Raw genomic sequence first — 55,455 nt, forward strand, 5'->3', positions numbered from 1 at the left:
ACCGAATAATCGGAATATTTCAAAACACTTTCGCCGCTCGGTAACGTTGCCATACTGGATAAACTACTCTTCTAAAGATCGTTTTTCAAAGAAGTTCGGAAATTTACGCTTTGTCCGATAAAAAAGAACGTTCGTCCTTCCTTTTCAATCCTCGTCCAAGACGAGATCTTCCCTCGCGGCTAAGGATTTATCCAATCTATAAACCAGGCGGTACAAGACGAGAAAAAGAACATGGTACCCTAAAACGCCCGCCCAAAACGCGCTTCTCATATCCGGATCCATTCCCCCTTTTCCCAAGACGGATTCCGGATGGTTTCCCGGATTTTCCACCCAACGGATCGCTCCCCAAGTCATAATGGCGTTCGCGGTACAGATCAGACTTAAGAATGCGGAAAAAATCCGCTTTTTCCCGGGATCCAAGACCAAACCGCGCAATAGAAAATAAGCGACCAGACTCAAGACCAGAACGAAAAAGGACTGCAATCGGGCGTCGGTAAAATCCCAAGGAGTGCCCCAAGCGCTGTACGCCCAGATCGGACCGGAAAAAAGAACCCCTGCGGCGAACAAAAGGGAAATCTTATTCGCGGAAAGAGACAGAGTGTCCCAAATCGGAGCCTTCTTCCAAAGATAGATAACGGCGCAAACCGAAGAAATCACCGGACCGTACAGAGCGACCCAGGCGACAGGCACGTGAAAATAAAAAATCCGATGGGAAACACCCTGGTCCAGAATCACCGCGGGATAGAAGAGTCCGAGCAAAACCGAAAAAGGAAAAAAAACCGCAAAAACGGAACCTAAAACCCAATCTCCAATAGGATGAGAAAGGCGAACATGCATACGCTTTGGAGCTTGTCCGAGCCATTCCTTGGAATCAAGTAGAATTACTCGTCATCGGACGTCATTTCTACGAGTAAAGCGCCTAAGGACGCGTAAAAAACCGAGAACGCAAGTAGGAGGGCTAGCGATCCTTTCAGAGCAAAAAGGGATTGGGACACGAGCTTCCTTTCGGCCTCCATTCCGTACAGGAAAATCGGAACGGAGAAAGGAACGAGCAGAAGAGGCAATAAAATTTCCTTCAAGCGGGAAGAAAGACTGACGTGGGAAAGAGCCACTCCCAAAAAAGAAAGAGAAAGAATTCCGGGAAGAAAAAAGACCAATTGCTTTCCGAACTCCTCGACTTCCCAAGGAAACGCCGCAAAGAAAAGTGCGAACAGACCTAAAAGATAAATCCCTGTCCCGGAAAGAGCTACGAACACCAAAAAGGATTTGGATAGGAACAAGATCCAAGCCGGCAAGAAGAGACGACTCGCGGTACCGCCTCCGGCTTCCCTTTCTTCCCAAGTGAATTGTCCGATGAGAACGAAGGAAGCCACGAATAAAACGGCCCATTTCAATCCGATCAAAGTGACACGATCCATTTTTCCGTTCCGTTCCAGCGCAAAGTGAAACAGAAAGACCATGGCGGAAACCAAAACCACCAAGGAAAGGATTCCATTACTCGCTCTTCCCATTAAGCGAAGTTCTTTTTTCAGCAAAGAAAGAAAGGGCTTCAACGGGAATTTTCCCCCAAATCCAGAACCCTCGTTTTGACTTTCAAAGCGAAATTAGGGTCGTGAGTCACAAGCATCATCGCGGATTCGCTGCAGACACTCTCTAAAAGTGAGACGGCTGCCCAGGCGCCTTCCCCATCCAAAGCCGTCAAAGGTTCGTCCAGCAAGTACAAGTCGGAAATCGGAGCCAGGGCACGGACCAAGGCGGCTTTCTGCTTCATTCCTCTGGAAAAGGAGGAAACCGGATCCATTCTCCGAGTCCACAGACGAAAATGTTTCAGCCAGGTTTCGATCCAGATCGGATCCCGAAACGTACCGGAAATTCCGCGGAAATATTCAAGATTCTCTTCCAGACTTAAGGTCGTATACAAACCCAATTCATGACCTAAATAGGAGATTTTGGGCTTCGGCCCTTTCCGAAATCGAAATTCGGTGGAAAATTTCCCGTAGTGCAATACGGACTTCAAGAGAGTCGTTTTTCCCGCTCCGTTCCTCCCACGCACAAGCAATGCCTCGCCCGGAAAAACGGAAAAGGAAACGTTCTTGAGTACGGACTTTCGTCCGATATTATAAAAAAGGCCCGAACATTCCAGAACGGGAACGGGTGTTTGTGAACCAGCCAATGGGGACAATTTGGGTCCGAAAAGCGATTTTACAAGGCATAAATTTCGCCTTATTCGTCTGCGCGGCCGTTACCCTTTCCGGTACTGTCGGACTTTCGGCCCAATTTAAAATCGGCGGCAAGGAATACGCGGGAATTCTCTGGGGGGAAAACGATCTCCTGGATCCGGAATTCTATGAGGACGGAAGCCTTCTCCGTACGGACCAGGATTTTATACTTGCAGCCGGAAGAAATTGGAAGGGAGATCCTCCCGGTTCCAAAGGATCCTTCGAATTCGACGGACAAAAGATCGAAAACTCGGGGTTATTCAACAACGAAGCGGTCCGTATTCTCCAAACCGCGGATTCCGAAAAAAGAAAAATTGCAGTTCGTATGTTGGAGTCCGGAGTCCGATTCGATCCTTCGTTTTTCGCGTTCCGTTATAATTTGGGTAGGGCCTATCATCTGGAAAAGAACTACCAAAAGGCCGTTCTGCAATTCGAATACGCGTCCGCGGAAGTCCCGCAATACTATAGGACATATCTTCATACCGGAGTACTTTACGAATTATTAAACGAACCCATCCAGGCGGTGGCTTCCTACAAAAAAGCCGTGGAACGGAACCAATTTCATACGGAAGCGCTCATCCTTCTCGCGGAACATTACATAAAAACGGACCTCAAGAATCGTGCGAAAATCTACATCCAAAGAGCGCTCAAAATAGACGAGAACAGTCCGGACGCAAAGCTAGGCCTGGCCCGACTGGAGATCTTGGGCGGAAGAGATTACTACGCGTACAGAATTTTCAGGAACACCGACCTCCACGACGAACAGGGAAACAAGCGATCGTATAACAAGAAATTCCATTTTTATTTCGCGGAGACCGCGGGTCGTATAGGCGATTATGTCACGGCTGCAAAAGAATACGAGGAATTACTGAAATACCCCAACGACCCGTTCTTTACAGAATTTTCGCTCAAAATCATAGAGAGAAGGAGAGACCTCGCCAAACGCTTCGCGGAAATCAAGGCGCTGGACGAGGAATCGGAAAAGGAACAGTAAACTCCGACCCGAAAAACGCTTGGCATTCGCAAGGAAATAGAGCATTCTTGAAGCCGGAGGAACCGATGAAAAACCAAACCAGGCTTTTCGCATTGGCGGCCCTCTTATTTCTAACTCCGCTCTTGGCCCAAGAAAAACAAAAGGTCAGTCAGTCGGACGTATTCCAGGACGAAAGCAGCGAATACACCAAATCCTTACGAAAAATCATCGGTAGTCTCGAAGCGACTATCGGGGAAAGATTGAAGGATTTGGAGCGCAAGCACGAGATTCTCGTCGTTCTGAAACCGGAATATGAGAAACGCCAAACCATCGTCACGGAGGACATTCCCTTTCAAGTGGAGGACGGTTACGAGAGCAACTTGCTCAAGTACATCATGTTCCAATTCGAAGGGGGAAAGGTGAAAGACATCACCTTGGCCTCCGAAAGTAAACGGATCTATTACGAGGTCATGTTCGAGAACAAAAAGATTATTTTTAAACCGAGCGACCTAAAGCAGAGCGAAGTAACTCACGAAGTTTTCGAAAAATCGGAAAGAACTTTGCTGAACGAAATGTCTCTTGAAAATCAGATCCGCGCGTTACGACTACTTGAAACTAGTTTGCGATCTTCGATCTATCGTATCGATATTCTGCTCGCATTGTACAAAGACAAAAAGGACAGAAAAAATCTACAGCATATAGATTTCTGAAACTATTTTCGACCTTCTCCGGGGAGAGACGCTACGAACAGTCGCGTTTCCTCTTCCCGGGGACGAAGGCGCAGTTCGGAGGGAGTTCCTTCCTCTACGATCCTTCCTCTTTCCATCACTCCGATTCTGGAACAATATTTAAAGGCGGACTTTATGTTGTGCGTAACCCAAAGAATCGTAACTCCTTCTTTCCCGCGTAATTCGGACAATGCAGACAGAATCTCCGAATTCAGAATGGGGTCCAGAGCGGAAGTCGCCTCGTCCAAAAGTAGAATCTTAGGTCTGCAAAGCAAGGCACGGAGCAAGGCGAATCTTTGGAGTTCTCCGCCGGAAAAAAAAGAAGGGAGTCGGTTTCTATCCTTTCCCTCCAGACCCAATACCGGCAACCAATGTCGAACCGATGTTTCATAGGTATTTTCTTCCTGAAAAATCCGCAACGGTTCCGAAAGGCTTTTTTCCAAAGTCCAAGTCGGATTAAAACTCAGGACAGGGTCCTGAAAAACCGGCTGGATATCTCGCGGCGGAAAAGTCGATTTCGGCCTGCCGAAAAACCGGATGCTACCGTCTAACTTCCAAGAGGAAGGAAAAGGAAGTCCGAGAATTCCTTTTAGGAACGTGGATTTTCCCGAACCGGATCTACCGAGCAAAGCGTAAAACTCTCCCTTCGGAATTCTCAGGGACACATCCTGCACAAGAGTTTTTTCCGTAGTTTTAATCGAGAGTCCGAATGCCTCGAGTGCGGTTTCGGAAAACGAATCGGCCGCTTCCATCGAATACCGGTTTAATGCTTGCCCGAAATTCTTACAACCAATCCCCTGAAGCAATGTCTCTCAAAATCACGGAAGTGGGTCCCAGGGACGGACTACAGAACGAGTCCAAAGAGATCTCTACCGAGGACAAACTCGCGTTCATCCGCAAATTACAATCGGCAGGAATCTCGAATATAGAAGCCACCTCTTTCGTAAAAAAAGAGGCGATTCCCCAACTATCTGACGCCAAAGAACTCTCCGCATCCTTGCATTGGAAAGAAGGAACGAATTTCAGCGCCTTGACTCCGAATTTGAAAGGATATCTGGCGGCAAAGGAAGCAGGCTTCCGGGAAGTCGCCGTATTCACCGCAGCGTCGGAAAGTTTCACCAAACGGAACATCAATAGGACCGTCGCCGAATCCATTGAGGGATTTCGGGAAATCTTCCGAGAAGCGCACAAGGACGGAATTCGAGTCCGGGGCTATGTTTCGACCGTAATCGATTGTCCGTACGAAGGGAAGATCCCTCCGGAAAAGGTCCTCGAAATCGCTAAGATTCTTTTGGACCAAGGAGCCTACGAGATTTCACTGGGAGAAACCATCGGGACCGCCGTTCCGACGGAAGTGGAAAGACTACTTGCAAAACTTCTAAAGGAAATTCCGTCCCAAAAATTAGCGGGGCATTTTCACGATACGTACGGAATGGCGATCGCGAACGTCGAAAAATCCTTCGAATTAGGGATTCGTTCCTTCGATTCCTCTGCCGGAGGGTTAGGAGGTTGCCCGTATGCAAAAGGCGCCTCCGGAAATCTTGCCACGGAGGACCTTCTCTATTTCTTTCAAAAATCCGGAATTCAAACCGGAATCGATCTATCGAAACTGATCGAAGCCTCCTCGTTCATGGAAGCAGCCTTAGGCAGAAAGTTGGCTTCGCGTACTTATATCGCTTTGAAGGCAAAGGCCTCCTCCTGATCTATGCGGGAAGAGGATCGCATACGGAAAAAATTCCAAAAGCTGTACGAAAGGTACAACCGACCCGAATTTCTGGATTCGGATCCTTTATTTCTCTGTTACCTCTATACTTCCGACGAGGATAGGGAATTCGTAGGATTGTTATCCTCTCTCTTTGCCTACGGAAACGTCGCCTCCATCCGAGGTTTTCTTTCCCGCCTCCTCTCTCCTATGGGAAAAAATCCGAAAGCCTTTCTTCTTTCCGAAGGAACAAGGGTGTGGAAAGGGAAACTAGGTCCCTATCGATTCCAAACGGAAGAGGACACACTCCTATTTTTGGAAGCATTGCGAAAAGCTTACGGAGAAACCCGCAGCCAAGGCTCCGATTATTTGGAACCTTGGTTCAGACCCTTGGAAGGAGACAAGGACGGATTGGAAAAGAGAATAGCGGGATTCCAAACGAGATTGCGGAATACTCTGTCCTCGTTATCCAAGAATCGTTTCAGCTACGGATTGAATTTTCTCGTAGGAAGCGGTGGAGAAAATTCCGCCTACAAAAGATATTGCATGTTCTTACGCTGGATGGTACGCAAGGAATCCCCCGACTTGGGGCTTTATAAAGAGATTGAACCTTCCGAATTGCTATTTCCCTTGGATACGCATATCAATCGTTTAGGCGAAATCCTTAACGCAAGTTCGAGAAAGACTCCGGATCTTAAGAAAGCGAAGGAAATCACGGATTTCTTTCGCCGGATATTTCCAGAAGATCCTTTGCGTATGGATTTTTCCCTCTCCCGGTTAGGTATCCTCAAAAAATGCAGGATGCGTTACGAAAAGGAGCTGTGCGAAACATGCGAACTGAATCCTATCTGCAAAGTCTATGGGGAGAAAAAGGCCTAAAGGAGTCGACCTCAGATCGGTTCCTTTTTTAATTTACAGCCCCCCGCTACGATGACTAAACCGCTTAAATTAGTGGTTGTCGTAGCGGCATAAAGCATAAGATTGTTGGTGCAATCATCCACGGATTTGCTCTCGAACTTCGTCTTCAAATCCCCAGGATTCACCCCCAGTGTTTGCTGTACCGCGGTTAAGACGCTAAACGAAGAAGACTGCAAGTTAGAAGCATTCGGATTCGCAGCTAGGCCGACTAAAACTGCCATATCGACTTTCATTGCTGCATCGCTTGATGTGACCGAGGGCCCCAAAACGTTCGTTCCTTGAATACATCCGTAAAGATGGAAAAAAAATAAGACCGTAAGAATGATAAAATTGTTAATTACTTTCATGGGACCTCACACAGTGTTTTTAATAGATTCTCAAAATGGGAACACCATTTTTTATTAAAAAATTATATATTTAAAAAATGTCAATTTATTTAATATATATGTGAGGAATCGTTCCGGTCAAACTGATCAGAATATTAGAATAGTATAAAATTATAAGTGAACGTTTATATGAGAAGGGGAAAAGGGAGGAATTGGTACCGCCACGGGGAATTGAACCCCGGTTACAAGAATGAAAATCTTGTGTCCTAACCACTAGACGATGGCGGCGTTTTCTTTTCTCGCTGGTCCTGAGTCGTCTGGGATTCGAACCCAGGACCACCTCATTAAAAGTGAGGTGCTCTACCAGCTGAGCTAACGACTCGGTCCGTTACGGAACACGATATTTTTCGGACCTCGGCCGTCAATTGATTTCCGAATAAAAAACGTCCTAAAATCCGGAAGCGATCGTGTCCTTCCGATCCGGCCCCGTAGAAATCAAATCGATTCGGACTCCGATCAGTTTTTCCAGCGCACGGATATAATCTTTGCAAGCGGAAGGCAATCGATCGAATTCCCCGATTCCGCCGATCTCCGTTTTCCATCCGGGAAAATTCTCATAGATGACTTTTACGTTTTCCAAACCTTGGGAAGGAAAACAATCCAGCTTTTTACCGTTCCGTTCATAAGCGACCGCTACCGGAATCGTATCATACGCGGAGAGTACGTCGATCTTCGTAAGTGCGATGGAAGTAAGACCGTTGATTCTCACCGCATGACGGAGCACTTCCGTATCGAACCAACCGCAGCGACGCGGGCGACCCGTTGTCGCGCCGAATTCTGCTCCGAGAGTCCGGAGCTTTTCCCCTTCCTCACCGAGCAATTCGGTGGGAAAAGGTCCTTCCCCCACTCTCGTGGTATACGCCTTCGTGATTCCTATCACCTTGGTCAAATGCTGGAAAGCGATTCCGGACCCGATAAAAGCGCCGCCTGTAGTGGGATTCGAACTTGTGACGTATGGATACGTTCCGAAGTCAACGTCCAGCCCCGTGCCCTGGGCTCCTTCCAAAAGGATTTTCTTTCCGGCCCTTAGGGAATTTTCCAGATAATACGGAGTGTTTACGATGTTTTTCCGGATCTTGGATAGGAAATGCTTAAGGCCTTCCAGAATTTCCTTGGTGGAAATCGGTTCGATCCCGTAAAGCTTATCGATCTCGTGATTTTTTTCCTCCACGAGATGCTTTAACTTGGATTCGAAATCGTCTTCGAGTAGATCTCCTACCCTAAGACCGATACGCATCATCTTATCGGCGTAACAGATTCCGATTCCTTTTTTAGTGGTTCCGATTTTCCGTTCCGGTGCGCAGGAATTTTCCCTAGCGGAATCGATCAGACCGTGAAACGGAAAGAGCAAGTGACACGCGTCGCTGATCAGAAGTTTTTCATACACCGGAAAACCTTCCGCCTGAAGCTTATCGCATTCTTCGATAAAAAATACCGGATCCAATACGACTCCGTTTCCGATGACGCATACGGTTTGGTCGTAAATCACCCCGGACGGAACCAGATGAAAAACGTATTTCTTGCCCTGTACGACTACCGTATGTCCGGCGTTCGCTCCTCCCTGGTATCTTACGATAATATCCGTATCCTTCGAAAGATAATCTATAACTTTTGCTTTGCCTTCGTCACCCCATTGGGTTCCGACTACTAGTGTTGCGGGCATTGGATCATATCCTTATTTTGCGTTGGCTTTAAAGAGAACATTTTCGATTTTAGCGCTGTCATTAGACGCTTTCCAGTCCGTTTACGTCGATCGCATATCCGCACGCGTCCTTCTGGATTCCGGAAAACAATTCGTAGAGACGGTCGTACGAGCCGCCGGTAACCACGGGTCCGGATATACCCGACAGATATCCCTGAAATACGAAACCCGTATAATATTCTAGGTCGGGGATGAGGGTAAAATCCAAACAATACTGCACGTTTTTATAACTCTTTGCGGAAGAAAGAATTTCCTTGGTTTCCGACAAAACTTTGCGGAATTCCTGCGGCAGGTTCGAACCGGAAATAGAACGGACCGGATCCTCGATCGTCCTGGAAAATCCCAGACACAAGGATTCCAAAATCGGCACGATTTCCTTGCCCCGGCCCGAACCCAAAAAGGAACGGATTTCTGGAAGATTCTTTTTGTACAATAGAAAGGAAAGCTGTCTTTGCGCCGAGACGGAAAGACCTACGGAATCCACCAAGGAACGGAAAAGATTCACGTTTCCTAAAACGAGAGTCAACGGCGAGGAAAGGGACAATTCCTCGAAAAGAAAACCGACCTCGTCCAAAATCCGAAGGATGGCGGAAGGACCGGAGCCTCCTAAATTTTCAGCTCCGATCTGGAGAACTTCCTTTCTGGTACCGCTCCCCCTCCCGTAATCCCGGAATATTTTTCCCTGATAAAAGATCCGTTGGTTTTCTTTGTGGTGCGAAAAACCCGCCATTCCTTTGACGGCCTGCACCGTAAGGTCCATGCTCGGAGAGATTTCCCTGCCTCCGGAATCGCGAAATCTGTACAATGCGCTGGAATCTTCCTCGGAAACGGTAAGTAAAAACGAAGAAGAATAATCGAAAGAAGGAAGAAATACTTCAGAATATCCGAAAGCTCTCAGTCTTTCGCAAATCCTGTTCAGTAAATCCCTACGTTCCAAACTTTCGTCCGGGCCGAGAAAATGAAACCCGTCCGGGATCCATTTCTTTTCGCTAAACTCGGGAGGATTATGTGTCATCGGATTTTGCGGAGCCCCAAAATACAGTTCGAAATGGCTAAGGTAGAATTCAAATCGTTTTTCCCAAAAAAATAGAATGACAATCCGTGTTCCGGAAGTAGAAAGTATTCTCCGGAAAATTCGGTATACCGCCCTGCGATCCGTACAGAAGGGATTCACTCCGGAAAAATCCGATCCGAACCTCGATCAACCGCAAATTCAAAATAAAGGATTCGTATTATGGCCGAAAAAGAACAATCCGTAGGAAGATGGCAAAAGGAATTCTTCGAAAATATTCATCTATTCAAGCGTTCCGGGATGACCGAGGAGGAAGCCAAAAAAATCCTCCAGAAATTTTTATACCTTTCCTCCGTAACGCCTATGCCTCCTGCTATGGACGTCTTCAAAGATCCGAACTCCCTGGAACAGGTGGGAGTGTACACGGCACCCGAGGAAAAAGCTCGGAATTTCATGATCGAATTCCTTTCGCCCATCATGAAATTCTTTACCGTGGAAGGGATCGAAAATCTCGCCGTCCTAAAACCCTTGATCGGAAAATACCCTCTTACTTTGATTTCCAATCATCTTAGTCACTTGGATGCTCCTGCGATCTTTCAGCTTCTTTACCACGCTTCTCCGGAAGGCCGCTCCGTAGCGGAACAACTCGTATTCATTGCAGGGCGCCTAGCCTACGAACCGGATTTTACCAGACTCGGATTGTACATGTTCGGGACGCTTCTCGTTTGTTCCAAACGGGACATGGCCGACAACCCCAGCTTATCCGATCTGATGACCAAGATTAACATGCGCGCCTTTCGCCATTCCCAAAAACTGCAAAGCGAGGGAAAGATCGTAGCCATTTTTCCGGAGGGAACCAGATCTAGGGACGGCCGACTGATGCCTTTTGTGGACACGGTATACCACTATGTTGCGAACAAAGTGGTTCTCCCCATTTCCTTGGAAAAAACGGACAAAATCCTACCTACCACCAGTTTACTCTTCAACCAGGTAGCGGGAAAGCTAGTCATCGGAAAACCCGTTTTGGTCGGGGAACTTTCCCGAAAACAAATGGAATCCTTTCCGAAACACATAGAACATCTTCCCTTTCCCGAACACGGAGACAAAAAACAGTTTCTGATCGATAATCTGGCTCTTCTTGTCGGACAGAACCTGAATAAGCACCAACACGGAATTTATCGTAATTTGTACAGTGCGGATGCAAGGGACCAAAACAAACTGATACGAATTCCCAAGGAACCGAAAGAAAAAATCGTAATCATCGGGAATAGCAGCATGGGGATAGCGATTGCTACGATCCTCGCAAACAAGGATGTGTTGGTGCAGGTGTATCACCCGGACGCTTCTTATACCCTTCAGTCCAACGAGGAAAGAAGGGATCTCAAAAACTACTCCTTGTACAAACTTCCCCCAAACCTTACTTTTACTTCCGACCCGGAGGCGTTGAAAGACGCGACCCTATTCATCCAGGGAACGAATCCGTGGGAAATCCATACCGTTTATCCGGAATTGCAGACCCATTTGATGAAAAATAAGGCTCCTTTCTTTAACGTGGTCAAAGGTTTTACCAGCTCGGGATTGATTCTCGACGACCTACAGCAGGCTCTGGGAATCGAAGACGATCGTATCGGGGTCATCTCGGGAGCTTCCTATCCGGACCAAATCATGGAGAGGAAAATTTCCGGATTCGAAATCGCGGCCGCAAACGAAAGTCTGATTCCGAGAGTCCAAAAACTTTTGACCACCGGTTATATCTTTCCAAGGCCGGCGATCGTTCCTACGGATTACAAAGGAGTCCAACTAGGCGGCGCCCTAAAAACGATTTACGCTCTCGTAATGGGGATCGTGGAAGGTTACTTCAACCAAACCCTGGGCGGAAACGTGGACAATTCCCTCTTTCACCTTTCCAATCGGTTCTTTAACGAGATGGTGAAGGTAGGCGTTCAGATGGGTGGAAGACCGGAAACCTTTCAAGGACTTTCTGGATTGACCGACTTTATGCTTTCCTGTTTCGGAACGGATGCAAAGGACAGAAAAACGGGTTACGATATCGCGAACGGGCGTCCTTCGGAGAAGATGTCCAACGGTTTCTACGGATTGAAAGTGATGCCGAACCTGATGAAAATCGATCCGGAAGAAGTTCCGATCATGTACGCCGCTTATGAGGCGGTGATCAACAAAAAAGACGTACGCAAAGTCGCGGAAATGATGGAAAACCGACTGTCCAGAGTATAAAGAAAAGAAGAGGTCATTCCTCCGAGGCTTGCCTTCCTTTGACAAACAAATGAATCAGGTTTTCGGTCAAAGTCTCGATTTCTTCCGCTTTTTCCGTCAGGATCCGCTTGGTTTTTGCGAGGGCGATCTCTATATCCTCTTTCGGCACACCGAACGTTGTTAGCCCTAAATACAGCGCAGTGTTCATCAATCGATTTGCGTCTATGGTTCCGATGTAGAGGGTTTCTTCCAATAAAGCCTGGAACACTCCCCGAAAAGCGTGAGTGCGGATCAGATATTCCTCGTGATCGAATGCAGGATTGTATTTACCGAAGAGCATTGCATTCCGCGCCGCTCCCCTCTGGCCGATCATCTCAAGAACCCCTTGGGTCCGGTAAGCCGCAAGATACGTTTCCGCAATGGACTTTTTCTTTTGGATCAAATGCAATTGCAAACCTACTTCTAGGGCAAAGAGTACGGCGGAATCCGGTTCCTCTGCAAGACGCTCCGCAGCCTCGGCCGCTTCCGTAAAAACCTCGCTCGCGATCGCAAATAGTATCTCTTCCTTATTTTTAAAAAAGTGATAAAGACTACCTGTCGTAATTCCGGCTTCGTCTATGATTCTTCTGATAGTCGCCTTTTCATAACCTTCATTAACGAACAGTCTGCGAGAGACTTCTAATATTTTAGCTCTGACTTTATTGGATTGTTCTTCTCTTTTCATGCGATCGGAAGTGACTCTTCCTACGATTTAGTTTCCACCGCTTTAGAGTTCAAATCTTTTTAATAGAATTTCATTGAACGCTCTGTTCGAAATCTATCCGTTGAGGAACAGAAATTGCTGTCATAGTTTAACACGAATTTTTCGCAGAATGTTCACATTCAAAAGAGCATGCTCTTTTAAAGAAAATGAATGATTATTCTGTCTCGGAATTGTTTTATCCCTAACTATGATTAGTCGAAGCCGAAGACGCCCGCTTTATATCGTATACTACAAAGGCGAGCGACGTTTCCGATGGAAATATGAACATGATCTAGGTTTGATTAAGCGCCGAGGGAAGTCACCCAAGTGAGAATTCGATCCGCAGGTTTTTTCCAATCCGCTTCGAGCATCATATCATGGCCCATACCGGGAAAAATCTCAGCTTCAGTCCCGTACGCTTTAGCTGTCGCCCGGACTTGTTCTACGGAAAAGATGGAATCTTTTTCCGCTCCGAGTACCAGAACCGAAGTTTTCACCTTTTTCGGTTTCGGTAACTCGAAAACCATCATATCCAAATAGCCGAGAAACGATTCCTCCTGCATATTCTGGAAGTATTTCTGTAACGCGTTATTCTGGATCGGTTCCGAAAAGAACGCTTCTTTGCATAAGGAAGGAGTGGAAATCACATTATAAAGACTCCAAGAAAGCGTCGTCTTTAAGAATACGAACGGATGCCTCCGAGCGACCCGTAAAGTAGTGGCTAAGACACCGGAGGGAGGAACGGACGCCATCAATACGGCGCCTTTTACGTTCTTCTTCTCTAAATATTTCTGTACGACCAACCCCCCCATAGAATGGCCGATTAAAATCGGAGGAACGGAAAACGCTTGGATCACTTCCGTCAAATCGGACACGTAATCCGAAATGCGATGGAACCGAATGCCCTTTTTGCCTTCGCTTTGCCCGTGTCCACGAAGATCCAAGGCATGCACTTCGAAACCCTTAGAAGCGAAATACGGCAGAAAAAATTCATCCCAACACCAGGCTCCGTGCCAAGCGCCATGGACGAACAAAAGAGGGGTCTTATGCTTGGATTTTTTAGTGGGACGTCGAACAATCGTGTGAATCTTCATAAGACCTCTTTGGGGTTTGATTTGAGGTAGAAGAATCGCATATCGCCTCGTACAAGTCAATCCAAGCGCAAAACGGGGATTTGTCGAAGTATCCTTTCTTTCATCCGTTCAATTTGGCAAAATGATCCCGATTGGATTCGTACAACTTGCAGAATACTTCGAAATTTCTCTGGTATACGGCCTTGGTGCTCGGATTCGGTTCAAAGCTCGTCCGAACCGGAATCAAATCCCGGATCTGCGAAAAATCGGAAATTTTCCCCAAACCCAATGCCGCTACTGCCGCGGCGCCGGTGGCCCCGGCATTCTGCGGGTGCTCCGTGGTTTCGATCTTTCTACCCGTAACGTCCGAGAGGATCTGACAAACGATGGGAGAACGGGCCACACCGCCCACAAAGCGCAGGGTTTTCGAGGCGGGGATTTTCTTTTCGGACAATTCCAGGATCCATCTTTTGTGAAACGCGATCCCTTCTATTACCGATCGAATCATCATCCTTTTGCCGGTATTCAGTCCGATATTGAAAAAGATTCCCTTTGCCAAAGGATCCTCGAAAGGACAGCGATTCCCGTGAAGCCAAGGAGTGAAAATGACCCCTTCGCTTCCCGCAGGAGTATCCCGAATGGATTCGAAGAGCAACTCGAACAGACTTTCGTAGATCGCTTCCGTACCTTCCGTGACCTTCTTCTTTTCCAGATAAACCCCGATCTCATCCAGGGCCAGGTGATCCTTGACCCATTGCAGACATTTTCCCGACGTTTCCTGCTCTCCGAAATAATTATAATAACCCGGACGCGCTCCTACGATGGAAGCGATTCGTGCGGAAATATCCACTTTTCTCTTTTTAGTCACCGTGGAAACCCAGCCGGAAGTCCCGGAGTAAATGTGAGTGTCCCCTTCCTCCACCGCGCCTGCACCGATTCCGATCAGAGAGGCGTCTCCTCCTCCTCCGAAAACTGGAATTCCTTCCGTTAGCCCTAGGTCCCCCGCGGCTAAGGCCGTCAGCCCTCCTACTTTCATTGTGGAAGGCACGACCTCCGGCAAATGGTCCGGATTTACTCCGAACATTTTGCAAAGGCCTTTGTGCCAATGTCCTTTGCCGGGTCTGGAATCGAATAAAAACGTAGCAAAAGCGGAGTCGGGCGTCATGATCGCTCTCCCCGAACTTCTCGCGATGAGATATTCCTTCACGTCCAGCCACTTATATACGTTTCGAAATACTTGCGGCTCCTTCGCTTCCACCCATTTGTATTTCCAGAGAGGATCTTTGACGCTCGCGGCGACGGCACCCGCCACCTGCAAGGATCGAAGCAGCTTGAATGCGTTTAACCCTTCGATTTTAAAACCGTTTTCGATTCCTTTCCGCATCTCCTCCTTGGCCCTACGATCCATATAACTCATCGCAGGTCGGACCGGATTCAGTTGCTTATCGACGAGAATTAAACCCTGCATCTGCGAGCAAAACGAAACACCGTCGATCTTTCCTTTTTCCCATTTCAAATCGGCAAGCAACCTTCGGGTCGTGTCGCACATCGCTCTCCACCAATCGGACACGTCCTGCTCGACGCCTCCGTCTTCCAGAATCGTTAAATCGTATTCCGCTCCGACGGAATGCAATAGTCTCAATTTTTCGGAGACCTCGAACAGACAGGTTTTAATTCCGGTTGTACCTACGTCGTACGTCAGAATATGAAGAGTGGAAGAATCTTTTACCATTCGTTTGTTTTCCCCGGCCCAAAGCCCACTCGACTACAAGTGAGCAATGACTCACATGCAAAAGAACGAGGGGCAAAGAGCAATCATTTTTCTTTTATCCGGATTTCTCCGACAGAAAAGAACCGAAAGGATTTCGTAGAAAGAACTCTTTTTAAACGGAAAAGAAAATTACACTTCACTTATATATCTCTTACATCCCGCAAAGAAGAAGCTTTCATCATACACGGAACGGTTTTGCGAATTCGGACTAAGAATCGTAAATTGCTTGGAAGAGGAAAGAAAACTAAGATCCTTGTCTAAGAAAGATCGAAGATCCGATTTGCATCGCTTTTCCCGAAAAAGGATGAACGTAAAACTCGAAAGCGACGGCGAAACGATGGATACTTTTAACGGGGAAGTCAATGGAAGACAATCGCATTAAGTCATACGGATATCGATGGGTGATTCTAGCTCTCTATTCCTTAATCACAGCGATCATCCAAATCCAATGGTTGACTTTTGCTCCGATCGCAAGAGAGGCGAAACAGTTTTACGGCGTCGGTTCCTTCGAGATAGATCTCCTCTCCATGATCTTCCTAGGTGTCTTCATCGTGATGGCCATACCCGCGTCGTACGTCATCGACACGTACGGAACCAGGGTCGGAGTCGGAATCGGTGCGTTCCTGGCTGGCAGCCTAGGATTCCTAAAAGGATTGTTGGCCTCCGATTATTCCTTCGTAATCTTCTGCCAAATCGGCTTAGCGATCGCGCAGCCTTTCATCATCAATGCGGTGACCAAAGTCAGCGTCCTCTGGTTTCCTCTCAAGGAAAGGGCCACTGCGGTAGCAATCGGAACCTTGGCGCAATTTTTGGGGATCATTGCGGTCATGATCGGAACCCCACTGCTGATCGGCGGAGAGGAACCGGATCCATCAAAAATTCCGCAAACCGTCATGACCTACGGGATCCTCTCGCTGGCCGGAGCCGCGCTTTTTCTCCTATTCTTTCGGGAAAAACCTCCCTCATCTCCTAGCGTAAACGGAGAAGATTCCAAAATCCAGGTATTCCAGGGACTCAAACATATCCTGAGCCGGAGAGAAATGCAAAAAGCGTTACTGTTATTTTTTATCGGTTTAGGAATTTTTAATGCTTTGAGCACCTGTATCGATCAGATCTGCGAAAAGAAAGGACTCACCATGGAACAAACCGGGATCGTCGGAGGAATACTCCTCATCTCCGGAATCGCGGGAGGCGTAGTGTTTCCTCCCGTATCGGATGCAATCGGAAAACGACGCCCCTTCTTGGTCTTGGCCATGCTAGGTTTTCTTCCGGGAATCCTTTTACTTGCGTTCGCAAAAGACTATTCCCTTTTGTTGGCGGGATCTTTTTTGATAGGATTCTTTCTGCTCGGAGCGGGAGCTCCCATCGGATTCCAATACTGTGCCGAAATCACTTCCCCCGCGCCGGAATCCTCTTCTCAGGGAATTCTGCTACTGATCGGACAAATCTCCGGAATCGCATTCATCGTGGGAATCAATACGTTGGGCAGCGAAGAGTTCATGAGGGTCTTCATCGTCCTATCGGTTTTAAACGCGATTTTATCCTTCTTCCTAAAGGAATCTCCGATGATGGAATCGAATGCGGTAAAAAACACGGCGGCCGCCCTCCACAAATAATCGGCGGAAGGAACGACGGGAACGACCGTTTCACCGGGAACGTCAGTCCTTGGCCAAGGCCCTACGGATGAATTTCATCAGCCCCTGGACGATCTTCTCGTCGTTCCCGATCATCGCGTCTCCAAGATAAATCCTCATTCTTTCTTTATAATATTCCGTTGCGTAGGAGAACTGGAGAGTCATAAACAGATTATCCAGGCAGAATGCGAAAATCCTTTCGTCGACCTCCTTGCTCACGACTCCTTGCTTTTTCGCGTTTTTCAGCAAGGACGTATAGACCTTTGCGGAGATTGTTTCCAGCTCCGAGGATAATTTCCGTATCAGATCGGAATTCCCCTCCGAAGTCATTTCGTTGTACAATCTGATAATATCCTGATTTTCGCGGGAGTGTGTTTGGATGATCCGGAGAATGCTTTCTATTTTGCCGAACAGATCGTTTTGTTCGGTCAAAACTGTCTCCAAGGTCTTTTCCAACTGATTGATACCGTGTCCGACCGCGGTGAGAAAGAAATCCTCCTTGGTATCGAAATACTTGAACAGGGAGCCTACGCTGATTCCGGCTTTTTGAGCGATCACATTCGTGTTCGCGTTGTTAAAGCCTCGGTTTGCGAATTCCGTGATCGCTACGGACAAAATCCGATTTCTCTTTTCTTCTGGAATCCGTTCGAACGTCTCGCTATAATATTTGGGCATAGATGCGGCCAATTTAGGAAACTCCCCCACTGTGCAAAAGCGGAACTCAATAAAAATTCCGATTTCCGGATTTTTAAAGAAGATTGTTTTTCTACTTGACAGTGAGTGATTGCTCACTCACTGTCAAGTAGAATTCTCGATCCATGGAGAGGAAAATGGCCACCGGTTATGCGATCACCAAATATCCCGATACGCAGGAAGTGTATCGACAATTAAGGAAACTGATCGGGCTACCGATACGTTCGATTCGCAAGGACCATTTGCAGGATTATTTAGACAATTATTATGAAAAGAAATGCGTAAAGTCCAAGGCGATGATTCAGGAAGCGTCCGAATTCATTCCTGGAGGAGTACAACACAACCTCGCCTTTAATTTTCCCTTCCCTCTCGTATTCACGAAAGCGGAAGGAGCTTATTTGCACGATCTGGACGGAAACAAATACATAGATTTCCTACAAGGCGGTGGTCCTACGGTTCTAGGAAGTAATCCGAAAAAGGTCCGTGAAAAAGTGGTGCAATTGTTAAAAGACACCGGACCGGTCACCGGTCTATTTCACGAATACGAACTCAGGCTCGCGGAAAAAATCGTGGAGCACATGCCTTCCGTTCAGATGTTCCGCATGTTAGGTTCGGGTACCGAAGCATGCATGGCGGCGATCCGGGTGGCGCGTCTAGCGACGAAGAAGAAAAACGTAGTCAAGATGGGAGGAGCGTACCATGGTTGGAGCGACCAACTCGCATACGGAATCCGCATCCCCGGGACGCGGCATTTCGAAGCCCATGGAATTCCGAAACACGTCTTCAAATATACTCAGGAGTTTTATCCCAACGATCTGAATTCCTTGGAAAGCGTTCTCAAAAGGAACCGCTGGAGAGGAGGCACTGCCGCCGTTCTTATCGAACCTGTGGGCCCCGAAAGCGGGACCCGACCTCTCGACATGGATTTTAACAAGGGAGTCCGGGAACTTTGCGACAAATACGGAGCGCTTCTCGTATTCGACGAGGTGGTGACCGCATTTAGGATAGGAATGAGCGGCGCCCAGGGATACTTCGGAATCAGTCCCGACCTGACCGTATTCGGAAAAGTCGTCGCCGGAGGATATCCGTCCGCGGGAGGACTAGGTGGAAAACGGGAATATATGAAATACCTATCTGCAGGAATCCAAACAGGTATGAAGAAAGCCTTGATCGGCGGCACCATGGCCGCGAATCCTCTCAGTTCCGCCGCAGGATATTATACGCTTGTGGAGATCGAAAAGCAAAAAGCCTGCGAAAAAGCGGGGAAAGCCGGAGATAGAATCACGGCAGGTCTGAAAAAATTGATTCAAAAATACGACCTCCCCTTTGTGGCTTTTAACCAGGGATCCATCTGTCATTTGGAAACGGTAGGCACCATGCTTCTGGAAATCGACATTAAGAAATTCTGGAAAATCAAACGTACGATCCACGAAGCACATCTACGGAAAAAAGCCATGGAAGAAATGGGAGCCGCTTATATGGCCGAAGGCTTGGTGACTCTTGCGGGAAGCAGATTATACACCAGCGCATCCGATACTGATGCGGTGATAGACGACGCTTTAAAAAGATTCGATCGCGTATTCCAAAAAGTGGAAGGTGTTTCCGCGATATAGGGAATCGGATCGTTTGGAGGGAAATATGGATATCGATAAGGCTAAATTGCTGGTCCGGGACGCGGGAATACGATTGTTAAAGGCGGGATTGATCGCGAGAAGCTGGGGAAATATCAGCCAGCGCATCGACGAGGATTATTTCATAATCACCCCTACGGGAAGAACGTATGAAGACTTGAGGCCGGACGAAATGGTACAAGTGAATCGGCACGACCTAACTCATATCGGAAGGATCAAACCTTCTTATGAAAAGGGACTCCATGCGGCGGCATACGAACTCAGGTCCGATATCGGCGCAGTGATTCATACCCACCAATTGCAGGCTTCCGTCGTAGCCGCTGCCAGAAGAGAGGTCCCGGTTCTGGATCCGGAGATGAAAAAAATCATAGGCGGTCCCGTACTTTGCACCTCTTATTCCTTACCGGGAACAAAGAAGCTCATCAAAATGGCGATCCAAGCTTTGGACCGATCCGGAAGCAAAGCGGTTTTACTCGCAAACCACGGGACGTTATGTATCGGAAAGGATATGGCGGACGCGTTCGACGTGGCCATGTCTCTGGAACGGGTTTGTAAGAAATTCGTGGATCAGGAATTCGTCAAAATATCCGGGATGAAAAGCGCGGGAACAAATGCAGTCAGGGAATGGTACGTCCAAAATTATGGAGTCCGAACAAACGCATGAAAATTCCCCAGAGCCCGATCGAATTACAGGCATTTCTTCCCAGATTGGTTCAGGAAGGAATTTTAAAACCGGACGGATGTGCCAGCGTCAAAATCGGACGCAGCGTCTGGATTACCCCGAAGAAGAGCGACCTGAAAGCATTAGGAAAAAAAAATAAGAACGGATTACTGGAACTACCGTTGCAGGCGGATCAGATTTTTCCCCGGGACGTACCGGAAGAGTCCGTGGCTCACATAGCTCTCTACTTGGAACACCCCGAATGGAACGTAATCGTTCATTCTACTCAGGAAAACATAATGACTTGCTCCATGGCGGGAACGACGGTCCGACCTTTGTTGGATGATATGGCTCAGATCGTGGGTCCGAATGCGAAGGTCGTCCAATTGGGTTCCGACCGGAAAGCCTCGGCCACATTAGTATCCGCCATTAAGAGAAGAAATGCGGTACTTCTTAAGAACGCAGGGGCGCTTTGCGCGCACGGAAGCATAGACGACGTGCACTCAGTCTGCCAAGTTTTGGAAAAAACCTGCAAAGCGTACGTCGATTCCAGGATTCTAGGCGGGGGAAAACCGGTGCCCTGGTTGGAAGCGGAAGTGATCCGTTTCGTATACCAAAGAAAATATTCCAAGCAGGCGGAAAAGAATCGATAATTCTTTCGTAAACCGCTCGAAAAGCGGAGTTTGCAAGACCCGCTTTTTCTCCCGAAAATATAAGACGGAGATAAGTTCCCGAGTGCGCCCACAATTATAATCTCTTTTTAAGATTCTTAGATTCTTATATATAATGAAACTATTATAAAATAATCGAATCCCTTTTCTCCTTCGGTTTTCGCAAAAACCGAATTTGGAATTGCTTTCAATGAAAGAAGAGTATCGTCCCTTTCATGAAGAGAATCCCAATATATATCATCCTCGTCGGCCTGCAATGTTTTGCGAGCTGTAAACCCGGGCAATCAGGCTCGCCGGAAGCCGCCTTTTGGCCCTGGACCTCGGCACTTTCCTTGGGGGCGCGATCCGGATCACAAACCTACTCTCTCTTACAAAGCCCGCACTCCCTGGATTATGCGGATACGGAATCCGAACGGATGATTCAGATCGGTCAAAAGACTTTCAACGGAATCACGGATCGGATTTTTTTGGACGGTCTCGGGCGTGAGGCGTATTTCCGAGGTTTTAACATATCCGGAAATGCGAAATTGGCCGAGCACGGCTTTAAACCGTTTCAGAACACTGCGGACGCGGAGGTCGGGTTTACTCGACTGGCCCAAACTACCGGAACGAATATGATCCGCTTCCTGATCAGTTGGGAAGGAGTCCATACGTCGGTGGATACGATCGACTATTCCTATCTGGACGCCGTAATCGCACAGATGCGGATCGCGATCGGAAAGAGAATGTACGTTCTGATCGATTTTCATCAGGACCTCTTCTCTCGCAATCTGTTCAATCGGAATTCCTGGTACACCGGCAACGGAGCCCCGGCATGGATCATCTCGGCGAATTCCTACCCTACGGAATATTGCGGAATCATCTGCGCGACCTGGAGCCAAAACAATCTTACAAACGAAGCGATTCGTTTGGCGTTCCGAAATTTCTGGAACGACAAAACCCTAAACACGACGGCGGGAATCCGCAACACACAAGAGGAGTTCGTCTGGCAACTCGGCGAGGCGGCCTCCTATCTGAAAAAGAACCTTACCGACGCGGAGTTCGAATACGTTCTGGGAATCGATCCTTTCAACGAACCGGTGGACGGAGGAATGGAAGGACTTACGCCTGCCCAATGGGACAACCAAAAGCTCTGGCCTTTTTACTATAAGGTCAGACAGAAAATGAACCAAGTCGGTTGGGATTCGAAATGGGTCTACGCGGAACCTTTGGTTTTTTGGAACACAAACGCGGGAATCGTCTCTGCAACAGGAGGAGGCCATTTGACCACCTTGCCCGGCGAAGGATTCGTTTTTAATTCCCATTTTTATGACGCGGCTCGTATGAGCACGGATCTGACCGGAATCGACAACGCGACTTACTTCACATATTTGGACCAGATACGCAACGAATCCAGATTTCTCCAAATCCCGGTTTTTTTAAGCGAATTCGGAATGTGGATAAAAGGAATCGGCGCCAAGGACACTCCTAGAATGATCAGCGCCGTTTATCAGGCTATGGAGATTTCGGACGGACAGCAGAAAGTCAAAAGTCGGTACGCTGACCTTTACAACCCGCTGGTATCCGGTACTGAATGGCATTGGGATTACTACCGCGATCACCACCGGGAATACATGAACGGAAACCCCTCTAAATTGATCACTTCGAAAGACGCATGGAACGGCGAGGACTATTCCGTCGTTTCCGACTACGGCACTACCTTTAACATGGATTATCATGCGATCCAACGTGCCTACCCCAGAAAGTCCCAGGGAAACATCTTAAGTTTCTATTATAATACCGTCGGATACGATTCCTGGAACAACGTGTTTCAATGGGGAGGAATACGCCCCGATCCGGCCGGCCCGGTTTTCTTTTCGGATAGAAGATTCGCGATCCTGATTTGGAGAGGAAGAAAATCGGACGCACCCACCGAAGTATTTCTTCCGCCGCATTTCTCCGGATCGGATATCGTTTTGATTTCCGACAAGCGAATCTATAACAAAGGGATTCCCTCCACGATTCAAAGCGAAAACGGAGAAGCCGTCCTCATACCGGACAGGAATCGGGACAGCGGTTCTGGCAATCTGTTAATCCTATGGGACGATCTACTCGACGGTGAAGATCCCGATTCCACCCTGCATTTTCTGATTGCGATCGACGCGGCGGGAACGTCCTACTCGGACGCCGTCTTGGCCGACATTCAGAGTGGGTTAAAAAACAGGGTCGTCGGAGGCCAGCAAAGCCCGATTTATATGACGGGGAAGATGACTCCGAGCGGATATCCATCGGAATAAGAATATCGTCCGGAAGGCGGAAAAGTTTTCCGGACGAGAGTCGAAAGATTTAAATTTAGACGATTTATAATATTCTTATTTTTTACTTATATTGGAAAGTATACTACCGTTTTCCATGACTTCATTTTACTTTAGGATTTCCGAATTGATAGACATACGGCGCGCCCTGCTCGCTAACTATCCAGGAACACTTTTCGCCGGAGCTTAAGCGAATACATGGAAGACAGAAAGGAACTATTGACGGTCAAAATAGCCGCATCGGGACCCATCACGATTAACAGAATCCGATTCGGCTTAGTGATACTGTTTTTAGGTTCTCTTGCCGCTTCTTGGGCGCAAAGTTCCCTTTTGCAGAATATAGCTTACCTGCTCGGAACGATGACATTGGCCGCCTTCGCGGTTTGGAATTTGCTATCATTGCGCAAACAGGGAAACATTCCTTCCCATATCGGAAAGGCTTCCGTCACTGCCGACGCCGTCATCCTAGGAATTACCATGTTCGTGGCCTCCTGGACGGACAGAGACATGTCTTCCGGCGTGATTCGTCAACTCGTACTATATGCCATAAATATGATCTTCATCGTTTATTCCGGACTTTTACTATCTCCGAATTTCGTAATATGGATCGGCGCGATTTGCGCAAGCTGTCAGGCGATCGTGATTCTCAACAGCGGACTCATGGGTGTGGAATTCACGGAAGACCCGATCAAAGTGCTATCCCCCGGTTACGCTTCCATTTCCGAGCAATCTCTGAAATTAGTGTTTCTCGTCGTCGTGGCTTATATTACGAGAAGTGTGATCGTGATATTCCGCCTGATCGGTGCCGTCGAGGAGGAATATGCAAACACTTTGGAAGAGAAGGTCAAAGAGAGAACGAAGGAAGTCACTGGCAAAATGGACGAAATCCAGGCGCTGAAAATACAGCAGGACGGGGACTATTATTTGACTTCCCTTCTCAGTAAACCCTTAACCACCAACTGGAACACTTCCATCGACGTCAGCACGGCCTTTTATATAGAACAGAAAAAGAAGTTCGTATTCAAAAACCGCGAATCGGAATTAGGCGGAGACATTTGCATTACTGGCAACCTTCTCTTCGGATCGGAGAAGGACAAATGGATCGCATTCCTAAACGGAGACGCGATGGGAAAATCCATGCAGGGAGCCGGAGGAGCGATCGTTCTCGGCACCGCGATGAACAACATCATGGCCCGTTCCGCTAGCCACGGAAGAATTTTAGAAATGAGCCCCGAGGATTGGCTTCGTCAATCCCACCGGGAATTGGACGATATATTCAGGACATTCGACGGAATGATGATGGCCTCCGTAATTTTAGGTCTCATCCAGGAAAGGAGCGGAAAGATCCTTTTCTTCAACGCGGAACATCCCTGGCCCGTTCTTTATCGGGACGGCAAAGCCTCGTTTCTAGTCTCGGAGGCGTCCACTTGGAAATTGGGCTCTCCCATCGAAACGAAATTCAAAGTCCAGGAATCTAGCCTTGAGGAAGGAGACGTGATATTTATCGGCTCCGATGGCCGCGATGATATAAGTCTATCGAAGGACGGCACCAATTGGAGGATGAACGAAGACGAAACTCTATTTCCGAAGATCGTAGAGGAAAACGGAGGAGATTTGGAATGCATCGCCGATCGCTTGCATACTCTGGGAATTATATCGGACGATATCTCCCTTATCAGAATCGGATTCAAGGAGAAAGTTTCCGCCGATCATCCTAAATACGCCTTGGCGATCGGCAAGTATTCCGAAGCAAGGAGAAGCCTTCAGAGAAGAGATACGGATAAAGCCGCTGCATTGTTAAAAGAAGCGTGGGGGATCGCGCCGACGTTCAAAGAGCCGGCAAGACTATTGGGCAGAATGTACTACGACGTAAAGGACTATCCCAAAGCCGTTCAATGGTTCGAAAAATACCTATCCATCGATTCCGAATCCCATAGTATATGGTTCTTGCTTTCCTTATGCTATAAACATACGAAAGATTTCCAGAAAGCCGCGGAAGCGGCGGAGACCGTCCGAAAGTCGCAGCCGCATCGTCTCGCGAATCTGGTCAATCTGGCCGATAGTTATCGTTTGTTAAACGACCTTGAAAAAGCGAAATCCATATTAAAAATCGCGCAAGGAGTAGACGGTAACAACGCCATGATAGGCAGGCTGGAGGATCTGCTAAGGACGAACGGTGGTAACCTCCAATAAAAAACCCCGGAGTCTCTTCGACTTCCGGGGCCCACTCTCTCCCATCTCTTAAAAGGGGATTTTATTTTTTCTTTGGTTTTGCGGCGGCCTTTTTCGGAGCTGCACTCTTCTTTTTTTCAGCGGGAGCTTTTTTAGGAGCCTTTTCTTTTTTTGCAGGAGCTTCCTTAGCCGCTTTTGCCTTCTTCTCATCCGCAACGACTTCGCGTTTTTCACGGATTTCCTTCAGAAGGGTCGGCCGATCCTTACGGTTGGTAAGTTCCAGAATTCCCACTTCCGAATTATCTGAAGGTCGATTCACGAGTTTCAGAATCCGAGTATACCCTCCGTTCGTATTCGCATAACGAACAGCGATATCTTCGAATAATTTGATCACGATATTGCGGTCTTTGACTCTTTTTAAAACTTCTCTTTTATTATGAAGCTTCACTTCGGGAGCGACATCTCCCAAGTTTTTTTTGGCTCGGGTGATGATCTTTTCCGCGTGGGAACGTACCACTTTCAATTTTGCCTGAGTCGACTCGATCCTTTCGTATTTAAAAAGGCTCGTAATCATATTGTTGATCAAAGCATCCCTGTGACCTTTTTCCCGGTTCAGGTGCTTTACTTTATTTCTTTTATTCATTTCAGAAATCCCTCATTCCGAAAGACAAACCCAAACCGGCGAGTTTGGACTTAAGCTCGCCCAGCGCTTGTTCGCTATAATGCTTGGATTTTGACATCTCTTCTTCGGATCTTTTGACCAGATCGCCTACAAAATCGATCTCTAAACTACGAAGCACGTTGAGCGAGCGGACCGAAAGTTCCAGTTCCTCTACGTGTTTGGACAAAGACGCCTTGAGTTTTTCGTCGGCTTCGTCCAGTTCGTCCTCTTCTTCCTCGAGTTCCTCTTCGAAATTGATGAAGACGGTCAAATGTTCCTTCAAAATCTTAGCGGCTTGCGCAACGGCATCTTCCGGAGAAATGGATCCGTCGGTCCAAACTTCCAACGTGAGTTTTTCGTAATCGGATCTTTGGGCTACACGAGTCTCGGAGATTTCGAAAATCACTTTTTGAACGGGAGAGAAAATGGAGTCTATCGGGATCGTCCCGAGAACTTCGATATCCTTCTTCTTATCTTCCGCAGGAACATAACCCCGGCCGCGTTGGATCTCCAGATCCAGGACCAGATTCGCATCCTCGTTCAGAGTGGCGATGTGTAGATCAGGGTTCATGATCTCGATGGAGGAATCCACTGCCAGATCACCGGCCCTAAAATATCCGGCGCCTTTCAGTTCGAGATGGATGACCTTGCTTTGGTCCTTATCTTCCGGCTCGTATTTAATCCGAACCTGCTTTAGGTTCAATATGATACGGGTTACGTCCTCAGCCACTCCTTCGATGTATGAGAACTCATGGTTGACGCCTTCGATCCGAATGGCGGAAATCGCCGCACCCTCGATTGAGGACATGAGAGTCCTACGTAGAGAGTTTCCGATCGTAGTCGCAAACCCGCGTTCAAACGGCTCCGCGACGAACTTCCCGTAATTCGGGGTATTCGCTTCCGTAGTGAATTCGATCTTTTTAGGACGTTTAAATCCTTTGAGTAAGCTTTTAAGAGACAATGTGAAAACCTTCGTACCTTTATTACTTGGAGTACAACTCCACGATCACCTGTTCTTTCACCGGAATATCCACATGGTGGCGCTCCGGTAGGGAAAGAACATCCCCCGAAAACTTGATAAAGTCGGCCGACAACCAAGAAGGAATCGCATTCAAAGACTGGGCCAACTGGATGTTTTGCGTGATAAAGCCGGACTTGTGGAATTTCGGACGAATTTCCACTTTATCCCCCGCGTTCAATCTGTAGGAAGGGATATCTACCCTTTCCCCGTTTACGAGAATGTGCTGGTGGGAGATAAAATTCCGCGCCTGACGTCTCGTTACGGCAAAGCCCAAACGATAAACGACGTTATCCAATCTTCTTTCCAGAAGTTGCAAAAGGATCTCGCCGGTGACTCCGTGAGCGTGCGATGCTTCTTCATAATAACGACGGAACTGCTTTTCCAGCAAACCGTAAGCGCGTTTCAACTTTTGCTTTTCTCTCAACTGCGCGCCATATTCGGAAATTTTTGGTTTCCTTTTCGGCGGCATGCCCGGGGGTCCCTTTTTGTGGAACTTATCCCGATTGAAAGTATAGCTAGATTTGAGGAAGAGGTTGAGCCCCTCTCTCCTCATCAGTTTTACGACCGGACCTCTATATCTTGCCATATTCTTCCTCCCTTAGACCCTTCTTCTCTTACGGGGACGGCATCCGTTATGGGGCAGGGGCGTTACGTCCTTGATCATTTTAATAGAAAGACCTCTCGCTACGAGAGAACGGATTGCGGATTCGCGTCCGATCCCCGGTCCGGAAACCAGCACGTCGACTTCGGTTAACCCGGTTGCGTCGATCGCTTTTTCTGCGGCATTTCCCGCTGCGATCTGAGCCGCATACGGAGTGGACTTCTTGGACCCGCGGAAACCCATAGCTCCCGCTGTGGACCAGGAAAGCGTATTCCCGGCCAAATCGGTGATGGTAATGATCGTATTGTTAAAGGAAGCGGTGATGTACACTTTACCGCGAGGAACTACCTTTTTTTCCTTCTTCTTTACTTTCTTATCTTTCTTTGCTTTTTTATCTTCAGCCATGATTACTTAGTCGCCTTTTTCTTGTTGGCCACGGTCTTCTTGACCCCTTTCCGAGTACGGGCATTGGTACGGGTTCTTTGTCCCCGAACCGGAAGTCCTTTTCTATGACGCAGTCCCCGATAACAACCGATATCCATCAAACGTTTGATGTTCAGTTGGTTTTCCGAACGAAGATCCCCTTCCACTTTTACGGATTCTTCGATCACTTTTCTGATCGCCGCCTCTTGCGTATCGGAAAGATCCTTTACGCGGACCGCTTGGTCCACGCCGGCTTTTGCCAGGACTTTACGGGAGGTGGAAGGCCCTATACCGAAAATATAGGTCAAGCCGACGACGATTCTTTTTTCCCTCGGAAGATCGATTCCTGCGATACGTGCCATGGTTACGCTTGCCTTTGCTTGTGTTTAGGATTAGTGCAAATCACGCGAATCACACCTTTTCTTCTAATGATCTTGCAGCTCGTGCAGATTTTTTTTACGGAAGTTCTTACTTTCATAACGTTCGTCCTATTTCTTACGGTAGGTGATTCTACCCTTGGTCAAATCATACGGGGAAAGTTCCACGGTGACCTTATCTCCGGGAAGGATCCTGATGTAGTGCATTCTCATTTTTCCGGAAATATGAGCCAAAACCTTGTGACCGTTTTCCAGTTCAACGCGGAACATAGCGTTCGGAAGCGGTTCCAATACCGTTCCGTCCACGGTGATAGCTTCTTCTTTTGCCAAGTTACACCAGCTCCTTTTCAATGAGTTTGGTTACTTGCTCTAAGGAGCCCACTCCGTTGATACGGGAAAGATTCCCTTTTGCGGAATAATAATCCAGAAGAGGAAGAGTCTTTTTATTGTACGTGTCCAATCTACTCTTAATCGTAGTCTCGTTGTCATCGGAACGACCTTCGATCTCGGCGCGCTTCAATAATCTTTGTAGGAGTTCCTCATCCGGAACCTCCAAATTAATCGCACGTTTGATGTTCTTTCCTTCCGTTTTTAACAATTGGTCCAAAGCTTCCGCCTGCTCTACGGTCCGAGGAAACCCGTCCAATAAAAATCCGTTTTTGCAATCCGGTTCCACGATCCGGTCCTGAATGATACCGATCACGACGGAATCCGGAACCAGATCACCGGCATCCATGTATCTCTTGGCTTCCAGACCCATTTTGGTTCCGTTCTTTACTGCGGAACGCAAAATATCCCCCGTGGAGATCTGAGGGATTCCTAAAGTATCGCAAAGAATTTTGGCCTGAGTTCCTTTTCCGGCTCCGGGGGGCCCCATAAAAATGATCGAATTCATCTCTCAGGACCTTCCCTTAATCTTGGATTTCTTCAGGAACCCGTCGTAATTTCTCATCAGGAGCTGAGATTCCAACTGCTTCAGGGTTTCCAGAGCCACCCCTACCATAATCAGCAAGGAGGTCCCTCCGAACGTATACACCAGGGAACCTCCACCGGAGTTTGTTCCGAGATCCAAGAAGCGGATAATGATATAAGGCGCCAGGGCCAGACCGGCGAGAAAGATCGCTCCCGGTAAGGTGATCCGGTTCAGAACCTTTTCTATATATTCCTTAGTGTGGGAACCGGGACGGATTCCTGGAATGAATCCGTTGTATTTGCGCAGATTTTCCGCAAGCTCGGACGGATTGAATTGGATCGCGGTGTAGAAATACGCGAAAAATACGATCAAACCGATGTAGATAAAAAAGTACACCGCAGCGTGGTACCAGATTTGGGAGAAGGGATTCAGATAATCCAATAAGACTGCCCAACCCGCCCATTCCGGAATATCCACGATCTGCTGGATAATCGTTTGCGGAAAGAGAAGTAGAGAAGAAGCAAAGATGATCGGCATTACGCTGGCACCATTGACCTTAAACGGAATGCTTTGGCTCTTGGCCTGAACCATTCTACGACCTACCATCTGTTTCCCGTATTGCAAGGGCACCTTGCGGACGCCTTGCGTCAGAAGAACGGTCAAAGAGATCAGAAGAATGAAAAGAAGAAGAAGAATAATGATATTCAACCCGTCTACGAAGTTCTCTTGGAAGAGTTGGTAAACGGAACTAGGCAAACGACCTACGATCCCGGCAAAGATCAATAGGGAAATTCCGTTCCCGATCCCTCTCTCCGTGATTTGCTCGCCCAACCAGATCAGGAGAACCGTTCCGGTCGTAATAGACAACAATGCGATGAAGAAGAACCAAGATTCGACGGAAGAATGGATTAAACCCGGATGCAAAGCCGCTTTTTGATCGGCTCCGTAAGACCATTGCTGCGCGAGACGGATCACTGCAAGAGATTGAACGGCGCAAAGAATGATCGTGCCGTACTTTGTATATTGGCCGATTTTTTTCCGACCTTCTTCTCCTTCCTTTTGCAACTTTTGCAAGGAGGGAATCAGCACCATGACCAATTGCATGATGATGGAAGAGGAAATGTACGGCATGATTCCCAATGCGAAAATGGAGAAGTTCAAAAGGGCTCCTCCCGCGAACATGTCGAACATTCCGACTAAACCTTCGGATGAGGTAGCGTCCGCCGCGATCGCGGAGACGACTTTCGGATCGATTCCCGGAATCGTAATATGGGTTCCGAGACGAAATAGGAGAAGCATGCCAAGGGTAAAGAAAACCTTATTCCTTAGCTCCGGAATCTTAAAGATATTTGCGATCGAAGTCAGCATGCGGTCCTAAATAATTCCTTATCCTGTTTCCGGGATCTTTCGATCCCCTACGGGGCAACAAAGGGACTCGAAATCGAATCCCTTCCCTAAAATTTCCTGACAAAAAAGTCAGAGTAAAAAAGCCGAAATCAGGCTTTTTCAGCCAATTCGGACCGTAATTTTACGGACCCGCCGGCCTTTTCTATTTTTTCCTTGGCGACTTTCGAAACCCGATCGGCCACGATATGGACCGCTTTTTTGATTTCCCCTGTGCCTAGAATCTTGAAAGGAGTGGTCTCTTTATCGAGAATCTTCGATTCAACCATATTTTTGGCATCTATGTTCCCGGTCAAACCGCTTTTCTCGATATCCCGCAGATTGATCGGGAAGAAATCCTTATGAAAAATAGAAGTGAATCCTCTTTTCGGAATCCGACGGTGGATGGGCATCTGACCGCCCTCGAAACCCCGGCGGACCGTATTTCTGGCGTACTGCCCTTTGGATCCACGGCCCCCAGTTTTTCCAGTTTTGGAACCGATCCCGCGCCCCAGACGCTTTTTGGAGCGGCTGGAACCTTTCGGTGCAGGGACTGTATTCTGAGCGGGAGCATTTTCCTTTTCAGAGCGTTCTTTTCCGAACGCCAGTGCAGTCTTGATTCTTTCCTTGCTCATATCTATTCCGAACCTTTAAGCCTTATCCACTTTTACCAAGTGATGAACGTCGTTGATCATTCCTTGGATCTGGGGGGTCAGAGTATGTTTACGTTGTTGGCCGGTCTTTCTCAAGCCCAGCGCCGCTAAAGTCAGTTTCTGGCCTTTTTTAACGCCTATGCTGCTTTTGATTTGGGTGACGATCACGGTTTCCATTTGCTTATCCTACGTCGTTACCGAACAGTCGAGCCAGGCTGATTCCCCGTTTCCGGGCAGCCAGCACCGGAGTCTCCAATTGCTGGAGAGCGTCCAGAGTCGCCTTTACGATGTTTACCGGATTGGAAGAACCCCAAGACTTGCTCAAGATATCCTGGATTCCGACTTTTTCCACGACGGAACGAACCGATCCACCGGCGATGATTCCTGTTCCCGGTGAGCTCGGCTTGAGAATCACCTTCGCGGATTTGAACTTCCCGGTCACTTCGTGGGGAATCGTATGGCCGCGAAATTGGATTTTCACCAGGTTCTTCTTAGCCGATTCGATGGATTTACGAATCGCATCCGGAACCTCGTTGGCCTTACCGAATCCGATCCCTACTTTCCCTTTGGAATCGCCAACTACGGTCAGCGCGTTAAAGGAAAAACGACGTCCCCCTTTCACGACTTTTGCGACCCGGTCGATTTTCACGACCTTTTCGGAAAATTCTTTCGATTCTTGCTCTTGTTCGTATGCCATAAATTAGAACTCCAGACCAGCTTCTCTGGCCGCATCGGCAAAAGCCGCAATCCTTCCGTGATAGATCATGCCGGAACGATCCAACATAACCGTCTTTACTCCCTTGGAAGAAGCTCTTTGTCCGATCGCTTTTCCTAGAGCCTTTGCAGCTTCGATATCTTTCCGGCTTTTTCCTGCCGACGCGAACTCATTTTCTAAGGTCGTCGCGGAAACCAAAGTGATCCCCTTGGAATCGTCCACGATTTGACAGGAAAGATAACGGTTCGACTTATTGAAAACCAGACGAGGGCGCTCTCCGTTTTGGCGGAGTTTGAATCTGGAGCGCTCAGCTCTTCTATGTTTGGCTGCGACTTTCTTCAGTTTGTTAATCATGGCCTTATTTCTTACCGGTTTTTCCGGCCTTTCTCTTAATTACTTCGTCGTTGTACCGGATTCCCTTTCCTTTGTAAGGTTCGGGCGGTCTTTTAGAACGAATATCGGCGGCGACTTGTCCGACCAATTGTTTATCGATTCCGAAAACCTTGATCTTGACCTGCTCGTTTACGTCGATCTTGATCCCTTTCGGAGTCTTATAAACCACCTCGTGGGAATATCCCAAGTTCATCACCAGGTCCTCTCCGCGTTTTGCGGCGCGATATCCCACTCCGGTGATGTCTAGGTTTTTTTCCCAACCTTGGGTAACTCCTTTGACGCAATTCATTAGAAGCGCCCGAGTCAAACCGTGCAACGCGACTACGTTCTGCTCTTCGCTGGATCTTTCCAGCTTCACGATTCCGGCTTCGTTTTTTAGGGCGATTCCCGAGAAAATCGGCGTATGCAGTTCGCCTAACGGCCCCTTTACGCGAATCGTATCGTTTTCCAGCTTTACTTCCACTTTTTCGGGAAGTTTAATCTCTGCTTTTCCAATCCTGGACATAGGTCTTACGGAAATCCGCTCCCTCTTAAGAGAGTTTACAGATCACCTCTCCTCCTACGCGTAATTTGCGGGCTTTTTTGCCCGTCATGATTCCTTTAGAAGTAGAAAGGATCATCGTTCCCATATTGTTCTTATACGGGCGGATTTCCTCGCTCTTGAGATACACCCGTCGTCCGGGAGTGGAAACCCGAACCAACTCGCGAATCACGGGCTTCTTGGTTCCGTCGTATTTCAAAGAAACCTTAAAATCTTCGAAACTTCCGTTCGAAACGGGCTCGTATCCGTTGATAAAACCTTCTTCTTTCATCAGTTCCAAAATGGAACGTTTGATCTTGCTTCCAGGAATAACACAGCTTTCGTGTTTTGCACGTCCGGCATTCCGTATACGGGTCAGCATATCGCCGATAGGATCAGATAAACTCATATATTCTCTCCTCCCGCCTTACCAAGATGCCTTTACTACGCCGGGAATCTGTGCCTGACTGGCCAGCTTCCGGAAACAAATTCTACACATATCAAACCTTCTAAGGTAACCGCGAGGCCTGCCGCAAAGCGGACAACGGTTGTGTACTCGCACCTTAAACTTCTTAACTTTTTTATGCCTTTCTATCAGAGAGGTCTTAGCCATAACTGCGGGTACTCCTTATCTCAGGTTCCGGAACGGCATACCGAAAGCTAAAAGCAAGCTATGCGCTTCCGCGTCGCTTTTGGTATTCGTAACGAAGGTCATGTTCATTCCGTAGATCGTATTGATCTTATCCACTTTGATTTCCGGAAAAATGATCTGTTCTTTGATGCTAAAGTTGTAGTTTCCACGGCCATCGAACCCTTTTTCGGAAACACCTTTGAAGTCCCGAACCCGAGGAAGAGCCACGTTCACTAAACGATCCAGGAATTCATACATGTAATTCCCGCGAAGAGTTACGGTCGCACCGAGACTCATCCCTTCCCGAAGTTTAAACCCCGCGATGGATTTTTTCGCCTTTGTTTTTACCGGGCGTTGTCCCGTGATCAGGGCCATCTCTTCAACCGCCGCTTCGAGAGCTTTCGGATTCGTATGAGCTTCTCCCATACCTACGTTCAAGACGATCTTTTCGAGGCGGGGAACCTGCATTACGGATTTGAAACTGTACTGCTTCTGGAGTGCGGGAGCGATTTCTTTCCCGTATTTTTCCTTCAATCTCGCTGCCATGACTTAGATCTCTTTCCCGTCCGGTCTGGATACGCGGACTTTTTTGCCTTTACTTTCCTGAAATCCTACGCGAACCCCTTTTTTCTTCTTGGAGTCGTAGAACATCACGTTCGAAATATGCATCGGAGCTTCCACTTCGACGATTCCGCCCTGTGGATTCTCCTGAGTCGGCCTAAGGAAGCGTTTGCGCTTGTTCAAACCTTCCACGACGACGCGATCCCGTTTCTTATCGATAACGAGAATCTTGCCGCGCTTTCCTTTCTCTTTTCCGGCGATCACTACGACTTCGTCGTCTTTGTGCAAACGGATCGCTTTGAACTTAGTATATTCGGATCCCCGATATGTAAGCTTGGACATTATAGAACCTCCGGAGCGAGGGAGATGATCTTTGCGTATTTCTTATCCCGCAGCTCGCGAGCTACTGGCCCGAAAATACGGGTACCTTTCGGATTTCCCTTATCGTCGATAATCGCTACCGCATTATCGTCGAAACGGATATAAGAACCGTCCGGACGACGAATCTCTTTTTTCGTGCGAACGACGACGGCGCGTTGCACTGCCTTGTTATGGACCTTTTTCCCCGTCGAATCCTTTAACCCGTAAGCAGGTTGCGCGTCCTTAACGGCGACGATGATTTCGTCTCCTACGGAAGCATAACGCTTTTTGGAGCCCCCTAGGACCTTGATACAAGTGACTCTCTTGATCCCGGAGTTGTCGGCGACTTGGAGGATGGTTTCCTGTTGGATCATCTTACTTTGCCTTTTCTACGATCTTAAATAAACGATGGCGCTTCTCGCGGGAAAGAGGACGGGTTTCGATCGCCAAAATCCTATCTCCTACTTGGCACTCATTTTTTTCGTCGTGAACCTTCATTTTTACGGTTCTGCGAACGATCTTCTTGAATCTAGGGTGAGTCTTGCGGGTTTCCACAATCATGACCAAGGTTTTATCCATGGCGGTGCTCACGACCTTTCCCTCGCTCAGAAGAGATTTCTTAACGGACTTCTTTGCTGTTTCCATAATCAGTTCTTAGCCTTTGCCGCCGCTTTTACAGCCCCGTTCGACTTAGCGACGTTTTGGTCTTTACGCTCCGCTCTGGAAAAATGACGGATCTTCTTGCTTCCCGTTCCTGCAGCCAGTTGGCGCTCTTTTTGAATCGTCAGAAGGCGAGCGATCTTCTTTTTCGCGTTCGCGATTACCTTCGGATTTTCCAGAGAACGAGCCACTCCGTATTGGAAGCGTGCGTTACGGATCACCTTACGAGCGTCCTCGATCTGTGCGAGGATCTCTACATCCTTCAGCTCGTGCAATTTGATCTTTTTCATAGAGCCGACCTCTTCACGAATTCGGTTTGAACCGGCAATTTATACGCGGCCAGATCCAACGCTTTCTTGGCGGTGGCCTCGTCGATACCGCTCATCTCGAACAAGATGCGTCCTGGGCGAATTTCCGCGATCCAGAATTCCGGGTTACCTTTTCCCTTACCCATCCGAGTTTCGGCCGGTTTTTTCGTGATCGGCAAATGCGGAAAAATCCGAATCCATAATTTTCCGCCCCGTTTCACTTGACGGTTGATCGTGATACGTGCCGCTTCGATTTGACGCGCAGTCAGGCGACCGGACGTAACGGCTTTCAAACCGAATTCTCCGAAGGAGACTTTGGAACCGCGCTCGTCGGTGCCTTTCAGTCTTCCTCTTTGTCTTTTCCTGAACTTAACTCTTTTCGGTGATAACATCTTTCGTTCCCTGTAAACCGATCCTTAAAGATCAGTTGGTCCTTCTCTTAACCGCGTATTTGTCCTCTTCGGATTCCTCTTTGTTAGAGATGAAATCCCCGGTGTAGGTCCAAACCTTCACACCGATCTGTCCGAAAGTAGTACTAGCTTCACGGAAACCCAAATCGATCTTAGCGCGTAGGGTATGCAAAGGAATACGACCTTCGCGATAATGTTCCCTGCGGGCCATGTCCGCGCCGTTCAAACGGCCTGAGATCATGATCTTGATTCCTTCCACGCCGCCTCTCATAGCGCGACGAAGTTCCTGCTTCATTACGCGGCGGAAAGGTTGGCGCTCTTCGATCTGGATCGCGATGGACTCGGCGATGCACTGAGCGATCGTTTCCGGCTTTTTGACCTCGATAATATTGAGGTTCAACGGTTTCTCGCTCATCGTTTTGATGACTTTCTTAACCGCTTCTATGTTGGCACCGTTTTTACCGATCACCACCCCCGGCTTTGCGGTGTGGAGATTCACGTTGATCTTTTCGGGAAAACGTTCAACGACAACCTTGACCACTCCCGCTTCACGGAAGCGACTTTGGATAAAACGACGGATACGAATATCCTCGTGAAGATTCTTTTTATAGTCCTGTTGGGAAAACCAAATGGAATCCCATCCGCGGGTGATCCCGATACGAAGTCCGACTGGATTAACTTTCTGTCCCATGATTTCCCCTATTAATCAGAGATTACCACTGTTACGTGGCTGGTTCTCTTACGAATCCTTGCCGCACGACCGCGGGCACGAGGACGGAAGCGCTTTAGGATCGGGCCTTCGTCCACGAGGATCTTTTTAATGAACATCTTACCGGGCTCCGCGCTTTCGTTTTTCACGACCGCATTTGCGGAAGCGGATTTGATCAGCTTGAAGATCGGCTCGATTGCTTTCTTATTCGTATACTTCAGAATATCCAAGGCTTCCGCGACTTCGTAACCTCTGATTTCGTCGGCGACGAGACGGAGTTTACGGGGAGACATCCGGATGAATCTGGCGATGGCTACGGCTTCCATTATTTCTTACCGGCCTTTTTATCAGTGTTTCCGTGACCGCGATACGTGCGAGTCGGAGCGAATTCTCCCAGTTTGTGTCCGACCATATTGTCGTTGATATACACCGGAATGAATTTGTTTCCGTTATGAACCATGATCGTATGGCCGATCATGTCCGGAAAAATCGTGCTTCTACGCGACCAGGTTCTGAAAGGCTTCTTCTGGTTCTCGGAGTTCAGCTTGATCACCTTGCTCATTAGGTGGCTGTCGATGAACGGACCTTTTTTCGAGGATCTCATGATGATTACCTGCTCCTATTTCCCTTTCTTTTCTGGACGATGAACTTGTCGGAAGGTTTTGCCTTACGACGAGTCTTATAACCCTTGGTAGGAATCCCCCAAGGAGTCACTGGATGACGTCCTCCGGAAGTACGACCCTCGCCACCACCATGCGGGTGGTCAACGGGGTTCATCACGACCCCTCTGACCTTCGGACGTCTTCCGAGCCATCTGCTACGGCCCGCTTTTCCGATGGAAACCAAGTTATGATCTTTATTACTGCAGATTCCGATTGTCGCATAACAATTCTGGTGAACTTTCCGGACTTCGGAGCTCGGAAGTTTCAGAAGAACGTATTCTCCGTCACGACCCGCGATCGTTGCGAAAGAACCCGCAGTCCTGGCGATCTGGCCGCCTCTTCCGATCTTCAGTTCTATGTTATGAACGTTCGTGCCCGGGGGAATTTTTCCCAAAGGAAGAGCGTTTCCGATTTTGATCTCGGCTGCTTCGCCGGAAGAGATCTTATCGCCTACCTTCATTCCGTCTGCGTTCAATATATATGCGTATTCTCCGTCGGTATAACAAACGAGAGAAATGAATGCGGAACGGTACGGATCATATTCTACGGATTTCACGGTAGCAGGGATGCCTACTTTCCTTCTTTTGAAATCTATGATACGGTACTTGCGTTTAACTCTTCCGCCTTTTCTACGAACGGAGATTTTTCCGCCTTCTCCCCTACCCGCTTTGTAATTCACGGAAACGGTGAGAGGTCTGTACGGCGCGACTTCGGTCAGTTCCGAGAAATCAAGAACGGACTTGAAGCGGCTTGCGGAAGTAACGGGTTTGAATTTTTTAATTCCCATTTCTTATGCTTCCTTTCCAAAATCGATGCTGGCGCCGTCCTGGAAAGTGACGATAGCCTTCTTCCAGTGAGCTTTCGGAGCGGGCAAATGACGAAAACGTTTCACTTTTCCGCGATACACTTGTATGTTCACGGAGGAAGGAACCACGTTGTATATTTTACGGAAAGCTTCCTTCACCAGAGTCTTATTCGCTCTGGGATGAATTTCCACGGTATATTTTACGGTTCTTTTTCCCAATTTTTCGCCGATCGTCTCCAGATCCTGGGACTTTTCGGTTACGATGGGAGAAAGGATGACTTCGTTGAGGTTCATTACTTGCTTTCTCCGTAATGCTTCAGGATCTCTCCCAATGCTCCCTCGGTGATGACCAGGTTACGATTGTAGAGAATGTCCCGGATAGAAATACGTTTCGAGTTGATGTATTTCACGGTGGGGATGTTGCGAACCGATTTTTTCAGAAAATCGTTCTCTCCGCCTACCAGAAAGCCGATGACTCCGGTATTCTTTAATCCGATATTATTGAATAGAGTCGCAAACGCCTTGGTATTAAATTCTTTCGGATCCAGGTCCTCTACGATCTTAATAGCGGTAGTTTGCGCCTTCTTATTCAGGATCGAAAGTACCGCACGACGCTTCACTTTCGGAGAAACTTTGTAGGAATAATCCCGCTTTCTAGGGCCGTGAACGGTACCACCGCCCACCCATTGCGGAGCCCGAATGGATCCTTGGCGAGCGCGACCGGTCCCTTTTTGAGACCAAGGTTTTTTTCCGCCCCCGGAAACTTCTGCCCGGGTTTTGGTATGGTGATTCCCGGAACGCAGGTTGGCGTTTTCCGCCTTGATGGCGTCGTAGATAGCGCCGCTACTGTATTTTGATTCGAAAATTGCCGCAGGCAATTCGATTTCCGACAACAGCTTTCCTTCTTTGGAGTACTTCTGTGCTTTCATGACTCTACCGGATTTTTATAGCTTCTCGATGGTAACAATGGTATTCGCAGGCCCTGGAACGGAGCCGCTGACAAACACCAGATTTTCCGCTTCGTGAATACGAACCACTTTCAGATTCAAAACAGTTTTGGTATCGGAACCGGTGCGTCCCGGGAGCTTACGCCCTTTGAATACCCTTCCTGGTGTGGTGTTGGAACCCATAGAACCTGGGTGCCTATGGAAACGGGAACCGTGTGCTCCCGGACCTCCGTGGTGACCGTAACGTTTGATCACACCCTGAAATCCTTTTCCCTTGCTGGTCCCCGTTACTTTAACCGTATCGGAAACTGCAAAAACGTCTTGCGCCTTAAGCTCGGCACCCTGTGCAGGTGCGTCACCAAAATCCCGGAATTCCTTCAACACTCTTTTAGGAGACAATCCAGCATTTGCCAAATGTCCCATTTGGGCTTTTGACAGATGTTTTTCTTTGTCATTCTGAAAAGCCAGCTGAATCGCTGCGTATCCGTCCTTCTCGACGGATTTCACTTGGGAAACTGCGCAGGGACCTACCTCTAAGACGGTCACAGGAATAATGTTTCCTTGCTCGTCGAAGATTTGGGACATCCCTATCTTTTTACCGATTAATCCCTTTGCCATTGCTTCTTCCCTTAGGATTTAATATCCACGGACACTCCGGCTGGAAGCTGCAATTTCATCAGAGCCTCCACCGTGTCTTCGTTCGTGTCCAGGATGTCGATGAGCCGTTTGTGAGTTTTCATCTCAAACTGCTCTCTTGATTTTTTATTTACGTGAGGAGAACGGAGCACTGTGTAGATTTCCTTCTTCGTAGGAAGAGGAATCGGACCGGAGACGGTAGCTCCGGTCCTCTTGGCAGTGGCAACAATCTCGTAAGTCGATTGGTCGATCAATTTATGATCGAATGCCTTGAGCTTTACTCTGATCTTTTGGCCAGCCATTCCCTTACTCTTACTCGGTGATCTCGGCCACGACGCCGGAGCCAATGGTCTTTCCACCTTCGCGAATCGCGAACTTGAGACCTTTGTCCATGGCAATCGGGTGAATCAACTCGATGCTCATCGTTACGTTGTCCCCGGGCATAACCATCTCCATTCCTGAAGGAAGGTTACAAACACCGGTGATGTCGGTCGTTCTAAAATAGAACTGAGGACGATAGTTGTTAAAGAACGGAGTGTGACGTCCACCTTCGTCTTTGGTCAGAACGTAAACTTCCGCGTTGAACTTTCTGTGAGGGGTGATCGAACCCGGCTTAGCGAGAACCTGGCCTCTTTCGATATCCTCTTTTTTAGTTCCACGAAGGAGTGCTCCGATATTGTCTCCAGCCTCGGCTGCATCCAACAATTTACGGAACATCTCGATACCGGTAACGACGGTCTTGGTGGTCGGACGAATTCCCACGATCTCGACTTCGTCGTTGATCTTGAGGGTTCCTTGTTCCACACGACCAGTAGCAACAGTTCCACGGCCAGTGATGGAGAACACGTCTTCCACAGGCATTAGGAACGGCTTGTCTACGATACGTTTCGGGTTCGGAACGTAAGTGTCCAGAGCTTCCATCAATTTGATGATCGATTTGGTTCCGAGTTCGGAATCCTCTCCTTCGAGAGCTTTCAAAGCGGATCCGTAAACGATAGGAGTGTTATCGCCTGGGAAGCTGTATTTGTTGAGTAGGTCGCGAACGTCCATCTCAACCATTTGGATCATCTCTTCGCGCTCATCGTCAGCAAGCATGTCGGCTTTGTTGATGTATACGATGATGTAAGGAACGCCTACCTGACGAGCGAGCAGAATGTGTTCTTTCGTCTGGGGCATCGGTCCGTCGGTTGCGGAAACCACCAGAATAGCCGCGTCCATTTGGGCAGCGCCGGTGATCATGTTCTTAACGTAGTCAGCGTGACCCGGACAGTCAACGTGCGCATAGTGGCGGTTTGCGGTCTCATACTCTTGGTGAGAGGTTGCGATCGTGATTCCGCGGGCTTTTTCCTCAGGTGCGTTGTCGATTTGGTCGTAGGCTACAGCTTTGTTTTTACCGCCTAGCACTTTTGCCAAAGTGGTTGTGATTGCTGCAGTTAGGGTGGTTTTCCCGTGGTCTACGTGCCCGATCGTTCCGACGTTTAAGTGAGGTTTGGACCTGTCGAATTTCTCCTTAGCCATAGTGCTTTTAAACTCCTTACTTGTTAACGAACCCTCACGGGACTCATTTATTTAATGCAATACAGAATGGTGATCAAAGTCAAAAAGGGTGTCCAAAGATAGGACGCCCCTTCCCTGAGCCATATTTCTAAGGACACCGCTAAAGCCAAGCAAGTTTTGCGCAGCAGCACTTGCCTGGATCAAGGAACGGCCTTCCGCCACCGAAACCACCTTTCGAATCTTAGCTTCCCGCTTTGCCAGGCTGGCTAAGACATCCCCTAAATAAGAATCCGGTAATAGAATCTCTATTTCGGAGATAGGACCGATCGGATCCGTGTTCGACGGAATTATGTCCTTTAAACCCTTGATCACGGCCACCTTGATAAGAGAAGAAAGATCCTCTCCGAAACCTCCCGCAGGAGGCTCGAAAGAATTCACAATCATCTGGACTCCGAGAACTTCGTCCCCGTTTCTTCCAGTCGCGAGCACTTCCTCAAAAGCGAAAGCAATCGCAGACTCTACTTCTTCCGGTAGCTGTGTTTGAAACCGCACTCCCTTGGAGAAACTGTGAGAGCTTTCCAAGGACGCGAGCACCTGACCGCTCGAGACTTTTTGGTCGAACGCGGTATGCTGAAATGCGACCTTTTTCACCAAATTTTTCCATAAGGCAAATCTTGCAACTTTGATTCCGCTAGTCTGAAAACTTTTTGGAAAGGACTCTTTCAGGCGAGACAAGGAGATCTCCAGATGCAACTCTCCCGTTCCGGAAAGTCGGAATTGCCCCGTATCGGAAAGAATATCCAAAGAAACGGATTCATCCAGCCAGGCAAGCTCCTGCAATGCTCCCCAAAATTCGTCCCGATCTTCTCCCCGTTCCGGCTCCAACAAGATCTGGAATTGCTTTTTTGCAGGAGACAATAAGCCCGGATTTGGAATATTATGTCGCGTAAATACGTCTCCCGGGCGGAGAGAAAGAAAAGAAGTCGTCGCAAGCAATTCCCCTGCCTCAGCTACGGAAGTTTCCTCCGCCTCTCTCGCGGAAATCCGGTACAAATTCTGGATCTGCAAGGGCGCATCTTCGGAAAAAAAGCGGTCTCCGAGCTTCATCGCGACCAAAGCCTGAAAATGCAGAAGTTTCCCTAGCTCCGGATGGACCTCCCGCTTGAAGACGATCCCCGCTATTTCCTCGTTCTGCAAAGACGACTTCGGACGACCTTGGGCAAGGAGCTCGAAAAGGGAGAGGAGCTCCTTCACCCCGTTTCCTTGCAGAGCAGAACCTCCTAACACCGGAAAAATTCTCCCCGCCCAAAACCCGTGTATGAATCCGAGGAGAGCCAATTCGGAGAGACGTTCCGGATTTTTCAGGTATTCTTCGGAGAGAGAAGCGTCCCACTCCAATAAAGGAAGAAACTCCCCTTCCGCACCGGACTTCTCCAATAAAGGCACGGTTCCGTCTTCCCGGAAAAGGAGGGTCGGTTCCCGCCCGAGAGCCACCTCAAGGTCCACGAGAGAAGAAAGGATGTCCGCTCCTTGACGATCCAGTTTATTCAGAAAAATGAATATAGGTTTTCCGGATTTACGGAGCATTTCCACGTTTTGGAACGTTTGGGATTTCAAACCTTCGTACGAATCGATGAGCACTAGACCGAAATCCGCGACGAGCAAGGAAGCGTTCGCCTGGGATTGGAAATCCAAATGCCCCGGATTGTCCACGAATTGTAGCAGGAGCCTCGCATTCTCGGAGTTCGGATACGGGATTCTCGCGACAGTGGATTGGATGGAAATTCCCCTTTCGATCTCTTCGGGAAGATAATCCGACTCTGTCGTCCCCTCCTCGATTCTACCGGGAGAGGAGATTCTACCGGTTACAAATAGGATTCGTTCCAGTAACGTGGTCTTACCGGCATCGATATGCGCAAAAATTCCCGGATTCAAGGTTGGAAGGGACATGGCGGAGTTTTTTTACTTTCGTGACCTGGGGCTCGGAGGCAAAGAAAGTTTTTAGCGAACAGGCGTTCGATGCGCGTTTTTAACGGTTGATTTTCAAAAAGCCGTCCTTCTACTATTGCCCCAAAATATCGTGGGACGGATCGTGTCGCGTTTTGTGATCCGGTCGCATCCGAACGAGATACGGGAAGGTGCGAGATGGAATTATCCGGAAAACAGACCAAGAATGCTTGGAGGATCCTCATTCTATTATTCTTTGCAAACCTTCTGAACTTTTTCGATCGAACGATACCCGCGATTTTAGTGGAACCCATACGCCATGAGTGGACGTTAAGCGACCTGGAACTAGGACTGATAGGTTCCGTGTTTACGGTCGTATATGCTATTGCGGGAATTCCCTTGGGCCGACTCGCGGATTCCGGAACTAGAAAGAAGATTATGGGCTGGGGCCTCAGTGCTTGGAGCCTCTTTACCGGAATCAACGGCCTTGCCTGGAATTATCTCTCTTTTTTGTTCCTGCGAACGGGAGTGGGGGTCGGAGAGGCCACTTATGCACCCGCCGCAAATTCCATGATAGGCGATCTTTTCCCCGCTCACAAAAGAGCGCGCGCGACAGGGATCTTCATGTTAGGACTTCCCTTAGGGTTGGTTCTCGCATTTTTTACCGTCGGGGCGATGGTAAAATCCTTCGGAACTTGGCGGGCTCCGTTTTTCATCGCCGCAATCCCGGGTCTCATTTTGGCATTCTGCTTTTTTCTGATCCGAGAACCGGAAAGAGGCGCTGCGGAAACGGTTCGAATTTCCGAAAGAACGGTTTCGCAACCGATCAAGACCGTCCTGAAAAACAGGACGATGTGGTGGCTCATTCTGTCCGGCCTAACCTTCAACTTTGCGGTGTATGCCGTAAATAGCTTTCTGGTCTCGTTATTGCAGAGATACTTTCACGTCTCCCTGACCGAAGCGGCCATAACCACTGGATGCATCGTCGGAATCACCGGACTCGTCGGCTTAACTCTCGGAGGATGGTTGGCGGATCGCATCCACCAAAGGTGGGAAAGAGGACGACTTCTCTTCGGTGCTTTCAATCTCGTAGTTTGCGGAATCGCGGTTTGGTTCGCGTTAAAACAACCGGAAAGTTCCGTGCTTTTGTTCTCCGCTTTATTCGGCTTCGGCTGGCTTCTATCCTATAATTATTATACCTGCGTGTATCCCGCTATCCAGGACGTGATAGAGCCCAGGTTGAGAGCCACTGCCATGGCGCTCTATTTTGCAGCCATGTATTTGCTCGGCGGTGCAGCCGGCCCGACGGTCGTGGGCTGGATTTCGGATTTGTATTCCCGCAAAGCGATGACCGAATCGGGAGCCCTGGAAATGTCCGAACGTTTCAAAGCGATCGGACTTCACGAAGCCATGATTCTCATCCCGTTCACCGTGCTCGCGTCCGCGATTTTCGTATTCTTCGCCTCCCGTTCCTTTGCGGAAGACGCAAGAAAAATGAAACAAAGCCTGTAGGATCAGGCCTAAAAAACCGGGACCTCTATCTTTCGGAGCGTTTTACCAGACTAGCTCCGATACAAACGCAGGCCAGAGTGGAAGTCCAGGCAGGCAAAGGAAAAAAATATAGAAACTCGATGATCGCCAATCCTGCCAAATGAACCAGGATTGGAAGGGACAAGATGCGGACCGTGTTCGCGTGCTTCTCGGAAGCGTTTCCGAGCAGCCAGAGAAGAATAGCGACGGAGAACAAGGACACGGAAAGCGCGATTCCCATTCCGTAATAGAAATCGTCGTAAGACCGGTTCGTGACTTTTCCCATCATCGGAACCTTGACTTCCGACATCGACTGTAGTAAAGATTGAGCGGAAGGTTCTTGGACGTTCTTTCTATTTTGCATTCCGAACGTGTGCCCGACCGTATGGAAAAGGATCAAAAATGCTGCGATACGGAAAAGAATTTTGGGTTTCATATTTCTCCTATGGATTCGGGGCGGCCCCATCGTTTCGCTCGGATCACGCTATTTGCGAGAATGCTTAAGTATATTCTAATTCTTCCGTGTATTCGTCAAATCCCTTTTGAAACGCGGCGCGATCGCCTGAATATCGGGATGGTTTGTTTCCAACAGGTCGTTCCGATAGGCGTAAATCCAATGGAAATAAATAGGATGTTTACGTTTTCCGGTACCGAGTTGTCAAGAAGGAAGAAAGACTTCTTCTATGTCGGCAAAGAAAAGTGAAAAATCGCGCCGCGATCCTGTTCTCCCTCCGCCCAGATTTTTCCGCCGTGACGTTCAACGATACTTTTAACGGTCGCTAAACCCACTCCGGTACCTTCGAACTCATCTTGCGCATGCAATCTTTGAAACACCCCGAAAAGCCTCCCGTAGTAATTCATATTGAATCCCGCACCATTATCCTTAACGAAATATGCCACGCCTCCTTCCATGGGTTCGGAACCGATCTCGATGATCGCCTTGCTTTTGTTCTTAGTGTATTTCAGCGCGTTCGATATCAAATTGATCCACACTTGTCGAATCGTGACGAAATCCGCAAAGGCGTCCGGAATTTCGTATATACGGAACTCCACATCCCTTCCCGTCTCGTAACCTTTCAAATCCGAAGCGATCGTCTCGACGAGTTCCTTCATCGATAATTTCGCCTTTCTCAATTCCGCCCTTTCCGATTTGGAGAATTGGAGCAGATCCTCGATAAGCTCACCCATTCTATCGGCGTTGGCGAGTATCTTTCCGGTCAAAGATCGTGCGTCTTCGCTCAGTTCTTCGAGATGGTCTTCGATTAATATTTTGGTATATCCGCTAACGGCGCGAAGCGGAGCACGGAGATCGTGGGAAACGGAGTAGGAAAACGCCTCCAGTCCTTTGTTCGATTTTTGAAGCCTTTCTTCCGCGACCGTTCTCGCCAAGTCGATCCGATTCAATATGCTCGAAACGTACCAAACGGCGGCAAAGAAGGTGAAAATAATACTCGTGATTAGGATCCCCACGTACAATTCCACCGCGAGGGAAATCCTTGCGCCTATCAAAAGACGGATATACCCGAAAAGAATAGGCACTAATACGACTAAGGGAAGTAGAGTTCTGAAAATTCTCCCTCCCAAACGCGGGCTCGTAAAGGTCCTCACGAAACCCGACTCCGGATTAATTGCCAGTAAGGCTCCCGCGTAAAAGATAAAGCAAACGGCCGTATGCAACGCCATCGGAATATACGTAAGAACTCCGTAAAATTCCTTTACCCCGTACAAGTAGCCGATGATCGAAAATATGCCGAGTAGCAGTACCGGAAATGCGAGAAAATTGGAGATCGTTCGACTCGATTCTTCCTTTTGAATCGAAAAATAGCCCGATAACCCTGCAAGCATGAAACAGAGTGCGGTATTCGGGGCCATTCGGTTCGGTGTGCCGTTGATGACATCCTCCGCGATCTTTTTCGCGAACAGGATCCGGTCGATGCCGAAATCATAAAGTTCTAATACCGCTACGAGTTTTAACGCTCCGACCACTGTCACGATGGCAAATAAGGATAACGCTGTTCGATAAAACGAAATCCTTTTTTCCGAGAACGTTGCGGAAAAAAAGATCGCAAGCCCCAGAACCAAGAATGCCGCTCCTGTAGCGGGATTCATCGCGACTAGTCCGGGTAAGATTCTTTTAAAGAATTGTAAATCGAACTGCCAGCCCATCAATACGAAAAAGGCCGTCAACACAGGCGGGATAGCAAAATACGTCGGGTATTTCTTCATCCGATCGTAAAGTTTTTCGAAATTCGGCGGACCGACGAATCGACGAAGCCGGAAAGGGATCGCGATTCGTCGCTAAAAAATCGGCGTTAAGCGCCCATACGATCTCGCATCAGGCTCTCCAATGCGCCAAGATCATCCCCATTGCCTGCAAGGAGACGAAGTAGTAGGCCGCATTGATAAAGAACAGTTTCCAGGATTTTCCTTCCCAAGATACCGAACCGAACAATAGCGGGACGTAAAATCCGATCCAGGTAAATAAGGCCGCAAAAAATCCGTAAGTCCAGGAGGGCTGATCTGCCCCGACCTTCCAGGAAGAAGGACGCCAACTATCCACGCTGTGTGCCAAAACATAGGCGGTCAAAAAGGAACCGATCACCATCAGCGCCAGGGATTTCATCATCTGTTTTTGGTCCGGCTTCATGTCCTGGGGAAATCCCATTTCGGCGGCCCACATTTTCCCGAACAAGGGACCGTACCAAAGGAATCCGATGGCGACATTCGAAAGAACTCCGGCTAAAATCGCTAAATAATTTAAATGAATTTCGGGTTGCATAAAAGCCCTCTTATAATTCGACTCGGGACAGCTTTATAGCCTCTATTTGGCGAGAGTCAAGCCTTTATTCCACTTTCGAAAGTCTCTGAAACACGGGAGTTAAGTTTCGTATTCTTCCGCATTGGAGGAATGTGTAACGGAATAAAGTCTTTTCAAATACAATTGGGCGGCTTTATCGTCCGGATAAACCTTGATGACTCGATCGAAGAAATCCTTCGCTTCCGCATAGGAATTGGCATAAAAACATTTTACGGCTGATTCGTAATCGGACTTCGTCTTTAATTTCAAATCCTGAAATTCTTCCTCATCCCCGTCGATGATCTCGTAAACGGAAACGGGCTTCTGCTTTCCTTTGACCTTAACCCTGTCCAGAAAGCGGAAATGAAATTTTCCGCTGTCTTTGACCGCTTCCACGGTGCTCTCACTCACCGCGATTCTCGAACCGTAAATCTTGGTCAGGCTCTCGATTCTTGAGGCGAGATTCACAGTATCTGAAATCACGGTACCTTCCAATCGCTCCTCCGCCCCTATCGTTCCTAACATCAAAGATCCTGAATGAATCCCCACTCCGATCTGGATCGGGATATATCCTTGATTGTGCCTGTGTGCATTATATTCCTTCATGTACCTTTGCATTTCCACACCTGCAGCCACAGCATCCAAAACGCTCTTTTCGAACAATGCCATGATCGCGTCACCGATGAACTTATCGATGAACCCGTTATGCCTTTGGATGATGGGACTCATACGGCTTAAATAAGAATTGATGAAATTGAAATTCTCCGCAGGAGTCATGAGCTCCGATAAAGTGGTAAAAGACCGGATATCGCTGAATAAAACGGCCATATCCTTCTGGATCTGGTCCCCCAACTTCACGTCCAAGATCGATTCCTTGCCAAGATTCGCCAAAAAATCCCGGGGAACGAACCGCGCGTAGGATTCCGTAAGGATTTTCTGCATCTCCAGAGTCTTTGCCTGCGCTTCTTCCTTCTCCTTTTTGATCATATTGATTCGCGAGGCCAAGGCGAAAGAAAGGAGAACCACCTCCAAGCCCGCTCCGATCTGGAGACCGTAATTGGTAAGAAAAACGTCCGGAAGGATTGCGAAAGATTTCAAACCGTATAGTATCCCTCCCGAAAGCAGAGTAAGCCAAGCGACCAAGTAATATACGGCCGGTTTATAACCTTTTCTTAATACGTAAAATGCGCAGCCTAATATCAACGGGACGTTCAACATCGCGTAAACCGCAAGCATCCAGAGAATGGACGATATCTTAACGAAGATCGAAACGACCGTAAGCAGAAGACCTAAAACGCTCGAAACGATCAGCACCTTATCCGCCTTCGGAACATTCTCGAAAGTCATCAGGAAGTACCGGGAAAAAAGGATGACGAACACCGGTAAAAGCGGGATGAGGAACGTGGGAGCGTAACTAGCTAACCAAATCGAGTCGGGCCAGACGAACTGAAACGCCAATCCGTTGAGACTCATTTGAAGCAGGCCGAACGTGACGATGTATAAGACGTAAAAGAAATAGCTTAAATCTTTTACGGTAAAGAACAGAAACAGATTATAAAGAGCCATCACGAATATAAGGCCGTAATACAATCCGAATACGAACTGTTCCGTCGCGTTTCGGTTCGCAAAGGCCTTTTCGCTTAGGATCTGCATCGGAAGCGAAATAGTACTCTCCGATTCGATGCGAAGGTACAGAACGGATTCCTTTCCCGAGTCCTCTTCTCCGTGAAACGGAAGCTCGAATATGAAATTTCTATGATTGATCGCCCGCTCCGAAAAAGGCAATTTGTCTCCGGCTTTCATAACCGAATATCCCCCCTCGGACGGGACATATAAATCGACATGGTCTAGGACGGGATGGCTGATTTCCAAGTACCAGCTCCGTACTTTCTGGGAACGATTCCGAACGGGGATCCGTATCCAGTATGCATATTCCGTGATTCCGAAATTCGTCTTTTCAGGAACGGAAAAAACCGCGCTTCGCCCTCCCCCTCCGACGATATCCTCTATCGTTAGACTCTTGCTTTTGTCCACGTAGAAAGTCACCGCCTTGGAAACTTCGTAGAGATCTTTTTCATCATTCAATACGATTTCATTTCCGCCGGCAAGGAGAGGAATAACGGGGAAGAGAAAGACGAAGAATAGAACTCTGGCAATGGCATAAATCATATTATTTTTGAATTCCTAAAGCTTTCGAAATCAGCCGGTCAAAAACCCGAGTGGGTAAATATTTCGGAAGAATCGTATCCGTCAAGAAGCTACTTTTTAGAAAATACCTGGTTTTTGGGTGGTCGCTTAACAAAGCGTCCAGGGTTGCGGCGACCACCTTCCTCATGGGAACTCCCGATCTGGCTTTTTTTTCGTTTATTTGGATGAATTTCAAAAGGGAATCCCTGTATTCGGATCCGATGGAAATCTTATGTAAACCTTCGTTTATTTTGTCGGTTAACGGCGTTAAAATAGGTCCCGGAAGGATCGATATCACGTCGATCCCGTAAAGCTGTAGTTCGCGACGGAAACCGTCCGTCAATGCCTCCAGCCCGTATTTGGATACGGAATAGGCGGCGAGAAAAGGAAAGGTGCGTGTTCCGCTAAGAGAACTGATATTAACCACCCTACCCGGAGGCAGCTCGGAATTCCTTCTTCCTCCGATCAACGGAAGAAAGTTCTGAATCACGGTAAAAGGGCCGACGAGGTTGATTTCCAACTGATCACGAAAGGATGAAACCGGCATTTCGGATAGAGGTCCGGGAATTACCACACCGGCATTATTTACGATTCCTTTAAGTCCTTTGCCTTTAAGTGCTTTTGTTACGATTTCCGCCGATTTCCGAATCGCCGATTCGTCGGTAACGTCGAAATGCAAAGGAAAAAATCCGTCGCCGAACTTCTCCTTTAATGCCATTCCTTGCTCTTGGGAACGCAAACTACCGAAAACGTGAAAACCTTTTTGGACCAAGGCTTCCGTCAGCGCCAACCCGACCCCGGAATTCACACCGGTAATAAGTATAGAATCCATAGACACATTTTTCACAATTCGAGAACGCGTGCAAATTATTTATTGCTTTTTTAGGAAATTCCAATATTCATACCAGCCATGACTGGAATCGGCCACTTGTCTTCCGCTTTCTTATTAAAATCCAAATTCAAAGAGACGCCTATTTGGATTTTCCTCATCGGGGCCGAAGTAGTGGAACTGCTATGGGTCCTTCTAAATCTAAATCCTTTCGGATTTTCTCCTGCATTAGAATATATGAAAATTGAAATCCCCTTCCTGTATATCGGGGATATGAAATTGCTGAGCCAACAATATTCGCATTCCCTTTTCGGAGGAATCTTCATAGGGATCGTTTTCTTTTTTCTACTCAAGTTTTTCGAAAAAAATTGGACCCTCAATTACCTCCCTATCGCGCTTATCGTAAGCGGCCATTGGTGCCTCGACTTTCTAGTGCACGATCACGATCTACAGATTTTTCCCGTCACAGGCTCGGCAAAGGTCGGTCCTCTTTATTCCTTCGACCCGGCCGAACCCGAGCTGGGCATCAGCGCGACAGTACCTTTGCTCGGTTTCGCGATACAAGCCTGCTTTTCCTTACTTTGCGTTTACGCTTTCCTTAGAAATTTCCGTTTCACAAACCCGAAAGGAAAAAAAGTTTTCCTAATCGGAATCGCAGTTTTGAATCTTTTCGCCTTGCCCATTTTCATAAAAGGCTGCATGACCTTTCTGATAAAATCGGAGAACTGGATGGCCTTTATGGTATTAGCGGATATGGTTTTTTCCGGAGTCCTGCTTTTTTACCTTTCCAAAACTTCGGTTTCGAACACCGCCTAAGACCGGAACGGATTCCGATCTCGCGACACTTTCATTTCCGCGAATGGGATTTTATGAATTCCAGGATTTTCGGAAAAACGTCCTTATCGCTGTTTTTTCCCATCAAGGTATCCTGGTGTCCGTAACCCCTGGCGATGAACAGCTCGTTTCTTGCATTCGGCTTCAACCTTTTAAGAACATCATGCGCAATTATATTGGAATCCTTGAACACTTTGTTCTTATCCCCCGTAATGAATAGGATCGGAGTCGAGATTTCCGCTGCATATTCGAGATAGTTGTTGGGCAAAGAATCGTACGATTTGTTTAAGACTTCGTATTTCACGATCACTTTTCGAAAGACGGATTTCCGGATATGCCTATGATAGTTCATGGACGTCGCACCGAAAAGATCTCCGACCCGTCGGTGCGTGATCGAAGGTAGATTTTCGTGCTCATAGCAAGCCGGCCAGCCCGTCCCCCACATCAGACTTAGCATGTGACAAGCCGGATTATCGCACTCCGTATGGAACAAGCTGATGAATTTGGAAAAAAGTTTTCCTCTGGCCGGACCAGGTAGATAAGACCAGCGCGGATTTACGTTCGGAAAACGGAAAACATTCTCAATTAGGAACGGTGCGAATGCCAGTTTTATCTTCGACCAGGTAGCGACGTTCGGAGTCAGAGAGACGCTGTTGGAAGTCACGCTCGCGATGCCGTCTATTTTTTTGGAGAACAGACTCATAAAGAAAGTGATGGATCCTACGCAATGAACGATAAAATGAATTCTCTTTTCCTTTCCGACTTGCGATCTTATCTTTTTCACCGCCGCCGGAACATCGTATAAGGCGATGTCGTCCAGATTATAACGATGAGGAGTTAAATTGTACCCGAATCGTAGACTTCCCCTCCAGTCGAAACTCCAAACGTCGGTATATCCGTTTTCATGCAGATAGGTAACCAAATTCTTATGTTCGGGCATAATGAACATATCCGAAGAAGTGGTCAATCCGTGCATCAACACGACTACGTCCTTACATTCCTTTTTCTTAAATCGTAATAAGCTTAAGGAAAGTTTATCCTCCGTAATAACATAATGGGTAGTAACTTCGGAATTTTTTACACCTTCCAACGTAAATAGAGGGATTTCCCTTTCTTTCCAAAGTTCCGGTTCTGCCTTAGCCCAGTGAGCGGCATACACTTCCCAGAGATTTCCCGCGAACAATTCTCCGAACGTAAGCAGCGCGTTTTTTCTTTCCTCGAAAGTTTTTCCGTCCGAACGGAAGGTAGTCATCTGTTTGATGAAATCCAGCTCATGAATATGGAGAATACCTTCAGCGATCCTCACGGATTTCACTTCCAACTTTTCCTCTACGAATCCCTTGAAGATCCGGGTATAAAGGGTGGAAGTGTCGCTCCAGATGCGGAGAATCCCATCGTCCTTGACGATCTTATGCCCGCTCAACGTGTATTCCTCTCCTTTCGAATTCCTAAGGAAGAGCCTATATTGCATATTTTTAACGTTCCGGGAAGGAACTCCCTTATCTACGAAACAATTGAACGTCCCGTTGACCACCGCCAAACGACCGCCCAAAGCGGCACTTTCCACCCAGCCGATCGCCTCTCCGCGTTCGGCGGGATCATAGACAAAGAAAGCAACGTCTTTGATCCGTATCGTTAGATGAAACATCAGGTAATTCTTTTCCTTTTTCCCCGCCGTGTAAGAGTCTTCGTAAGATGCTTTCGGAGAAAAAGTCACATAACCTTTCATTTCTTCGGTGAACTCAAGACTGACTGGAGAAGGGAGAGAAGGTGCCGCTTTGGGTGCTTTTTTTCTAATCGTCATGATACTCGCATCCTATTTATCCGTATTAAAGCTTTGCCGACGGCTTTATTTTTGTAACCGCTTCCGCAACCCGTTCGGACAATGCGGAAATCGTCATGGACGGATTGGCGCCGACGGCGGACGGAATCAGACTCCCGTCCGCGACATACAATCCTTTGTAATGAAAGACCTGACCGTACGTTTTCGGATCGGAAGAGCAAACACCTTCTTGCGGGGAAGTTGCGAGAACGCATCCTCCGAGCGGATGAACGGTGACGTTGTTCCGTATCGGCCAAGCCCAAGTGGGGAGAGGAAAGTTAGATTCGGCTTTCGTAAAGGAAGCGAATTTTTTCGTCACTCCGAGAATCGAATCGTACAAAGACATACTGTTCTTCTGAGGCCAGAAAATCCCGAGAGATTTCCTTTTTTTATCCAGATACATTTCACCGTCCGATTTATCGATTCCCATACAAAGCAGAACGGCCGAAGTGTAGGAAATATCTCCTTTTAACGTCTCACCGATCAAAAATCCGATGCGACCGAAGATTTTTCCGTTTATGAAACGTTTGAAAATCTCGCCGGCCATTTTCAAAAAGAATCCGATCCTGAGAAACCATGGAATGGCTCCTTCCACAAAATACGAAGCGAATACCGGATAGCTCGCGTCTTCGAGAACGAATGCCCGATTAGAGTCATAATTTTTGAATAGATTATAATCGGTATATTGAGTAATGACAGGGCCGTAATTCGGATCGGCCGGATCTTTTCCCTTTATAACGAAAGAAAGGAAGTCTCCGTTTCCAGAAAACCGCTTACCGAGTCGATCCGAAATCGCCGGCAAAGTTTTGAACTGTTCCTTGCATTTCAGCAAAAGCTCCGTCGATCCCAAAGTGCCGGCAGAAAGTATCACTCGGACCGTATCCACCTGCCGCAGCGTATCATTGCCTAGGTCTACAAAATGTACCCTATAGCCGAATTCTCCCGTTGAGTTTGCATCCTCTCCGCCGTCTTTTCCCAAGGGCACGATTTTAACGACTAAATGTTCCGTTCGAATTTCGGCTTTGTATTTGTTCTCGGCAACGAAGAGATAATTCAAGTCTAACGTATTCTTCGAATGCGTATTACAACCGATATCGCACTCCGCACAATATGTACAGGAAGTCTGAACTGCTCCGAAACGGTTTTTTTCCTGTAGTCCTATATCCGACGGTTTCTTGAAATCGTTGCCGAAAAAGACGTTAATATTCGCCAACTTGGATTCTCGTCCTACGGATTTCGCGAACTTCTCGTATAGCTCCGTTCGAACCACCCTTCTTCTTTTCTCTCCGTTTCGGGGAATAGGACGGGAGCCGAGAACATCCTTTACTATTTTATAATAGGGATTCAGGTCTTTTCTCTTAGTACCGATAGGCCAACGTTCGTCGAAGACATGATCTGGGGGTTCCAGAAATACGTTCGCATAAATCAAGGATCCGCCACCGAGGCCCGCGGATAGAACGACGTCCATATTCGGATAGTTACGGATATCGAATAGTCCGGTCTCGTTTAGTTTTCTAAATTGCTTTGCTCGGTAAGGATTCGGGTCCGCGGGAATATTCCAGAAATTCTTGGACATGGCATGAGGCGAACGGGGAAAGGACCCCTTGGGGTATCTTTTGCCTCTTTCTAATATTAAAACTTTCTTACCCCATTTCCTGGAGAGCCTACAGGCTGTAATTGCTCCGCCGAATCCTGAACCGATGATGACCGCCTCGTACAATTGAAACACACCCCTAGTCTGGAAAAGTTTACTTATTTGTCTTATTTGCCCGATAATTGCAATAATTAATTGCCCTAATTTCTATATTTTGAATAAATTTCCCCCGGAGAATCTATGAGCCGAATCCAATATATCATCCTTTCGGACATACATCTGGGAGGTTATAACAGCTTATTAACCTATATCCAGGAAATCCCTCGGAATCCGAACGGTACGAGATACAACGTCGACGCGCAAAAAACCTCTCCGGTCCTGCGAGACTTGGCGGATTGTATCAAAGAAATCGTAAATTCGATTAACAAGGGAGGAAAACCGCAGATCATTCTGCTCGGAGACGTACTGGAATTGGCCTTAGGAGGACTCAACGACGCGGCCATGACGTTCGAACGTTTTCTCGAATGTATGTATAGCGGAAAGAACTCCCCCTTTTTCAACCAAATTCTGTATCTACCGGGAAATCACGATCATCATCTCTGGGAGACCGCGCGAGAAAAGCAGTACGCAAACTATATTTCCAAGCTAAAACCTAAGGATCATATTTCCGCACCTTGGCATACCACCAAGATGGTGGATCCTGATCTGATCGAGTCGGATCTCCTGACCGATCTATTCCGGAGAAATCACAAATCTAAACAAGGAAAGGTGATGATAGCCTATCCGAATTATGAAATTCGAGGAAAGAGCGGAAGGTCCATATTCCTGACCCACGGAAATTTTCTGGAAAACATCTACTCGTTGATGAGTTCC

The 55,455-nt window shown here is 47.9% G+C and carries 65 protein-coding genes and 2 tRNA genes (2 of these 67 running past the window's edge); 14 read left to right on the forward strand and 53 right to left on the reverse strand.

From position 1 onward, the window contains the following. The 4 genes from EHO61_RS00260 to EHO61_RS00275 form a co-directional block, all read right to left on the reverse strand. Positions 1-53, reverse strand: partial view of a PP2C family protein-serine/threonine phosphatase gene (locus EHO61_RS00260; RefSeq protein WP_135811666.1) — the start only. 1,099 nt of this gene lie to the left of the window's left edge; only the first 53 of its 1,152 coding nucleotides appear in the window; the start codon lies at positions 51-53; the stop codon falls past the left edge of the window. A 91-nt stretch (positions 54-144) separates the two neighbouring features. Further along, a complete protein-coding gene (gene ccsA, locus EHO61_RS00265; RefSeq protein WP_135811667.1) occupies positions 145-837 on the reverse strand; it encodes a cytochrome c biogenesis protein in 693 nt (230 codons plus the stop codon). A 44-nt stretch (positions 838-881) separates the two neighbouring features. Beyond that, a complete protein-coding gene (locus EHO61_RS00270; protein ID WP_135811668.1) occupies positions 882-1,553 on the reverse strand; it encodes a heme exporter protein CcmB in 672 nt (223 codons plus the stop codon). After that, complete coding sequence (locus EHO61_RS00275; RefSeq protein ID WP_135811669.1) at positions 1,550-2,173, reverse strand: ABC transporter ATP-binding protein; 624 nt, start codon at positions 2,171-2,173, stop codon at positions 1,550-1,552. The genes EHO61_RS00270 and EHO61_RS00275 overlap by 4 nt, the downstream gene beginning before the upstream one ends. Here EHO61_RS00275 and EHO61_RS00280 point away from each other — a divergent pair. Beyond that, positions 2,173-3,213, forward strand: a complete 1,041-nt coding sequence (locus EHO61_RS00280; RefSeq protein WP_135811812.1) for a tetratricopeptide repeat protein — start codon at positions 2,173-2,175, stop codon at positions 3,211-3,213. The genes EHO61_RS00275 and EHO61_RS00280 overlap by 1 nt on opposite strands. Before the next feature lie 65 nt (positions 3,214-3,278). Beyond that, on the forward strand, positions 3,279-3,902 hold the full coding sequence (locus tag EHO61_RS00285) for a hypothetical protein (RefSeq protein ID WP_135767713.1): 624 nt from the start codon (positions 3,279-3,281) through the stop codon (positions 3,900-3,902). Positions 3,903-3,904: 2 nt separating this feature from the next. Here the strand turns inward: EHO61_RS00285 and EHO61_RS00290 are convergent, their stop codons facing one another. After that, a complete protein-coding gene (locus tag EHO61_RS00290; protein ID WP_246031928.1) occupies positions 3,905-4,726 on the reverse strand; it encodes an ABC transporter ATP-binding protein in 822 nt (273 codons plus the stop codon). Here EHO61_RS00290 and EHO61_RS00295 point away from each other — a divergent pair. After that, on the forward strand, positions 4,726-5,622 hold the full coding sequence (locus EHO61_RS00295; RefSeq protein WP_135811671.1) for a hydroxymethylglutaryl-CoA lyase: 897 nt from the start codon (positions 4,726-4,728) through the stop codon (positions 5,620-5,622). The genes EHO61_RS00290 and EHO61_RS00295 overlap by 1 nt on opposite strands. 3 nt (positions 5,623-5,625) lie before the next feature. Continuing rightward, complete coding sequence (locus EHO61_RS00300) at positions 5,626-6,501, forward strand: TIGR02757 family protein (RefSeq protein WP_135811672.1); 876 nt, start codon at positions 5,626-5,628, stop codon at positions 6,499-6,501. 11 nt (positions 6,502-6,512) lie between these two features. Here the strand turns inward: EHO61_RS00300 and EHO61_RS00305 are convergent, their stop codons facing one another. From EHO61_RS00305 to EHO61_RS00325, 5 genes are all read right to left on the reverse strand, one after another. Next, complete coding sequence (locus EHO61_RS00305) at positions 6,513-6,761, reverse strand: hypothetical protein (RefSeq protein WP_135811673.1); 249 nt, start codon at positions 6,759-6,761, stop codon at positions 6,513-6,515. Between the two features lie 318 nt (positions 6,762-7,079). After that, positions 7,080-7,154, reverse strand: a tRNA-Glu gene (locus EHO61_RS00310). Between the two features lie 21 nt (positions 7,155-7,175). Beyond that, positions 7,176-7,248: transfer RNA gene (locus EHO61_RS00315), tRNA-Lys, on the reverse strand. Positions 7,249-7,314: 66 nt separating this feature from the next. Next, on the reverse strand, positions 7,315-8,589 hold the full coding sequence (locus EHO61_RS00320) for an adenylosuccinate synthase (RefSeq protein WP_135811674.1): 1,275 nt from the start codon (positions 8,587-8,589) through the stop codon (positions 7,315-7,317). Positions 8,590-8,650: 61 nt separating this feature from the next. Next, positions 8,651-9,643, reverse strand: coding sequence for an ATP phosphoribosyltransferase regulatory subunit (locus EHO61_RS00325; protein ID WP_167884771.1), 993 nt, complete (start codon positions 9,641-9,643; stop codon positions 8,651-8,653). 219 nt (positions 9,644-9,862) lie between these two features. Between EHO61_RS00325 and EHO61_RS00330 the strand changes: the two genes are divergently transcribed. After that, positions 9,863-11,875 (forward strand): 1-acyl-sn-glycerol-3-phosphate acyltransferase, encoded by a 2,013-nt coding sequence (locus tag EHO61_RS00330; protein ID WP_135811675.1) that lies wholly within the window; start codon positions 9,863-9,865, stop codon positions 11,873-11,875. Between the two features lie 13 nt (positions 11,876-11,888). On the opposite strand, the gene EHO61_RS00335 is transcribed toward EHO61_RS00330, so the two are convergent. The 3 genes from EHO61_RS00335 to EHO61_RS00345 form a co-directional block, all read right to left on the reverse strand. After that, entirely contained in the window at positions 11,889-12,578 is a 690-nt protein-coding gene (locus EHO61_RS00335) for a TetR/AcrR family transcriptional regulator (RefSeq protein WP_135811676.1), read from the reverse strand. A 320-nt stretch (positions 12,579-12,898) separates the two neighbouring features. After that, positions 12,899-13,690 carry an alpha/beta hydrolase gene (locus EHO61_RS00340; RefSeq protein WP_135811677.1) on the reverse strand — a complete coding sequence of 264 codons (792 nt, stop codon included), beginning with the start codon at positions 13,688-13,690 and terminating at the stop codon, positions 12,899-12,901. A gap of 100 nt (positions 13,691-13,790) precedes the next feature. Continuing rightward, positions 13,791-15,401, reverse strand: coding sequence for a xylulokinase (locus EHO61_RS00345; RefSeq protein ID WP_135811678.1), 1,611 nt, complete (start codon positions 15,399-15,401; stop codon positions 13,791-13,793). 401 nt (positions 15,402-15,802) lie between these two features. Between EHO61_RS00345 and EHO61_RS00350 the strand changes: the two genes are divergently transcribed. Then, positions 15,803-17,056 carry an MFS transporter gene (locus EHO61_RS00350; protein WP_135811679.1) on the forward strand — a complete coding sequence of 418 codons (1,254 nt, stop codon included), beginning with the start codon at positions 15,803-15,805 and terminating at the stop codon, positions 17,054-17,056. Between the two features lie 42 nt (positions 17,057-17,098). On the opposite strand, the gene EHO61_RS00355 is transcribed toward EHO61_RS00350, so the two are convergent. Continuing rightward, positions 17,099-17,749, reverse strand: coding sequence for a TetR/AcrR family transcriptional regulator (locus EHO61_RS00355; RefSeq protein ID WP_135811813.1), 651 nt, complete (start codon positions 17,747-17,749; stop codon positions 17,099-17,101). A 155-nt stretch (positions 17,750-17,904) separates the two neighbouring features. Here EHO61_RS00355 and EHO61_RS00360 point away from each other — a divergent pair, with 155 nt between their 5' ends. From EHO61_RS00360 to EHO61_RS00380, 5 genes are all read left to right on the forward strand, one after another. Then, positions 17,905-19,380 (forward strand): aspartate aminotransferase family protein, encoded by a 1,476-nt coding sequence (locus tag EHO61_RS00360; RefSeq protein WP_135811814.1) that lies wholly within the window; start codon positions 17,905-17,907, stop codon positions 19,378-19,380. Between the two features lie 25 nt (positions 19,381-19,405). Beyond that, positions 19,406-20,062 (forward strand): class II aldolase/adducin family protein, encoded by a 657-nt coding sequence (locus EHO61_RS00365; RefSeq protein ID WP_135811680.1) that lies wholly within the window; start codon positions 19,406-19,408, stop codon positions 20,060-20,062. Continuing rightward, a complete protein-coding gene (locus EHO61_RS00370) occupies positions 20,059-20,712 on the forward strand; it encodes a class II aldolase/adducin family protein (RefSeq protein ID WP_135811681.1) in 654 nt (217 codons plus the stop codon). The genes EHO61_RS00365 and EHO61_RS00370 overlap by 4 nt, the downstream gene beginning before the upstream one ends. 233 nt (positions 20,713-20,945) lie before the next feature. Continuing rightward, entirely contained in the window at positions 20,946-23,006 is a 2,061-nt protein-coding gene (locus EHO61_RS00375; protein ID WP_135811682.1) for a cellulase family glycosylhydrolase, read from the forward strand. Between the two features lie 216 nt (positions 23,007-23,222). Next, entirely contained in the window at positions 23,223-25,217 is a 1,995-nt protein-coding gene (locus EHO61_RS00380; protein WP_135811683.1) for a PP2C family protein-serine/threonine phosphatase, read from the forward strand. Positions 25,218-25,278: 61 nt separating this feature from the next. Here EHO61_RS00380 and rplQ read toward each other — a convergent pair whose 3' ends face one another. The 32 genes from rplQ to EHO61_RS00540 form a co-directional block, all read right to left on the reverse strand. Further along, on the reverse strand, positions 25,279-25,839 hold the full coding sequence (gene rplQ / locus EHO61_RS00385) for a 50S ribosomal protein L17 (protein WP_135811684.1): 561 nt from the start codon (positions 25,837-25,839) through the stop codon (positions 25,279-25,281). A gap of 1 nt (position 25,840) precedes the next feature. Further along, positions 25,841-26,818, reverse strand: a complete 978-nt coding sequence (locus tag EHO61_RS00390) for a DNA-directed RNA polymerase subunit alpha (protein ID WP_135767694.1) — start codon at positions 26,816-26,818, stop codon at positions 25,841-25,843. A gap of 22 nt (positions 26,819-26,840) precedes the next feature. Next, on the reverse strand, positions 26,841-27,464 hold the full coding sequence (gene rpsD, locus EHO61_RS00395; RefSeq protein ID WP_135811685.1) for a 30S ribosomal protein S4: 624 nt from the start codon (positions 27,462-27,464) through the stop codon (positions 26,841-26,843). 12 nt (positions 27,465-27,476) lie between these two features. Next, entirely contained in the window at positions 27,477-27,884 is a 408-nt protein-coding gene (gene rpsK, locus EHO61_RS00400; protein ID WP_135767692.1) for a 30S ribosomal protein S11, read from the reverse strand. Positions 27,885-27,886: 2 nt separating this feature from the next. Further along, positions 27,887-28,264: a 30S ribosomal protein S13 gene (gene rpsM / locus EHO61_RS00405; RefSeq protein WP_135767691.1), complete on the reverse strand. Its 378-nt coding sequence runs from the start codon at positions 28,262-28,264 to the stop codon at positions 27,887-27,889. Positions 28,265-28,266: 2 nt separating this feature from the next. After that, positions 28,267-28,380, reverse strand: coding sequence for a 50S ribosomal protein L36 (gene rpmJ, locus EHO61_RS00410; RefSeq protein WP_010414512.1), 114 nt, complete (start codon positions 28,378-28,380; stop codon positions 28,267-28,269). 10 nt (positions 28,381-28,390) lie between these two features. Next, complete coding sequence (infA, locus tag EHO61_RS00415) at positions 28,391-28,609, reverse strand: translation initiation factor IF-1 (RefSeq protein WP_010414515.1); 219 nt, start codon at positions 28,607-28,609, stop codon at positions 28,391-28,393. 1 nt (position 28,610) lies between these two features. Next, complete coding sequence (locus EHO61_RS00420) at positions 28,611-29,174, reverse strand: adenylate kinase (RefSeq protein ID WP_135811686.1); 564 nt, start codon at positions 29,172-29,174, stop codon at positions 28,611-28,613. Positions 29,175-29,177: 3 nt separating this feature from the next. After that, on the reverse strand, positions 29,178-30,560 hold the full coding sequence (gene secY / locus EHO61_RS00425; RefSeq protein ID WP_135811687.1) for a preprotein translocase subunit SecY: 1,383 nt from the start codon (positions 30,558-30,560) through the stop codon (positions 29,178-29,180). A 128-nt stretch (positions 30,561-30,688) separates the two neighbouring features. Beyond that, positions 30,689-31,210 carry a 50S ribosomal protein L15 gene (gene rplO, locus EHO61_RS00430; protein WP_135811688.1) on the reverse strand — a complete coding sequence of 174 codons (522 nt, stop codon included), beginning with the start codon at positions 31,208-31,210 and terminating at the stop codon, positions 30,689-30,691. Between the two features lie 15 nt (positions 31,211-31,225). Beyond that, positions 31,226-31,405, reverse strand: coding sequence for a 50S ribosomal protein L30 (rpmD, locus tag EHO61_RS00435; RefSeq protein WP_135767687.1), 180 nt, complete (start codon positions 31,403-31,405; stop codon positions 31,226-31,228). Positions 31,406-31,409: 4 nt separating this feature from the next. Beyond that, positions 31,410-31,925: a 30S ribosomal protein S5 gene (rpsE, locus tag EHO61_RS00440; RefSeq protein WP_135767686.1), complete on the reverse strand. Its 516-nt coding sequence runs from the start codon at positions 31,923-31,925 to the stop codon at positions 31,410-31,412. A gap of 3 nt (positions 31,926-31,928) precedes the next feature. Further along, entirely contained in the window at positions 31,929-32,297 is a 369-nt protein-coding gene (gene rplR, locus EHO61_RS00445) for a 50S ribosomal protein L18 (RefSeq protein WP_135811689.1), read from the reverse strand. Positions 32,298-32,301: 4 nt separating this feature from the next. Further along, complete coding sequence (gene rplF / locus EHO61_RS00450; RefSeq protein WP_135811690.1) at positions 32,302-32,841, reverse strand: 50S ribosomal protein L6; 540 nt, start codon at positions 32,839-32,841, stop codon at positions 32,302-32,304. A 25-nt stretch (positions 32,842-32,866) separates the two neighbouring features. Then, positions 32,867-33,265: a 30S ribosomal protein S8 gene (rpsH, locus tag EHO61_RS00455; protein WP_135811691.1), complete on the reverse strand. Its 399-nt coding sequence runs from the start codon at positions 33,263-33,265 to the stop codon at positions 32,867-32,869. 18 nt (positions 33,266-33,283) lie between these two features. Next, positions 33,284-33,469 carry a type Z 30S ribosomal protein S14 gene (locus EHO61_RS00460; protein ID WP_135767682.1) on the reverse strand — a complete coding sequence of 62 codons (186 nt, stop codon included), beginning with the start codon at positions 33,467-33,469 and terminating at the stop codon, positions 33,284-33,286. A gap of 15 nt (positions 33,470-33,484) precedes the next feature. After that, positions 33,485-34,033 carry a 50S ribosomal protein L5 gene (gene rplE / locus EHO61_RS00465; RefSeq protein ID WP_135811692.1) on the reverse strand — a complete coding sequence of 183 codons (549 nt, stop codon included), beginning with the start codon at positions 34,031-34,033 and terminating at the stop codon, positions 33,485-33,487. A 3-nt stretch (positions 34,034-34,036) separates the two neighbouring features. Then, complete coding sequence (gene rplX / locus EHO61_RS00470; RefSeq protein WP_135767680.1) at positions 34,037-34,390, reverse strand: 50S ribosomal protein L24; 354 nt, start codon at positions 34,388-34,390, stop codon at positions 34,037-34,039. After that, positions 34,390-34,782: a 50S ribosomal protein L14 gene (rplN, locus tag EHO61_RS00475; RefSeq protein ID WP_135767679.1), complete on the reverse strand. Its 393-nt coding sequence runs from the start codon at positions 34,780-34,782 to the stop codon at positions 34,390-34,392. Before rplN ends, rplX begins: the two co-directional genes overlap by 1 nt. 1 nt (position 34,783) lies before the next feature. Continuing rightward, on the reverse strand, positions 34,784-35,053 hold the full coding sequence (rpsQ, locus tag EHO61_RS00480; protein WP_135811693.1) for a 30S ribosomal protein S17: 270 nt from the start codon (positions 35,051-35,053) through the stop codon (positions 34,784-34,786). Positions 35,054-35,055: 2 nt separating this feature from the next. Next, positions 35,056-35,358: a 50S ribosomal protein L29 gene (gene rpmC / locus EHO61_RS00485; RefSeq protein WP_135811694.1), complete on the reverse strand. Its 303-nt coding sequence runs from the start codon at positions 35,356-35,358 to the stop codon at positions 35,056-35,058. Next, positions 35,355-35,768 (reverse strand): 50S ribosomal protein L16, encoded by a 414-nt coding sequence (gene rplP, locus EHO61_RS00490; protein ID WP_135811695.1) that lies wholly within the window; start codon positions 35,766-35,768, stop codon positions 35,355-35,357. Before rplP ends, rpmC begins: the two co-directional genes overlap by 4 nt. Before the next feature lie 31 nt (positions 35,769-35,799). After that, positions 35,800-36,477 (reverse strand): 30S ribosomal protein S3, encoded by a 678-nt coding sequence (gene rpsC, locus EHO61_RS00495; RefSeq protein WP_135767675.1) that lies wholly within the window; start codon positions 36,475-36,477, stop codon positions 35,800-35,802. An 11-nt stretch (positions 36,478-36,488) separates the two neighbouring features. After that, positions 36,489-36,821, reverse strand: coding sequence for a 50S ribosomal protein L22 (gene rplV, locus EHO61_RS00500; protein ID WP_135767674.1), 333 nt, complete (start codon positions 36,819-36,821; stop codon positions 36,489-36,491). Beyond that, a complete protein-coding gene (rpsS, locus tag EHO61_RS00505; RefSeq protein ID WP_135767673.1) occupies positions 36,821-37,102 on the reverse strand; it encodes a 30S ribosomal protein S19 in 282 nt (93 codons plus the stop codon). Before rpsS ends, rplV begins: the two co-directional genes overlap by 1 nt. A 2-nt stretch (positions 37,103-37,104) precedes the next feature. Beyond that, positions 37,105-37,944: a 50S ribosomal protein L2 gene (gene rplB, locus EHO61_RS00510; protein WP_135811696.1), complete on the reverse strand. Its 840-nt coding sequence runs from the start codon at positions 37,942-37,944 to the stop codon at positions 37,105-37,107. Positions 37,945-37,947: 3 nt separating this feature from the next. Further along, positions 37,948-38,256 carry a 50S ribosomal protein L23 gene (locus EHO61_RS00515; RefSeq protein ID WP_135767671.1) on the reverse strand — a complete coding sequence of 103 codons (309 nt, stop codon included), beginning with the start codon at positions 38,254-38,256 and terminating at the stop codon, positions 37,948-37,950. Next, complete coding sequence (gene rplD / locus EHO61_RS00520; protein WP_135811697.1) at positions 38,256-38,891, reverse strand: 50S ribosomal protein L4; 636 nt, start codon at positions 38,889-38,891, stop codon at positions 38,256-38,258. Before rplD ends, EHO61_RS00515 begins: the two co-directional genes overlap by 1 nt. Positions 38,892-38,906: 15 nt before the next feature. Further along, positions 38,907-39,527, reverse strand: coding sequence for a 50S ribosomal protein L3 (gene rplC, locus EHO61_RS00525; RefSeq protein WP_135767669.1), 621 nt, complete (start codon positions 39,525-39,527; stop codon positions 38,907-38,909). An 11-nt stretch (positions 39,528-39,538) separates the two neighbouring features. Beyond that, positions 39,539-39,847, reverse strand: a complete 309-nt coding sequence (gene rpsJ / locus EHO61_RS00530; RefSeq protein WP_008593919.1) for a 30S ribosomal protein S10 — start codon at positions 39,845-39,847, stop codon at positions 39,539-39,541. Between the two features lie 10 nt (positions 39,848-39,857). Further along, positions 39,858-41,063, reverse strand: a complete 1,206-nt coding sequence (gene tuf / locus EHO61_RS00535) for an elongation factor Tu (RefSeq protein ID WP_135811698.1) — start codon at positions 41,061-41,063, stop codon at positions 39,858-39,860. A gap of 51 nt (positions 41,064-41,114) precedes the next feature. Next, positions 41,115-42,992, reverse strand: a complete 1,878-nt coding sequence (locus tag EHO61_RS00540; protein ID WP_135811699.1) for an elongation factor G-like protein — start codon at positions 42,990-42,992, stop codon at positions 41,115-41,117. A gap of 195 nt (positions 42,993-43,187) precedes the next feature. Between EHO61_RS00540 and EHO61_RS00545 the strand changes: the two genes are divergently transcribed. Next, the gene (locus EHO61_RS00545; protein WP_135811700.1) at positions 43,188-44,501 is read left to right on the forward strand and encodes a spinster family MFS transporter; all 1,314 of its coding nucleotides are present in this window, start codon (positions 43,188-43,190) and stop codon (positions 44,499-44,501) included. 25 nt (positions 44,502-44,526) lie between these two features. Here EHO61_RS00545 and EHO61_RS00550 read toward each other — a convergent pair whose 3' ends face one another. The 5 genes from EHO61_RS00550 to EHO61_RS00570 all read right to left on the reverse strand — a co-directional run bounded on the left by EHO61_RS00550 (position 44,527) and on the right by EHO61_RS00570 (position 50,335). Continuing rightward, complete coding sequence (locus EHO61_RS00550; protein ID WP_135811701.1) at positions 44,527-44,955, reverse strand: LIC_13387 family protein; 429 nt, start codon at positions 44,953-44,955, stop codon at positions 44,527-44,529. A 245-nt stretch (positions 44,956-45,200) separates the two neighbouring features. After that, positions 45,201-46,745, reverse strand: a complete 1,545-nt coding sequence (locus EHO61_RS00555; protein ID WP_135811702.1) for a sensor histidine kinase — start codon at positions 46,743-46,745, stop codon at positions 45,201-45,203. A gap of 109 nt (positions 46,746-46,854) precedes the next feature. After that, positions 46,855-47,298, reverse strand: a complete 444-nt coding sequence (locus EHO61_RS00560) for a DUF1761 domain-containing protein (protein ID WP_135811703.1) — start codon at positions 47,296-47,298, stop codon at positions 46,855-46,857. Between the two features lie 99 nt (positions 47,299-47,397). After that, the gene (locus tag EHO61_RS00565) at positions 47,398-49,485 is read right to left on the reverse strand and encodes a 7TM diverse intracellular signaling domain-containing protein (protein ID WP_135811704.1); all 2,088 of its coding nucleotides are present in this window, start codon (positions 49,483-49,485) and stop codon (positions 47,398-47,400) included. Position 49,486: 1 nt separating this feature from the next. Continuing rightward, positions 49,487-50,335, reverse strand: coding sequence for an SDR family NAD(P)-dependent oxidoreductase (locus tag EHO61_RS00570; protein ID WP_135811705.1), 849 nt, complete (start codon positions 50,333-50,335; stop codon positions 49,487-49,489). 78 nt (positions 50,336-50,413) lie between these two features. Between EHO61_RS00570 and EHO61_RS00575 the strand changes: the two genes are divergently transcribed. Beyond that, the gene (locus EHO61_RS00575) at positions 50,414-51,148 is read left to right on the forward strand and encodes a hypothetical protein (protein WP_135811706.1); all 735 of its coding nucleotides are present in this window, start codon (positions 50,414-50,416) and stop codon (positions 51,146-51,148) included. A 31-nt stretch (positions 51,149-51,179) separates the two neighbouring features. On the opposite strand, the gene EHO61_RS00580 is transcribed toward EHO61_RS00575, so the two are convergent. Together EHO61_RS00580 and EHO61_RS00585 are read right to left on the reverse strand one after the other, a co-directional pair. Continuing rightward, positions 51,180-52,970 (reverse strand): alpha/beta fold hydrolase, encoded by a 1,791-nt coding sequence (locus EHO61_RS00580; protein WP_135811707.1) that lies wholly within the window; start codon positions 52,968-52,970, stop codon positions 51,180-51,182. 25 nt (positions 52,971-52,995) lie between these two features. Continuing rightward, on the reverse strand, positions 52,996-54,708 hold the full coding sequence (locus tag EHO61_RS00585; protein ID WP_135811815.1) for a GMC oxidoreductase: 1,713 nt from the start codon (positions 54,706-54,708) through the stop codon (positions 52,996-52,998). A 114-nt stretch (positions 54,709-54,822) separates the two neighbouring features. Here EHO61_RS00585 and EHO61_RS00590 point away from each other — a divergent pair, with 114 nt between their 5' ends. Continuing rightward, positions 54,823-55,455, forward strand: partial view of a metallophosphoesterase gene (locus EHO61_RS00590; RefSeq protein ID WP_135811708.1) — the 5' end (the start) only. The gene runs 876 nt beyond the window's last position; the window shows 633 of its 1,509 coding nt (coding positions 1-633); the start codon lies at positions 54,823-54,825; the stop codon falls past the right edge of the window.

Source organism: Leptospira fluminis, assembly GCF_004771275.1.
Classification (GTDB): Bacteria; Spirochaetota; Leptospiria; order Leptospirales; family Leptospiraceae; genus Leptospira_B; species Leptospira_B fluminis.

Excerpts from the sequence above, each read along its gene's own strand:
- ccsA (WP_135811667.1), bottom strand. The coding sequence starts at position 837 with ATGCATGTTCGCCTTTCTCATCCTATTGGAGATTGGGTTTTAGGTTCC.
- EHO61_RS00280 (WP_135811812.1), top strand. The coding sequence starts at position 2,173 with ATGGGGACAATTTGGGTCCGAAAAGCGATTTTACAAGGCATAAATTTC.
- EHO61_RS00285 (WP_135767713.1), top strand. The coding sequence starts at position 3,279 with ATGAAAAACCAAACCAGGCTTTTCGCATTGGCGGCCCTCTTATTTCTA.
- EHO61_RS00295 (WP_135811671.1), top strand. The coding sequence starts at position 4,726 with ATGTCTCTCAAAATCACGGAAGTGGGTCCCAGGGACGGACTACAGAAC.
- EHO61_RS00300 (WP_135811672.1), top strand. The coding sequence starts at position 5,626 with ATGCGGGAAGAGGATCGCATACGGAAAAAATTCCAAAAGCTGTACGAA.
- EHO61_RS00305 (WP_135811673.1), bottom strand. The coding sequence starts at position 6,761 with ATGGCAGTTTTAGTCGGCCTAGCTGCGAATCCGAATGCTTCTAACTTG.
- EHO61_RS00320 (WP_135811674.1), bottom strand. The coding sequence starts at position 8,589 with ATGCCCGCAACACTAGTAGTCGGAACCCAATGGGGTGACGAAGGCAAA.
- EHO61_RS00325 (WP_167884771.1), bottom strand. The coding sequence starts at position 9,643 with ATGACACATAATCCTCCCGAGTTTAGCGAAAAGAAATGGATCCCGGAC.
- EHO61_RS00330 (WP_135811675.1), top strand. The coding sequence starts at position 9,863 with ATGGCCGAAAAAGAACAATCCGTAGGAAGATGGCAAAAGGAATTCTTC.
- EHO61_RS00335 (WP_135811676.1), bottom strand. The coding sequence starts at position 12,578 with ATGAAAAGAGAAGAACAATCCAATAAAGTCAGAGCTAAAATATTAGAA.
- EHO61_RS00340 (WP_135811677.1), bottom strand. The coding sequence starts at position 13,690 with ATGAAGATTCACACGATTGTTCGACGTCCCACTAAAAAATCCAAGCAT.
- EHO61_RS00345 (WP_135811678.1), bottom strand. The coding sequence starts at position 15,401 with ATGGTAAAAGATTCTTCCACTCTTCATATTCTGACGTACGACGTAGGT.
- EHO61_RS00350 (WP_135811679.1), top strand. The coding sequence starts at position 15,803 with ATGGAAGACAATCGCATTAAGTCATACGGATATCGATGGGTGATTCTA.
- EHO61_RS00355 (WP_135811813.1), bottom strand. The coding sequence starts at position 17,749 with ATGCCCAAATATTATAGCGAGACGTTCGAACGGATTCCAGAAGAAAAG.
- EHO61_RS00360 (WP_135811814.1), top strand. The coding sequence starts at position 17,905 with ATGGCCACCGGTTATGCGATCACCAAATATCCCGATACGCAGGAAGTG.
- EHO61_RS00365 (WP_135811680.1), top strand. The coding sequence starts at position 19,406 with ATGGATATCGATAAGGCTAAATTGCTGGTCCGGGACGCGGGAATACGA.
- EHO61_RS00370 (WP_135811681.1), top strand. The coding sequence starts at position 20,059 with ATGAAAATTCCCCAGAGCCCGATCGAATTACAGGCATTTCTTCCCAGA.
- EHO61_RS00375 (WP_135811682.1), top strand. The coding sequence starts at position 20,946 with ATGAAGAGAATCCCAATATATATCATCCTCGTCGGCCTGCAATGTTTT.
- EHO61_RS00380 (WP_135811683.1), top strand. The coding sequence starts at position 23,223 with ATGGAAGACAGAAAGGAACTATTGACGGTCAAAATAGCCGCATCGGGA.
- rplQ (WP_135811684.1), bottom strand. The coding sequence starts at position 25,839 with ATGAATAAAAGAAATAAAGTAAAGCACCTGAACCGGGAAAAAGGTCAC.
- rpsD (WP_135811685.1), bottom strand. The coding sequence starts at position 27,464 with ATGGCAAGATATAGAGGTCCGGTCGTAAAACTGATGAGGAGAGAGGGG.
- rpsK (WP_135767692.1), bottom strand. The coding sequence starts at position 27,884 with ATGGCTGAAGATAAAAAAGCAAAGAAAGATAAGAAAGTAAAGAAGAAG.
- rpsM (WP_135767691.1), bottom strand. The coding sequence starts at position 28,264 with ATGGCACGTATCGCAGGAATCGATCTTCCGAGGGAAAAAAGAATCGTC.
- rpmJ (WP_010414512.1), bottom strand. The coding sequence starts at position 28,380 with ATGAAAGTAAGAACTTCCGTAAAAAAAATCTGCACGAGCTGCAAGATC.
- EHO61_RS00420 (WP_135811686.1), bottom strand. The coding sequence starts at position 29,174 with ATGAATTCGATCATTTTTATGGGGCCCCCCGGAGCCGGAAAAGGAACT.
- secY (WP_135811687.1), bottom strand. The coding sequence starts at position 30,560 with ATGCTGACTTCGATCGCAAATATCTTTAAGATTCCGGAGCTAAGGAAT.
- rplO (WP_135811688.1), bottom strand. The coding sequence starts at position 31,210 with ATGAGCAAGGAAAGAATCAAGACTGCACTGGCGTTCGGAAAAGAACGC.
- rpmD (WP_135767687.1), bottom strand. The coding sequence starts at position 31,405 with ATGGAAACCGTGATCGTCACCCAAATCAAAAGCAGCATAGGCGTTAAA.
- rpsE (WP_135767686.1), bottom strand. The coding sequence starts at position 31,925 with ATGGCATACGAACAAGAGCAAGAATCGAAAGAATTTTCCGAAAAGGTC.
- rplR (WP_135811689.1), bottom strand. The coding sequence starts at position 32,297 with ATGATTAACAAACTGAAGAAAGTCGCAGCCAAACATAGAAGAGCTGAG.
- rplF (WP_135811690.1), bottom strand. The coding sequence starts at position 32,841 with ATGTCCAGGATTGGAAAAGCAGAGATTAAACTTCCCGAAAAAGTGGAA.
- rpsH (WP_135811691.1), bottom strand. The coding sequence starts at position 33,265 with ATGAGTTTATCTGATCCTATCGGCGATATGCTGACCCGTATACGGAAT.
- EHO61_RS00460 (WP_135767682.1), bottom strand. The coding sequence starts at position 33,469 with ATGGCTAAGACCTCTCTGATAGAAAGGCATAAAAAAGTTAAGAAGTTT.
- rplE (WP_135811692.1), bottom strand. The coding sequence starts at position 34,033 with ATGGCAGCGAGATTGAAGGAAAAATACGGGAAAGAAATCGCTCCCGCA.
- rplX (WP_135767680.1), bottom strand. The coding sequence starts at position 34,390 with ATGTCCAAGCTTACATATCGGGGATCCGAATATACTAAGTTCAAAGCG.
- rplN (WP_135767679.1), bottom strand. The coding sequence starts at position 34,782 with ATGATCCAACAGGAAACCATCCTCCAAGTCGCCGACAACTCCGGGATC.
- rpsQ (WP_135811693.1), bottom strand. The coding sequence starts at position 35,053 with ATGGAAACAGCAAAGAAGTCCGTTAAGAAATCTCTTCTGAGCGAGGGA.
- rpmC (WP_135811694.1), bottom strand. The coding sequence starts at position 35,358 with ATGAAAAAGATCAAATTGCACGAGCTGAAGGATGTAGAGATCCTCGCA.
- rplP (WP_135811695.1), bottom strand. The coding sequence starts at position 35,768 with ATGTTATCACCGAAAAGAGTTAAGTTCAGGAAAAGACAAAGAGGAAGA.
- rpsC (WP_135767675.1), bottom strand. The coding sequence starts at position 36,477 with ATGGGACAGAAAGTTAATCCAGTCGGACTTCGTATCGGGATCACCCGC.
- rplV (WP_135767674.1), bottom strand. The coding sequence starts at position 36,821 with ATGGAAGCCGTAGCCATCGCCAGATTCATCCGGATGTCTCCCCGTAAA.
- rplB (WP_135811696.1), bottom strand. The coding sequence starts at position 37,944 with ATGGGAATTAAAAAATTCAAACCCGTTACTTCCGCAAGCCGCTTCAAG.
- EHO61_RS00515 (WP_135767671.1), bottom strand. The coding sequence starts at position 38,256 with ATGAACCTCAACGAAGTCATCCTTTCTCCCATCGTAACCGAAAAGTCC.
- rplD (WP_135811697.1), bottom strand. The coding sequence starts at position 38,891 with ATGAAAGCACAGAAGTACTCCAAAGAAGGAAAGCTGTTGTCGGAAATC.
- rplC (WP_135767669.1), bottom strand. The coding sequence starts at position 39,527 with ATGGCAAAGGGATTAATCGGTAAAAAGATAGGGATGTCCCAAATCTTC.
- rpsJ (WP_008593919.1), bottom strand. The coding sequence starts at position 39,847 with ATGGCTGGCCAAAAGATCAGAGTAAAGCTCAAGGCATTCGATCATAAA.
- tuf (WP_135811698.1), bottom strand. The coding sequence starts at position 41,063 with ATGGCTAAGGAGAAATTCGACAGGTCCAAACCTCACTTAAACGTCGGA.
- EHO61_RS00540 (WP_135811699.1), bottom strand. The coding sequence starts at position 42,992 with ATGTCCCTTCCAACCTTGAATCCGGGAATTTTTGCGCATATCGATGCC.
- EHO61_RS00545 (WP_135811700.1), top strand. The coding sequence starts at position 43,188 with ATGGAATTATCCGGAAAACAGACCAAGAATGCTTGGAGGATCCTCATT.
- EHO61_RS00550 (WP_135811701.1), bottom strand. The coding sequence starts at position 44,955 with ATGAAACCCAAAATTCTTTTCCGTATCGCAGCATTTTTGATCCTTTTC.
- EHO61_RS00555 (WP_135811702.1), bottom strand. The coding sequence starts at position 46,745 with ATGAAGAAATACCCGACGTATTTTGCTATCCCGCCTGTGTTGACGGCC.
- EHO61_RS00560 (WP_135811703.1), bottom strand. The coding sequence starts at position 47,298 with ATGCAACCCGAAATTCATTTAAATTATTTAGCGATTTTAGCCGGAGTT.
- EHO61_RS00565 (WP_135811704.1), bottom strand. The coding sequence starts at position 49,485 with ATGATTTATGCCATTGCCAGAGTTCTATTCTTCGTCTTTCTCTTCCCC.
- EHO61_RS00570 (WP_135811705.1), bottom strand. The coding sequence starts at position 50,335 with ATGGATTCTATACTTATTACCGGTGTGAATTCCGGGGTCGGGTTGGCG.
- EHO61_RS00575 (WP_135811706.1), top strand. The coding sequence starts at position 50,414 with ATGACTGGAATCGGCCACTTGTCTTCCGCTTTCTTATTAAAATCCAAA.
- EHO61_RS00580 (WP_135811707.1), bottom strand. The coding sequence starts at position 52,970 with ATGACGATTAGAAAAAAAGCACCCAAAGCGGCACCTTCTCTCCCTTCT.